The sequence below is a fragment of the Thermoflexibacter ruber genome (assembly GCF_900113045.1).
Classification (GTDB): Bacteria; Bacteroidota; Bacteroidia; order Cytophagales; family Thermoflexibacteraceae; genus Thermoflexibacter; species Thermoflexibacter ruber.
Genome location: NZ_FONY01000004.1, coordinates 57,672 through 115,342, shown reverse-complemented (window position 1 = coordinate 115,342; position 57,671 = coordinate 57,672). Strand labels below are relative to the sequence as shown.

Annotated in this window: 47 protein-coding genes and 1 tRNA gene (1 of these 48 only partly in view); 24 read left to right on the top strand and 24 right to left on the bottom strand. The window is 38.4% G+C overall.

The genetic code is table 11. From position 1 onward, the window contains the following. The first annotated feature begins 186 nt into the window (after window positions 1-186). The 3 genes from porK to BM141_RS22520 all read left to right on the top strand — a co-directional run bounded on the left by porK (window position 187) and on the right by BM141_RS22520 (window position 2,536). The gene (gene porK / locus BM141_RS03325) at window positions 187-1,302 is read left to right on the top strand and encodes a T9SS ring complex lipoprotein PorK/GldK (RefSeq protein WP_091540249.1); all 1,116 of its coding nucleotides are present in this window, start codon (window positions 187-189) and stop codon (window positions 1,300-1,302) included. 462 nt (window positions 1,303-1,764) lie between these two features. Next, window positions 1,765-2,364 carry an RNA polymerase sigma factor gene (locus BM141_RS03320; protein ID WP_091539997.1) on the top strand — a complete coding sequence of 200 codons (600 nt, stop codon included), beginning with the start codon at window positions 1,765-1,767 and terminating at the stop codon, window positions 2,362-2,364. Next, window positions 2,321-2,536, top strand: coding sequence for a hypothetical protein (locus BM141_RS22520; RefSeq protein ID WP_143090780.1), 216 nt, complete (start codon window positions 2,321-2,323; stop codon window positions 2,534-2,536). The genes BM141_RS03320 and BM141_RS22520 overlap by 44 nt, the downstream gene beginning before the upstream one ends. 31 nt (window positions 2,537-2,567) lie before the next feature. Here BM141_RS22520 and bioA read toward each other — a convergent pair whose 3' ends face one another. The 3 genes from bioA to BM141_RS03305 all read right to left on the bottom strand — a co-directional run bounded on the left by bioA (window position 2,568) and on the right by BM141_RS03305 (window position 5,906). Next, complete coding sequence (gene bioA / locus BM141_RS03315; RefSeq protein WP_091539995.1) at window positions 2,568-3,821, bottom strand: adenosylmethionine--8-amino-7-oxononanoate transaminase; 1,254 nt, start codon at window positions 3,819-3,821, stop codon at window positions 2,568-2,570. Beyond that, window positions 3,822-5,186, bottom strand: coding sequence for an ATP-dependent protease ATPase subunit HslU (hslU, locus tag BM141_RS03310; RefSeq protein WP_091539993.1), 1,365 nt, complete (start codon window positions 5,184-5,186; stop codon window positions 3,822-3,824). 168 nt (window positions 5,187-5,354) lie between these two features. Beyond that, window positions 5,355-5,906, bottom strand: a complete 552-nt coding sequence (locus BM141_RS03305; protein ID WP_091539990.1) for a 2'-5' RNA ligase family protein — start codon at window positions 5,904-5,906, stop codon at window positions 5,355-5,357. Window positions 5,907-6,049: 143 nt separating this feature from the next. Between BM141_RS03305 and BM141_RS03300 the strand changes: the two genes are divergently transcribed. After that, window positions 6,050-6,757 carry a response regulator transcription factor gene (locus tag BM141_RS03300; protein WP_091539988.1) on the top strand — a complete coding sequence of 236 codons (708 nt, stop codon included), beginning with the start codon at window positions 6,050-6,052 and terminating at the stop codon, window positions 6,755-6,757. A gap of 52 nt (window positions 6,758-6,809) precedes the next feature. After that, window positions 6,810-7,415, top strand: coding sequence for a trimeric intracellular cation channel family protein (locus BM141_RS03295; protein ID WP_091539985.1), 606 nt, complete (start codon window positions 6,810-6,812; stop codon window positions 7,413-7,415). 385 nt (window positions 7,416-7,800) lie between these two features. Here the strand turns inward: BM141_RS03295 and BM141_RS03290 are convergent, their stop codons facing one another. Next, complete coding sequence (locus BM141_RS03290; protein ID WP_091539982.1) at window positions 7,801-10,200, bottom strand: TonB-dependent receptor; 2,400 nt, start codon at window positions 10,198-10,200, stop codon at window positions 7,801-7,803. A gap of 329 nt (window positions 10,201-10,529) precedes the next feature. Between BM141_RS03290 and BM141_RS03285 the strand changes: the two genes are divergently transcribed. Both BM141_RS03285 and BM141_RS03280 read left to right on the top strand, forming a co-directional pair. Continuing rightward, the gene (locus BM141_RS03285; protein ID WP_091539980.1) at window positions 10,530-11,552 is read left to right on the top strand and encodes a sensor histidine kinase; all 1,023 of its coding nucleotides are present in this window, start codon (window positions 10,530-10,532) and stop codon (window positions 11,550-11,552) included. Between the two features lie 7 nt (window positions 11,553-11,559). Further along, on the top strand, window positions 11,560-12,345 hold the full coding sequence (locus tag BM141_RS03280; RefSeq protein ID WP_091539977.1) for a LytR/AlgR family response regulator transcription factor: 786 nt from the start codon (window positions 11,560-11,562) through the stop codon (window positions 12,343-12,345). 48 nt (window positions 12,346-12,393) lie between these two features. Here BM141_RS03280 and BM141_RS03275 read toward each other — a convergent pair whose 3' ends face one another. Then, entirely contained in the window at window positions 12,394-14,388 is a 1,995-nt protein-coding gene (locus tag BM141_RS03275; protein ID WP_091539973.1) for a M3 family metallopeptidase, read from the bottom strand. Window positions 14,389-14,603: 215 nt separating this feature from the next. On the opposite strand from BM141_RS03275, the gene BM141_RS03270 reads away from it, so the two are divergent. From BM141_RS03270 to BM141_RS03260, 3 genes are all read left to right on the top strand, one after another. Next, a complete protein-coding gene (locus tag BM141_RS03270; RefSeq protein ID WP_091539970.1) occupies window positions 14,604-15,320 on the top strand; it encodes an RluA family pseudouridine synthase in 717 nt (238 codons plus the stop codon). A gap of 227 nt (window positions 15,321-15,547) precedes the next feature. Next, on the top strand, window positions 15,548-16,369 hold the full coding sequence (gene menB / locus BM141_RS03265; protein WP_091539968.1) for a 1,4-dihydroxy-2-naphthoyl-CoA synthase: 822 nt from the start codon (window positions 15,548-15,550) through the stop codon (window positions 16,367-16,369). Window positions 16,370-16,509: 140 nt separating this feature from the next. Then, the gene (locus BM141_RS03260; RefSeq protein ID WP_091539965.1) at window positions 16,510-18,744 is read left to right on the top strand and encodes a DNA methyltransferase; all 2,235 of its coding nucleotides are present in this window, start codon (window positions 16,510-16,512) and stop codon (window positions 18,742-18,744) included. Window positions 18,745-18,911: 167 nt separating this feature from the next. Here BM141_RS03260 and rpsJ read toward each other — a convergent pair whose 3' ends face one another. Genes rpsJ through rpsL form a run of 4 tightly spaced genes read right to left on the bottom strand, consistent with a single transcriptional unit; the run spans window position 18,912 to window position 22,330 of the window. Further along, complete coding sequence (rpsJ, locus tag BM141_RS03255; RefSeq protein ID WP_091539961.1) at window positions 18,912-19,217, bottom strand: 30S ribosomal protein S10; 306 nt, start codon at window positions 19,215-19,217, stop codon at window positions 18,912-18,914. Between the two features lie 20 nt (window positions 19,218-19,237). After that, window positions 19,238-21,364, bottom strand: a complete 2,127-nt coding sequence (gene fusA / locus BM141_RS03250) for an elongation factor G (RefSeq protein WP_091539958.1) — start codon at window positions 21,362-21,364, stop codon at window positions 19,238-19,240. A 5-nt stretch (window positions 21,365-21,369) separates the two neighbouring features. Next, window positions 21,370-21,852: a 30S ribosomal protein S7 gene (gene rpsG / locus BM141_RS03245; protein ID WP_091539954.1), complete on the bottom strand. Its 483-nt coding sequence runs from the start codon at window positions 21,850-21,852 to the stop codon at window positions 21,370-21,372. Window positions 21,853-21,910: 58 nt separating this feature from the next. Continuing rightward, a complete protein-coding gene (gene rpsL, locus BM141_RS03240; RefSeq protein WP_091539951.1) occupies window positions 21,911-22,330 on the bottom strand; it encodes a 30S ribosomal protein S12 in 420 nt (139 codons plus the stop codon). Window positions 22,331-22,494: 164 nt separating this feature from the next. On the opposite strand from rpsL, the gene BM141_RS03235 reads away from it, so the two are divergent. Beyond that, window positions 22,495-22,568 (top strand) — tRNA-Pro (locus tag BM141_RS03235). A 173-nt stretch (window positions 22,569-22,741) separates the two neighbouring features. On the opposite strand, the gene BM141_RS03230 is transcribed toward BM141_RS03235, so the two are convergent. The 3 genes from BM141_RS03230 to BM141_RS03220 form a co-directional block, all read right to left on the bottom strand. Continuing rightward, a complete protein-coding gene (locus BM141_RS03230) occupies window positions 22,742-23,584 on the bottom strand; it encodes a DUF4249 domain-containing protein (protein WP_091539947.1) in 843 nt (280 codons plus the stop codon). Window positions 23,585-23,588: 4 nt separating this feature from the next. Continuing rightward, window positions 23,589-26,381 carry a TonB-dependent receptor gene (locus tag BM141_RS03225; RefSeq protein ID WP_091539944.1) on the bottom strand — a complete coding sequence of 931 codons (2,793 nt, stop codon included), beginning with the start codon at window positions 26,379-26,381 and terminating at the stop codon, window positions 23,589-23,591. A gap of 199 nt (window positions 26,382-26,580) precedes the next feature. Continuing rightward, complete coding sequence (locus BM141_RS03220; protein ID WP_091539941.1) at window positions 26,581-28,116, bottom strand: ATP-binding protein; 1,536 nt, start codon at window positions 28,114-28,116, stop codon at window positions 26,581-26,583. Window positions 28,117-28,457: 341 nt separating this feature from the next. Between BM141_RS03220 and BM141_RS03215 the strand changes: the two genes are divergently transcribed. The 3 genes from BM141_RS03215 (at window position 28,458) to BM141_RS03205 (ending at window position 30,992) form a co-directional block, all read left to right on the top strand. Beyond that, window positions 28,458-29,573: a sensor histidine kinase gene (locus BM141_RS03215; protein WP_091539937.1), complete on the top strand. Its 1,116-nt coding sequence runs from the start codon at window positions 28,458-28,460 to the stop codon at window positions 29,571-29,573. Beyond that, window positions 29,570-30,304 (top strand): LytR/AlgR family response regulator transcription factor, encoded by a 735-nt coding sequence (locus BM141_RS03210; protein WP_091539933.1) that lies wholly within the window; start codon window positions 29,570-29,572, stop codon window positions 30,302-30,304. The genes BM141_RS03215 and BM141_RS03210 overlap by 4 nt, the downstream gene beginning before the upstream one ends. Window positions 30,305-30,410: 106 nt before the next feature. Beyond that, on the top strand, window positions 30,411-30,992 hold the full coding sequence (locus BM141_RS03205) for a 7-carboxy-7-deazaguanine synthase QueE (RefSeq protein WP_091540244.1): 582 nt from the start codon (window positions 30,411-30,413) through the stop codon (window positions 30,990-30,992). 47 nt (window positions 30,993-31,039) lie between these two features. Here the strand turns inward: BM141_RS03205 and BM141_RS03200 are convergent, their stop codons facing one another. Further along, a complete protein-coding gene (locus tag BM141_RS03200; RefSeq protein WP_091539930.1) occupies window positions 31,040-32,194 on the bottom strand; it encodes an RsiV family protein in 1,155 nt (384 codons plus the stop codon). 246 nt (window positions 32,195-32,440) lie between these two features. On the opposite strand from BM141_RS03200, the gene BM141_RS03195 reads away from it, so the two are divergent. Next, window positions 32,441-33,643, top strand: a complete 1,203-nt coding sequence (locus BM141_RS03195) for an alkaline phosphatase (protein WP_091539927.1) — start codon at window positions 32,441-32,443, stop codon at window positions 33,641-33,643. Window positions 33,644-33,833: 190 nt separating this feature from the next. On the opposite strand, the gene BM141_RS03190 is transcribed toward BM141_RS03195, so the two are convergent. Then, the gene (locus BM141_RS03190) at window positions 33,834-35,276 is read right to left on the bottom strand and encodes a Gfo/Idh/MocA family protein (protein WP_091539925.1); all 1,443 of its coding nucleotides are present in this window, start codon (window positions 35,274-35,276) and stop codon (window positions 33,834-33,836) included. A 244-nt stretch (window positions 35,277-35,520) separates the two neighbouring features. Here BM141_RS03190 and BM141_RS03185 point away from each other — a divergent pair, with 244 nt between their 5' ends. Continuing rightward, on the top strand, window positions 35,521-36,621 hold the full coding sequence (locus BM141_RS03185) for a Gfo/Idh/MocA family protein (protein WP_091539922.1): 1,101 nt from the start codon (window positions 35,521-35,523) through the stop codon (window positions 36,619-36,621). Between the two features lie 21 nt (window positions 36,622-36,642). Here the strand turns inward: BM141_RS03185 and BM141_RS03180 are convergent, their stop codons facing one another. The 5 genes from BM141_RS03180 to BM141_RS03160 all read right to left on the bottom strand — a co-directional run bounded on the left by BM141_RS03180 (window position 36,643) and on the right by BM141_RS03160 (window position 42,705). After that, window positions 36,643-37,863 carry a glycosyltransferase family protein gene (locus BM141_RS03180; protein ID WP_091539919.1) on the bottom strand — a complete coding sequence of 407 codons (1,221 nt, stop codon included), beginning with the start codon at window positions 37,861-37,863 and terminating at the stop codon, window positions 36,643-36,645. A gap of 476 nt (window positions 37,864-38,339) precedes the next feature. Continuing rightward, window positions 38,340-39,062, bottom strand: coding sequence for an anti-sigma factor family protein (locus BM141_RS03175; protein ID WP_091539914.1), 723 nt, complete (start codon window positions 39,060-39,062; stop codon window positions 38,340-38,342). A gap of 20 nt (window positions 39,063-39,082) precedes the next feature. Continuing rightward, a complete protein-coding gene (locus tag BM141_RS03170) occupies window positions 39,083-39,676 on the bottom strand; it encodes an RNA polymerase sigma factor (protein ID WP_091539911.1) in 594 nt (197 codons plus the stop codon). Window positions 39,677-39,748: 72 nt separating this feature from the next. Continuing rightward, window positions 39,749-41,152 carry a 3-isopropylmalate dehydratase large subunit gene (gene leuC / locus BM141_RS03165; protein WP_091539908.1) on the bottom strand — a complete coding sequence of 468 codons (1,404 nt, stop codon included), beginning with the start codon at window positions 41,150-41,152 and terminating at the stop codon, window positions 39,749-39,751. Window positions 41,153-41,250: 98 nt separating this feature from the next. Next, entirely contained in the window at window positions 41,251-42,705 is a 1,455-nt protein-coding gene (locus tag BM141_RS03160; RefSeq protein ID WP_091539905.1) for a BatD family protein, read from the bottom strand. A gap of 484 nt (window positions 42,706-43,189) precedes the next feature. On the opposite strand from BM141_RS03160, the gene BM141_RS03155 reads away from it, so the two are divergent. From BM141_RS03155 to BM141_RS03145, 3 genes are all read left to right on the top strand, one after another. Next, entirely contained in the window at window positions 43,190-44,134 is a 945-nt protein-coding gene (locus BM141_RS03155; RefSeq protein ID WP_177217250.1) for an Rpn family recombination-promoting nuclease/putative transposase, read from the top strand. 7 nt (window positions 44,135-44,141) lie between these two features. Continuing rightward, window positions 44,142-45,146 (top strand): PorP/SprF family type IX secretion system membrane protein, encoded by a 1,005-nt coding sequence (locus BM141_RS03150; RefSeq protein ID WP_091539899.1) that lies wholly within the window; start codon window positions 44,142-44,144, stop codon window positions 45,144-45,146. Between the two features lie 173 nt (window positions 45,147-45,319). Beyond that, entirely contained in the window at window positions 45,320-47,704 is a 2,385-nt protein-coding gene (locus BM141_RS03145; protein WP_091539895.1) for a TonB-dependent receptor, read from the top strand. A gap of 19 nt (window positions 47,705-47,723) precedes the next feature. On the opposite strand, the gene BM141_RS03140 is transcribed toward BM141_RS03145, so the two are convergent. Continuing rightward, the gene (locus tag BM141_RS03140; RefSeq protein ID WP_091539891.1) at window positions 47,724-48,635 is read right to left on the bottom strand and encodes a hypothetical protein; all 912 of its coding nucleotides are present in this window, start codon (window positions 48,633-48,635) and stop codon (window positions 47,724-47,726) included. A gap of 77 nt (window positions 48,636-48,712) precedes the next feature. Between BM141_RS03140 and BM141_RS03135 the strand changes: the two genes are divergently transcribed. The 3 genes from BM141_RS03135 to BM141_RS03125 all read left to right on the top strand — a co-directional run bounded on the left by BM141_RS03135 (window position 48,713) and on the right by BM141_RS03125 (window position 51,678). Further along, on the top strand, window positions 48,713-49,219 hold the full coding sequence (locus BM141_RS03135; RefSeq protein ID WP_091539886.1) for a hypothetical protein: 507 nt from the start codon (window positions 48,713-48,715) through the stop codon (window positions 49,217-49,219). A 41-nt stretch (window positions 49,220-49,260) separates the two neighbouring features. Next, window positions 49,261-50,049, top strand: a complete 789-nt coding sequence (locus tag BM141_RS03130) for a DUF4198 domain-containing protein (protein WP_091539881.1) — start codon at window positions 49,261-49,263, stop codon at window positions 50,047-50,049. A 150-nt stretch (window positions 50,050-50,199) separates the two neighbouring features. Beyond that, window positions 50,200-51,678, top strand: coding sequence for a PP2C family protein-serine/threonine phosphatase (locus BM141_RS03125; protein ID WP_091539878.1), 1,479 nt, complete (start codon window positions 50,200-50,202; stop codon window positions 51,676-51,678). 25 nt (window positions 51,679-51,703) lie between these two features. On the opposite strand, the gene BM141_RS03120 is transcribed toward BM141_RS03125, so the two are convergent. Both BM141_RS03120 and BM141_RS03115 read right to left on the bottom strand, forming a co-directional pair. Further along, complete coding sequence (locus BM141_RS03120; protein ID WP_091539875.1) at window positions 51,704-53,143, bottom strand: sulfatase family protein; 1,440 nt, start codon at window positions 53,141-53,143, stop codon at window positions 51,704-51,706. Window positions 53,144-53,436: 293 nt separating this feature from the next. After that, window positions 53,437-53,646, bottom strand: a complete 210-nt coding sequence (locus tag BM141_RS03115; protein ID WP_091539871.1) for a hypothetical protein — start codon at window positions 53,644-53,646, stop codon at window positions 53,437-53,439. Between the two features lie 121 nt (window positions 53,647-53,767). On the opposite strand from BM141_RS03115, the gene BM141_RS03110 reads away from it, so the two are divergent. Continuing rightward, entirely contained in the window at window positions 53,768-54,463 is a 696-nt protein-coding gene (locus BM141_RS03110) for a response regulator transcription factor (RefSeq protein WP_091539867.1), read from the top strand. A gap of 62 nt (window positions 54,464-54,525) precedes the next feature. Continuing rightward, window positions 54,526-55,614, top strand: coding sequence for a sensor histidine kinase (locus tag BM141_RS03105; RefSeq protein WP_091539864.1), 1,089 nt, complete (start codon window positions 54,526-54,528; stop codon window positions 55,612-55,614). A gap of 26 nt (window positions 55,615-55,640) precedes the next feature. Here the strand turns inward: BM141_RS03105 and mreB are convergent, their stop codons facing one another. Together mreB and BM141_RS03095 are read right to left on the bottom strand one after the other, a co-directional pair. Next, the gene (mreB, locus tag BM141_RS03100; protein ID WP_091539861.1) at window positions 55,641-56,663 is read right to left on the bottom strand and encodes a rod shape-determining protein; all 1,023 of its coding nucleotides are present in this window, start codon (window positions 56,661-56,663) and stop codon (window positions 55,641-55,643) included. Window positions 56,664-56,696: 33 nt separating this feature from the next. Continuing rightward, window positions 56,697-57,671, bottom strand: partial view of an acyl-CoA reductase gene (locus BM141_RS03095; RefSeq protein ID WP_091539857.1) — the 3' portion only. The gene runs 33 nt beyond the window's last position; 975 of the gene's 1,008 nt are visible here — the last part of the coding sequence; its start codon lies off the right edge, out of view — the gene reads right to left on this strand; it ends in the stop codon at window positions 56,697-56,699.

Here is a 57,671-nt window from a genome sequence, read left to right as displayed (position 1 = left end):
CATACAAATTGCAAGGAATTAGGAAAACTGAAAAAAACTTTATTTTTTTGCAAATAAATTTACAAACCTTAGTTTACCTTTGACCAATTTTGCAATCAACGAATAAGCGATATAGCATACAAAACTTATTTAATAAGAATACTTAAATCCAAAAAGAAATCATACAACATCATCACTATGATTCAAATGAAATTATGGAATCTGCGAAAAGCGAGTTTTTTGTTACAGATTCTTACATTAGCACTACTCTCACAAGCCTGTATTTTTGGGGGAAAGAATAAAAAAGGAGATGGAGAACTGATTGGGGTCTTGAATCGCGAAGGCTGGAAGCAAGAACTACCTTATGGTATGGTTTCTATCCCACCCGGCACATTTCACATGGGACAAGCAGACCAAGATGTAGCGTCCTCTAAAATTGCTATGAACAAGCAAATTACTATTAGTGGTTTCTACATGGACGACACTGAGATTACTAATAATGAGTATAGACAATTTATTCAAGGCAATGACGGTGCTTCTGACGGTGTAAGCAATTTCTTGCCTATTGGTGGTGATAGCTCTATCTTTGCTATTAGATACAATAAAAACACCGCCCTTCCTGAAATAGTTGACCAGCAAGGTATTACAGACGAATTATACCCTGATACCTTAGTGTGGATTAACGACTTTACTCACCACATGGGAGACCCTATGGCTCAGTACTACTATTCGCACCCTGCCTATGACGATTATCCTGTGGTAGGGGTTACTTGGAAAGCAGCAATGCTTTTCTGCGAATGGAGAACTAAGTACATGAATCAAGTAAGAACAGATGATGGTAAATTCCCCATGCCCAACTTCCGCTTACCTTCTGAAGCTGAGTGGGAATACGCCGCAAGAGGCGGTCGTGACATGGCAAAATACCCTTGGGGTAGCCCTTATGTAAGAAATGCAAAAGGTTGTGCCTTAGCTAACTTCAAGCCGGGCAGAGGAAATTACTATGACGACGGTTTCTCCTATACCGCTCCTGTAGCCTCTTATTATGCGAATGATTACGGTTTATACGATATGGCAGGTAACGTGGCTGAGTGGTGTGAAGATGCTTTTAATCCCGCAAGCGTTCCTTTGGTGTGGGATTTGAACCCTACTTATTATGACGGAAATCAACCGTTGAAGCTGATAAGAGGTGGTTCTTGGAAAGATGTAGCTTTCTTGATAGAAACAGGCACAAGGACTTTCGAGCATCAAGATTCTGCTACTTCTTATATCGGTTTCCGTTGTGCAATGACTTATTTAGGACGTTCTTCTGGATTTGAGTTTTAAAGACTTTAACAATTATAACATATTTAAAGCCTGTACTTTTTATAAGTACAGGCTTTTTACTGTTTTGCAGAATAATAAAAAAATCAAAAAAAATCTGTGACTTTTTCTTAGAGCTACGTCTAAATATTAGAAAGTTTAAAAGTGATACAAAAGCAGTTAAAGCAATCAACCTTAAAGCATATTAAAAATTTTTAGCAAAAAGATGTGACTTCCTTCTGACTTTACGTCTAAATGTTGAAAAGTGAAAAAAACGAGAGTGTTTTAAAGATACACTAAAAAAATGAGAAAAATTAAGTGACTTTTTGAAATACTCTCGTCTAAATGTCAAAAGAAAGCAAAATAGAACTAATTGGCTAACTTACCCCTTTGCAAGTAGAACTGATTTAATGACTTAACCGAAATTTAGCTATCCTTGATGATGCCTAATTTCAAAAATGTTTCAAGACCTAAAATTTTAAAGCAATGAGAAAGTTAGAATTTAACGACACTGAACTGATTAATCTCTACAAAAACGGGAACGAGGGAGCATTTGCTACATTAGTACAACGCTACAAAACTCGCTTGCTGGTTTCTATTCAAAACATTGTAAAAGACAGAGAAGAAGCCGAAGACCTCCTGCAAGAAGCACTCATCAAAGCCGTAGATACAATCAAAGCAGGGAAGTACAACGAAGAAGGCAAATTCCTCCCTTGGCTTACTCGAATCGCTCATAATTTAGCCATAGACCATTTTAGAAAACAAAAGAGATTTGTGAAAGTAAGAGTAGATGAGAAAACGAAAATTTCCAATACGATGACTTTCTCTGAGGACTCAGCAGAATCTTCTAAGATTAGAAAAGAAACGCACTCCCAACTTAAATCTATGATTTACGACCTTCCTCAATCGCAAAAGCAAGTATTGATGATGCGTCATTTTATGCACATGAGTTTCCAAGAAATTGCTGATACCACTGGAGTAAGTATCAATACTGCCTTAGGGAGAATGAGATATGCACTGATTAGCCTTCGCAAACGCATTAATGAAAGCGAATATACTGCGGAACAGATGCGTATGGCAAGCTAAACCAGACCAAAACTGGCAAAGAAAAGTAAAAATCAATCAAATCATCAAAACAAACACACTAAAAGTTATTCCTATGGCAACTCTTTTTCCATTCTTATTATTGACTTTGCTTGGTAGCATCATCGCAGTAGTAGTAGTCAAATTGATGCAAAATATGAATGTAGTGGACTAACACTGCATTAAAAGATACTTACAAAAGACACTTAGTTTTTCAAAAGTTTGATTAATTCTTGGTAAATCCATGCTAACTCCCCATCTGTGATGATGTAGGGCGGTACTATATAAAGTACATTGCCCAAAGGTCTGAGCAGAATGTTTCTATCTAAAAAATAATAATACAAAGAGTTACGAGCCTCGTGAAAATAGGAAGTAGCTCCAGTTTGATTTATCTCAATAGCTAAGATAGTGCCTAATTGGCGCATACCTCGCACCAAAGGAAGATGACGGTTTTCTTGGATAAACTGCTCATGACAAAGTGTTATATGCCTAATATTAGATTGGCATTGCTCGCTGAGCAGCAACTCTAAACTTGCATTAGCAGCCGCACATGCCAAAGGATTTGCCGTATAAGAATGTCCATGAAAAAAAGTTTTTAGAATATCCTCTGAATAATAGGCTGACTGGATTTGAGCGGTACAGGTTGTTACACCCAAAGGCATGAAACCACCTGTAATTCCCTTAGACAAGCAAATAATGTCAGGTTTGTAAGAGAGATAATCAGAAGCAAATAGCTTTCCCGTCCTCCCAAAGCCCGTAAACACTTCATCTGCTATGCAAATCACTTCATTTGCTTGGGCAAAGGCAATAGCTTGGTCTAACCAGGAGGCAGAGTACATTCTCATTCCACTTGCTCCTTGGACGAGAGGCTCAAAAATGAAAGCCCCGATTTCTCCTGAGCTAATTAGTGTTTTAAATAAAGCGAAAACGCTTTCTTCATTTTCCTCATTAGGCAGGGGAACAAACTCTACCTCAAAAAGATAAGGTTGGAAAGGAGCATTAAAAGGGCTTCTATCGCCTACTGACATTGCCCCAAAAGTATCCCCATGGTATGCCCCCTCAAAGGCAATGATTTTAGGTTTATGGATTTTTTGGTTGTAGAAATATTGGAAAGCCATTTTCATTGCTACTTCGGTAGCAGTACTTCCATTGTCAGAGAAAAAAACTTTTGATTGGTTAGAAGGAAGAATTTGCAAGAGCCTGTTTGCCAATCTAATTGCTGGCTCGTGAGTAAACCCTGCAAAGATAACGTGTTCTAACTGGTTGGCTTGTGATGCGATTGCCTGAGCGATGTAGGGGTGAGCATGCCCGTGCAAGTTTACCCACCAAGAGGAAATAGCGTCTAAGATTCTCCTTCCATCAGAAGTATGCAAATAACAACCATGTGCCGAAGTAACTAACAATGGCTCTCGATGCCCTACGAGCGGGGTAAAAGGATGCCAAATCGCACTGTCGTTCATTTACAAGATGTATTGACTCAAGTCTTTATTTTTTACCAAAGTAGAAAGTTTTTCTTTGACCAACTCCTTATTGACAATAAGTTTTGAGTTTGGCACGATGACATCAGGTACATCAAAGAGAAACTCGTTGAGCAGGTGGCTCATCACTGTATGCAAGCGGCGCGCTCCAATATTTTCTACTTCGGCGTTAATTTGAAAGGCAATATCAGCTATTTCCTCTAAGGCATCATCGGAGAAAGAAAGTTCTACTCCCTCTGCCTCAAAAAGAGCTTGATATTGCTTAGTAAGTGCATTTTTAGGCATTTTCAAGATTTTGTAGAAATCTTCTTTACTTAGGCTTTCTAATTCTACACGAATAGGGAAGCGACCCTGCAACTCTGGTATCAAATCAGAAGGTTTAGAAACGTGAAAAGCTCCTGCCGCAACAAAGAGAATGTGGTCTGTATTGGTTACGCCATACTTGGTATTGACTGCACTCCCCTCTACTATAGGCAACAAGTCCCTTTGTACCCCTTCTCTACTCACGTCCGGACCACCAGAGGCTTTGGAACTGGAAGCAATTTTGTCTATCTCATCTATGAAAATAATCCCTGCATTCTCGGCTTTTTGTATTGCCAATGCCTTGACCTCGTCCATGTCAATCATCTTAGAGGTCTCTTCGTCAAGTAATATCTTTCGGGCTTCAGCAATGGGTAACTTACGTTTCTTAGTGCGTTTAGGAAGCATACCATTAATCATTTCTTGAATGTTCATCATAGAAATCTCATCTATTGCCCCGCCAACCACACCTATATTTGAGGAAGAAGTGCCATTTTCTATTTCTATTTCTATTTTTCTATCCTCTAATTCACCATTTCTAAGTTTTTCCCTAAATCGCTCTCTGGTTTTTTCGTTGAGTTCTAAGTCTGCATTGCTGGACTCGTAATCTCTACTTTTGAGCGGAGGAATCAGGGCATCTAAAATCATATCTTCTACGATAGCAGAGGCTTTGACCTTTACTTCTTCTTTCTTTTGTGCTTTGACCATATTCACTGCCTGCTCTACTAAGTCGCGCACCATACTTTCTACATCACGCCCTACATACCCTACTTCGGTAAACTTAGAAGCCTCTACTTTGATGAAAGGAGCGTCAGCTATTTTTGCTAAACGACGTGCTATTTCTGTTTTTCCTACGCCTGTAGAGCCAATCATCAGAATATTATTGGGCATGATTTCCTTTTGTATCTCAGGTTTCGCACTTAGCCTTCGCCAACGATTTCTCAGTGCAATAGCTACATTTCGCTTTGCCTCTTTTTGTCCGATGATGTATTTGTCTAATTCTTCTACTATTTGCTTAGGGGTTAAGTATTTATTTTCTTCCAACATTTTAGTTTTAGCAAGAGTGATTGAAGTTTTTGAACTTGTAGTAAAACCTTAGTATATCATTAATAAACAATTACTTGAATTAATTAATAAGTGTTTGCTTTGTTTTTTTCCTCAAATTACTTGTTTTTTAATCAGAAAAAAAAATGTTACCACTAAATTAATATCAACTTAGCTAAAAGGAAAATACTCATTAACTTCCCAAATTTTTCCATTGTGTTTAAGCAAAGTGATTTTGTCCACTTTAAAATGTGCTTTGTATTCTTTGTTTTTAAATTCTTGCCACGCTTCATCAAACTTTTCCTCAGTCAAATCTCTGCTTGCTATGGTCATGTGAGGGTGAAATTTTTGCTGGAAGTACTTGGCATGGTACAAGCCAAGTGTTTCTTTCAAATTTTTAAGTAGTTTTTTTTGAAGCACTTGCAAGGCAGGATTATGTGCTACACGAATGAAAATTACCCTTGGTGCAAAGCAATCAAAACCATTGAAAAATATATCAAACGCTTGCTCTTGTGCAGAAAAAGATTTTAACAAATTTTTTAAAAAAATTTCTTGGTCTTCTTGCCACCAAAAAGGCATATACAACGTAACATGTGCAGGAGATTTTGTCGATGCTACACTCTGGTAGTTTTCTGCCATGTATTGTTTGAAGGCTCGCACCTCAGAAAGGATAGGTTCTGGGGCGACAATAGCGATAAAATATTGCTTTGTAAGAATCTTCATAGGGCTGTTAGTTTTTGCTAAATAGCCTGTTAAGCTTTGTTAAATGAAACAAAATAGATGCCTTTTCGCATATTTTTGTTAAAATTCTACGTACAATACTTGTATAAAGTTAGCAAGTAAATTTATTATATCTTGAACTTGAGATGGACGAACCAAAAATTTTATTAGTAGAAGATGACCAAAATTTAGGTCAAATTCTCAAGGAATACTTAGACATTAAAGGTTTTAAAACTAACCTTTGCAGAGATGGTAAAGCAGGTTTGCATGCTTTTAAGACAGATTTATACCAGTTGTGTATCTTTGACGTGATGTTGCCTATCATGGACGGTTTTTCTTTGGCAGAGGAAGTTCGCAAAACAGATAAGGAAATCCCTATTGTTTTCTTGACAGCAAAGTCAATGAATGAAGACAAGATTAAAGGGCTGAAGATAGGAGCTGATGACTATATCACCAAACCTTTTACTACTGAGGAACTTCTGCTGAGAATCAAAGCAATACTTCGCCGCTCAGGCCGTGGGGAAACGAATATGCCTCCAGGGAATAAGTTTAAGATAGGGCATTTTACCTTTGAGTATGATACTCAAATGCTTAAATCGCCTATTGATGAAATCAAACTGACCTCTAAGGAAGCAGAGTTGCTCAAGATGCTCGCTCAGAACAAAAATCAGGTCTTAGAACGCTCAAAGGCATTGAAGCAGATATGGCATGATGATAACTACTTCAATTCTCGCAGTATGGACGTGTATATCACCAAACTGCGAAAATACCTGAAATCGGACGACAAACTACAAATCTTGAATATTCACGGTACAGGGTTCAAACTTATAGAAACTTCTGAGCAGCAAGATTAAAAAATCAGAAAAGGCGGTTTAAAAAATCGCCTTTTTTTTATATTTGTTTTTTATGACATTGACTTACGCATTAGAACTGATAGGGACTTTTGTTTTTGCTATTAGTGGGGCATTGGCCGCTGAGGAGCATGAATTAGATGCTTTTGGAATAACTTTTATCGCCTTTATTACCGCCTTGGGGGGTGGGACTACCCGCGATGTGCTTTTAGGTATCCATCCTTTGGTTTGGATAGCAGATACCAATTACCTGCTGACTATCTTTGTGGCGGTGGCGGTAGCAATAGCTTTTAAGCAATATATACTCCCTTTGCGCAAGACATTTTTTTTGTTTGATACAATAGGGATTGGCTTTTTTACTATTTTGGGTTTGAAAAAAGCCTTACTGGTGGCTCAGGTTTCGCCTCTTATAGGAGTAATCATGGGTATGGTATCTGCTACTTTTGGCGGAGTATTGAGAGATGTGTTCTGCAACCAAGTTCCTCTTATTTTTAGGAAGGAAATTTATGCAACGGCTTGCTTAGTGGGAGCAGGAATTTATTTATTTTTAGAAAAAATCAGTCCATATACTCGCCTAAATACCTTATTGACTATCTTTATCATTATCATCATTCGCTTTGTGGCAGTCAAATACAAGCTATCTTTGACATGGAAAAGGTAGTTGCTGTTTTGTAAAATCTACGGCTACATTTTACTTTTTGTAATTTGATTGGTACAGGAGTATATTTAAAATTGATTTAAGCCAATCTTAAAGTAAGTATCTTCTGCCAAACTCCTTTCTTCTAATACTGCCAAGGCAGGTGGACAGCATTTATGTTACGCCACATTGAACGCTTCGGGTAGTTTTAAGTAAGCACTAACTCACTCAGGCAACGTTTTTGGTAAGCGCAGAAAGAAGTAGCTTTTTGAAATAAATGCAATTTTTTTCCATAATTATCGTGGACTTGACATGTTAGAAAAAGCAGTAAAACTGACGAAAAAAAGAGAAGCAAACTTTTTTATAGTTTGCTTCTTTGAGTTTTTATATAAATCAAATACTATTTCGGTTAAAAAGTCAATCTGTAAAATGGAATCGGTAAAAATCCTTGTTGGTATGCCGTTCCTACACGTTGTGTGCGAGGGTTGTATGCTTGCTGCAATACGTTCTGATGATTTGTAATATTCTGTAAATCAATAGCTATCTCATGCGTAAGTCGCTTGCGATTGATTTTATAGGAAAACTTCAAATCAGTGCGAAAGTAGGCGGGTTGTTGTGCAGTAAAGGCATTGTCATCATCGTAAATAGTAATCCCTGTCTGTGCAGACTGTACTAAGTCCACAGGGCGGAGGAATCTACCCCCTGCACTTGTAATTCTCCAATTGATGCTTAAAATATTGTCTTTGCTACCAATTTTAAACTCCTTACCTGCTAAAAAATTTACTACATATCTGCCGTTGAATGGTGTATTGCGCTCTATACCATCACTACCCTTGTACTTGGAGTCAAAAATGGAGGTGGTAAGTAAGAAATAATAGCTGTTTGAAAAATATTTTTCTAAGGTAAGTTCCACACCATAATTTGTACCTGTGCCTTTATTTACCAAGTTGCCAATGTCAGTAGGGGCAAAGTCCACTCCCTCAGTAAGTACAGAGTAATAACTTGGGCGAGTTTCCACAGGGACATTAAAGAGAGATTGGTAATAAGTTTCTACTTTTAGGCGTAGGTTTTCAGTCAAGCTCTGCTCCAAACCTACTACAAAGTGATGGCTTTGGGTAAATCCTAAGTCTTTGTTAGTGAGGCTATAAGTGCCGTCAGCATTGCGATTTTGATAGAAAGAAAGCAAAATAGGCTGTAAGTTGCTGTGCAGACCGTAAGCAACATTAATTGTACTTTTCTCATTCAGTACGTAGTTCAGCCCTATTCTCGGCTCTACAACTGATTTTCTGTTAAGTTCGTAGCTCATAAAGCTCAGCCCAGAGTTGAGGGTAAGTTTTTCATTGAAGCGATGTTTCCATTGTAAGTAACCCTGTCCAAGCATAGTTTCACCTGTAGTATTTCTCAAATCATTGGGGACGGGGAGCAGTCTTGTATTTTTCAAATTGAACTGTGAAAAATCTAAAATAAAACCACCTGTGAGTTTATTTTTTGCATTGATTTTATGATTGATAACGGCATTGATAGAGAGTTTATCATTAGAAAATCTTGCACTCTCATTGCGGATTTCTCTTTCTATATCTTTGGTATCACCTTTGTAAATGACAGTATCGCCATCAAAGTTTTGAAAACTTTGCGAAGCAGAAAGCGTGATTTTGCCATAAGTTCGGTCTGTAAAGCGGTGTTCGTAGCTTACTGCGCCAACTCCTGCTCCAAAGTTCACGAAAGTATTATTGTTTTCATCACCATAAGCGTCCCCGTCTGTGCTTACGTCTTTGCCCAAGAAAGTGATGTTACTCCTTCCACCCAACACCCATGCAGAAAAAGTACCTTTCTTACCCACAGGAATATCTGCCTTAAAGGTCAAATCCTGATAATAAGGTGTGCCAGCAATTTGGAAACCAATCGCAGACATCAGTCCAAAAAGAGAATAACGATAGTTAAGCAAGTAAGAGGCTTGACGACCAGAAGCAGTTTTCTTCTTGGAAAAAGGACCTTCCAACCCTACTTCTACACCGTTAAAACCTACTTGGGTAAGAAATTCGTGTTTTTCATCATTACCTTTTCTCAATCTCAGGTCAAAAACAGAACCCAAAGCATTAGCATACTCGGCAGGGAAAGCACCTGTCATAAAATCGGATTTTGCTAAAAGATTGGCATTAAGCATACTTACAGGACCTCCTGAAGTTCCCAAAGCTCCAAAGTGATTGGGATTGGGGATATTTACGCCTTCCAAACGCCATAGTAGAGAAGCAGGAGAGTTGCCACGTACTATGATGTCGTTCCTTGCATCATTTGCACCGCTCACGCCAGCGAAGTTTGCCGCCATACGCGAGGGGTCGCCCAAGCTACCTGCATATTTAAGCGTTTCGCTGGGGTTAAATGGACGCGAACTCACCGTTGCCATTTCATTATTAGTGATTTTTGCGTCTTCGCTTCTTTGGAAAGTAACCACTACTTCGTTCAGACTGGTGATACTCTCGGTCATGCCTACTTCTAAAATTACTTCTTTCCCAGCATTTACGATAATATCTTTCATGAAAACGTCCTCGTAACCAATGAAGGCAATTTTCAAATTTACACGACCAACAGGCACGTTAAGCAAGCGGAAGCTACCATTTTCGTCAGTAGAAGAACCTATGAGCGGATTGCTACCTAAAACCAAAACATTTGCTCCAATAATGGGTGATTTGGAAGCTACATCGGTAACTTTGCCTCGAATGTTTTGCGTCTGTGCCATACTTGTTTGAGGGCATACAAACACAGGCAATAATTGGATTAGTAGAATAACAGATAAAATTAAGTTTTTCATAGTTTTAATGAGATTTTGAAGTTTTTTAGCTTATTGTCCATTCTAAACTTTTATATTCATTCCCTATTGCATAGATAGCTTTGCTTTCGGAGCCTTCTTATGAGGTAGAGATTTAGAAGGGGCTTTGATTTATGGCTTCAAAATTGACCTGAAAATCATAAAAAAAGAATCGGAAAGTAGGTGAAGCGTAAAAATGTAGGGGTGAAGCGGAGAGGTAAAATATGCTTTCACTTCACCCTTTATTTTCCACACTTCACCCCAGTTTTATCATCATTCTTTTCATTTATCTGTTTATATTTGTCCTTCTTAGTTTTAAACCCATCTGATAAATGGAAAAAGTAACACTAAACGACCAAAAAGCAAGATGGATAGGAACGCCTCTTATTACTATTGGGCTTGCATTGTATATTCACCCAGAGGCTTTCTTTCCTACCGTTGATTGGTTCGAGGCTTGGCACTGGCTAAGTACCTCTTTTTTGAATACTTTTTTTGTATGGGAAGGCTGTCGTTATATTTTTATACGTAGTAGGGTTTTGTACCCTAATTATAGTCAAACCAAGAAACGACTGTTTTATGAGGCAGTAGTCATTATCGTTTATATATTTATTATTACCTCTATCATAGATTATGGTTATTGTTATCTGCTTTTAGGCAAGGACTTACCTGTACTTTTCAAAGGGTTTAAAATAGGCTTAATCCCCACTACTATCGTTACTTTGATTTACGAAAGCGTGTTCTTTTTTGAGTCTTGGGCGGCAGACGTAAAGAAAAGCGAAATATTGGCAAGAGAGAATGTGCAGTCGCAGTTAGATACCCTCAAAAATCAACTTGACCCACACTTTTTATTTAACAGTTTGAATACACTTGCTTCTTTGATAGATGACGAAAATAAACCTGCTCAAGAATATTTGGATAGATTGTCAGATGTTTATAGATACGTACTTATCAGCAAAGATAAAAATACTGTAACAGTAGAAGAAGAAATGCAATTTTTGGACGCTTATATTTACCTTAATAAAGTACGTTTTAGGGAAAATTTGCAGATAGAAAAACAAGTCTCGAGGCAGACCTACCACCAACAGGTAGCTCCTCTCAGCTTGCAAATGCTCATAGAAAATGCTATCAAACACAATATTATTTCAAAAGATAAACCATTGAAAATCAAAATTTCAGAAGATGGAGAAGGGTATCTACAAGTGGAAAACAATATCCAAGAGAAAAAAACTTTTGAGAAATCCACCAAAGTAGGTTTACAAAATATCGTCAATCGCTATCAGCTCCTATCAGATAGGCAGGTAGAGATTGTTAAAAACAATGATTTTTTCAAAGTAAAAATTCCACTACTTCAGTAAGAAAAATATGACTACTATTCTCATAGAAGACGAATATCCCGCATCAGAACGCTTGGAAAAGCTAATTAAGAAAGCAGATGCAAGCATACAAATTTTAGATATTTTAGAAAGCATAGAAGATGCAAAGGCATGGTTTGCAAAAAATCCTGCTCCAGATTTGATATTTTCTGATATTCAACTCTCTGACGGGCTAAGTTTTCAAATTTTTGAAGAGGTAACTATCAAAAGTCCTATTATTTTCACAACCTCTTATGATGAATATGCTATAAAGGCATTTAAGGTAAAGAGTATAGACTATTTGTTGAAGCCTATTAAACAACAGGAATTGCAAAATGCAATAGAGAAGTTTAAAAACCTAAAAAGTGAGTTTTCAGAGCAGCAACATTTGGAAAACCTTTACACGCTAAAAATGGAATCGCTTTTGGATACGTTACGCCCTGTGGAAAAAAGGTACAAATCCCGTTTTTTAGTAACTCAGGGCGACCAACTCTTGCCTATTCCTACCGAACAGATAGCCTATTTCTTTACTTCTAACGAAATGCTTTGCTTGGTGCAAAAGGACAATAAGCAATTTTTACTCGACTATACGCTGGAGGAGTTAGGGCTATGCCTTGACCCTGCTCATTTTTTCCGCATCAATCGCCAATTTCTCGCACATCTGTCTTCTATTCGTAAAATCCACAATTACTTTAATGGAAAATTAAAATTAGAACTCATGCCTACTCCTGCGCAAGAGGTTCTGGTAAGTCGAGAAAAAGCTGCACTATTCAAAAAATGGATAGAAGGTGCGTGAAAATATGAATGAGAGTAGGTCTGATTTTCCAAGTCAGATGCTACTTCCCTACACCCCCAAACTTTTCAAAAAAGCCTCCTCGCTGGGTTCTCTCCCTAAAAAATTAATCAGTTGTTGCATCTCGTCCTCCGAACCGCCTTTGGAAAGAATGGTATTTCGGTATCTCACCCCCACTTCCTTGTTGAGAATACCTTTTTGCTCAAAAACAGAAAAAATATCATCTGCATAGACCAAAGACCACAAATAGCCATAATAGCTTGCCGCATAGCCCATCAGATGCCCAAATGCCGCTTCGAAGTGCGTACCTTCTAAGTAAGGGAAAAGAGTTATTTCATTTTGCAACTTTCTGATGATGTCTGTAGTACTTTCCTCACTTTCAGGGTTATATTTGTCGTGCAGAGTCATGTCATAAGTGCCATAAAATATCTGCTGTTGGGTAAATATTCCTACGCCTAAGTTTTTAGCGGAGAGCATTTTATCAAATAACTCTTTGGGCAAAACTTCGCCTGTTTGGTAGTGTTTGGCAAAAAGTGCAAGAGATTCGTAGTTCCAAGCCCAATTTTCCAAGAGTTGGGAAGGAACTTCTACAAAGTCGTTCGCTGTATTTGTGCCTGCAAAAGCCGCCACAGGAGATTGGGTAAGCAGTACGTGCAAGGCATGACCAAACTCATGGAACATGGTTTCTACCTCAGCGTGTCTGAGCAAAGAGGGCTTCTCAGGAGTAGGTTTGGAAAAATTGCATACCAAAGCCAAAACAGGAATTTGGTAGCCATGCTCGGTTTCTCTGCCTTGCACCAAAGGGAAGCAAGCGGCATGATTGTACTTGTTGGGTCTTGGGAAAAGGTCTAAGTAAAGCCTGCCAACCAATGCTTTATCGCTGGCATTTCTTACCTCAAAATATCGTACCTCCTCGTGCCAAACAGGGACATCTTTTTGCTCAACAAATTGAATATCAAATAATTGTTCGGAAATATGAAAAAGTCCATGCAATACGTTGTCCAAAGGAAAATACGTTCTGACTTGCTCTGGGTCGACACTGTACTTTTCTTTGAGCAGAATAGTCCTATAATAGCCTGATTCCCAAGGGTTCACTATTTGAGCCTTTGAGTTTCCTGTTTTTTGCTTTTTTACTTCCAAGAGTTCTTGGTAGTCTGCTTGTGCTTTGGGTCTTACTTTCTCTTTCAATTTATTTTCAAAATTCCATACTATTTCAGGCTTTTTACTCATCAAATCTTCTTGGCGATAAGCGGCGTAGGTCTGATAACCAAGCAATGCTACTATCTGCTTGCGTAGGCGAAGCACATTTTTAAGTACGCTAAGGTTTTTATCTGAAGCACGATTGAGGTACTTGATATACAGCTTTTTACGAGCTTCTTCAGAGTGTGCGTATTGCATAAAGGGTGTGTAAGAGGGATACTCCAAGCCAATTTTGTAAGTACCGTCCTCTTGCTTGTGCTGATTTTTGAAGTCTTCAGGCAGACCTGCCATCTCTTCCTCAGAAACAATAATAAAATCCTGATATTCAGCAATATTTTTATAAAACAAATTGACTTGTTCGCTGAGTTGGTCTTGGAGGTCTTTAAGTGCATCGCGTTTTTCTTTGGGAAGGGCAAAGCCATTCTTCTCGAAACTCCTCACCGTTTCCTTAACAAATTTTTCTTGGTAGCCTGTGAGCTGTTGGGCTTCTGAGGTTTGAGCATATTGCTTGATAGCTTGGTAAAGGTTCTCGTCCAAGGCTAACTGATTGCCAAACTTTTCCAATTCTTCTACTGCTTGCCTGCTTTTATTTCTTAGTTCGTCATCAACTACGGTACTCGAAAGCAAAAATAACAAGGCGTTTGTAATGCTTAATTGGCTCATCAGGGCATCATACTTTCTCATCGTATTCTCAAAAGTACGAGCCTCCTCAGCGATAGCGTATAGTTCAGATAGCTTTTCAGTGAGCAGTGCAGTAGTGGTAGTAACTGCTTCTTGCACATTTTCTACTGTAATATTTTTAAAGTCAATGAGTTGGTTGTGTGTATAGATTAGCGGATTTTTCATGCTTCAAATAGATAAAATGGAAATGATTGGTAAATTTAGTATTATTTTGAATGTTTTATCAATAAAACAAAAAGCATTTTGTATTTGGATAGTTACAAAATTTATATGAGAACTAAAATTTTTGCACCTTACTTTTTAATTTTACTTGTTAATTTTGCTGTTTAGTTTGTAGGCTTATCTTTTTTATTCAATATCAGTAACTTTTAAAAAAATCTATGGAGCATGATTATCCTTTTAAAGTGATTTATGAAGATAACCATCTTATCATTGTAAATAAAGAAAGCGGAGTATTGGTGCAAGAAGATGAGTCGGGGGATATGCCTTTGGTAGAAATGGTAAGAGCGTATTTGAAAGAGAAATACCAGAAAGAAGGCAATGTTTTTTGTGGAATAGTACATCGTCTTGACCGTCCTGTAAGTGGGGTAATAGTATTAGCCAAAACTTCTAAAGCCTTAGAGCGAATGAATGATTTGTTTAAGTATCGTGAAGTATATAAAACTTACTGGGCTGTTACTCAACGTCCTCCAGCTAAGCCACAGGGGCATCTGATACACTGGTTAGTCAAAGATAAAGAAAAAAATAGAGTTACCCCGTATGACAAAGAGATAGAGGGAGGGTTGAAGGCAGAACTATATTACAGAGTCATTGGAGAAAAAGAGGGCTATTACCTCATAGAAGTCAATCCTATTACAGGGCGACCTCATCAGATTAGAGTACAACTCATGACGCAGGGCAGTATAATTGTAGGAGATGTGAAATACGGCTACCATCACCCCAATCCCGATGCAAGGATACATCTGCACGCTCGTGCCATTCGCTTTGTCCATCCTGTTCAGAAGGAAGAGATGCGTTTTGTTGCCGAATTGCCTGAGGAGGACTTGTGGAATCTTTTTAGAGGAGTAGCACTGATTGAGCATAGGGTAGATGTATAAAATCTTTACCTTTGAAAAACTTAAAAATCTGACAATAAAAACAAATCAACAAGGGAAAAAGTTAAGGTTTGGGGCAAGTTCAAAAAATGAAAATGTATGAAGAATACTCGGGATAATGAGATAGGATTGATAGCAACTGACCAGACCAATTTAGAGCGGGCTAAGTCAATTTTTACATACATACACAAAATAACAAACTAATAACCACCATCTAACATCTAATCAGAATGAATAACATCAATTGGGAAACAATCAAAGAGTTTAACGAAATCCGTTTTGAATACTACGAAGGAATAGGAAAAATTACCATTAATCGACCTCATAAACGCAATGCTTTCACCCCTCTGACAGTGCAAGAAATGATAGAAGCCATGACACACTGTCGCTATGATGACAAAATAGGGGTGGTGGTACTGACGGGAGAAGGTACAGAGGCTTTTTGTAGTGGTGGCGACCAAAGCGTAAGAGGACATGGAGGGTACGTAGGCAATGATGGAGTGCCACGCCTCAATGTATTAGACTTACAAAAGTTGATTCGCTCTATTCCCAAACCCGTGATTGCTATGGTAGCTGGCTGGGCAATAGGGGGCGGGCATGTCTTGCACGTAGTTTGCGACTTGACCATAGCCGCAGAAAATGCAAAGTTTGGGCAAACAGGTCCCAAAGTAGGTAGCTTTGACGGAGGGTTTGGGGCTTCTTACTTAGCACGCATCGTAGGGCAGAAAAAGGCAAGAGAAATATGGTATCTGTGCGATGTCTATGATGCCAATGAGGCACTTCAAATGGGTTTGGTAAACAAAGTTGTTCCTACGGAAAAGTTGGAAGAAACCACAGTAGAGTGGTGTAAAAAAATCTTGGAAAAATCTCCTATCGCCTTGCGTATGCTCAAGAGTGCCTTCAATGCCGAACTTGACGGGCAAGCAGGGATTCAAGAATTAGCGGGCAATGCTACTTTGCTTTATTATCTCTCCGACGAGGCAAAAGAAGGTAAAAATGCTTTTATGGAAAAACGCAAGCCTGATTTTTCTAAATTCCCCAAGTTCCCATAGACTTACAACAACTTATTAGCGGATGGGCAGGTGGGGACAAATGTTAAGCAACGCTTGCTATAGGGCTGTTTCGCTTAGTATTTTTCCCTTCCAATCTTTTTTCTATCTTTGAAAATTAATTTTTCTAAAACCATAGCGGTATGCACACCCCACTTTTTAGCAATTTTGATTTTAGCCAATTGTATTCCCCTGATTTCAAGGAAGATAGTGTAAGAGAGGAACTGATACTGCCACTCTTGCAGGGTTTGGGCTATGCGGGAAAGCAAATCGTGAGGAGCAAAGCATTGGCAAATCCCTTTCTGAAAGTAGGCTCGCAAAAGCGACAAATTAAGCAAGTGCCTGATTATTTGCTGAAAACAGAAGCAGAATCGCTTAGTTATGCGTGGGTCTTAGATGCCAAAGCCCCTAATGAAAACATCACCGAAGGCGAAAATGTAGCACAAGTATATAGCTATGCCATTCACCCCGAAGTCAAAACCAAGTTTTTTGCCCTTTGCAATGGGAAGGAGTTTATTCTTTTTCGCCAAGACGAAGAAAAACCCTTGCTTTATTTTTCTCTGAACCAGATAGATAGCTATTGGGACGAGCTAAAAAGCTACCTTGCGCCCTCCGCCTTCCAAAATGGCAAAGATTTTTCCTACGCCACCGTAAAAACTGTAAAATCGGGCGTAAAAGATGAAAGCGACTACATCAATCGCCCTTTGCTTGACGAAATGCCTGTCCAAAAACAAGCCTCCAAACGACATTTTGGCGTGCATGGCTATTTTACCAAGCAGTCTTGGAACGTAGTCAGGGCGTACATCGAGCATTTTTCCAATGTGGGCGACCTCGTGCTTGACCCCTTTGGTGGCAGTGGAGTAACGGCAATAGAGGCACTCATGTCCGATAGGAGGACGATTCACATAGACCTCAACCCTATGTCGGTGTTTATCGTCAATGCCTTGCTTGCCCCTGTGAAAATCAATGAGTTAATGCTTGCTTTTGAAAGGGTAAAAACTGCTTTTACCGCTAAAAATCCCTCAGGTCTCGAAGACCTGAGGGATTTGGAAGGAATCTCCTACCCACAAGGCTTTCGCCTCCCCAAAGGCTCTGACGTACAGACCATTGAGCAACTTTTTACTGAAAAACAATTGGCACAGCTGGCTTTTCTGAAACACTTGATTCTGAAAGAAAAAAATGAAAATATCAAAAACTCCCTACTTTTGGCTTTTTCAAGTAGCATTACAAAAACAAATTTGACTTATCACAATTCTGGCGCAAGAAATGAAAATGCAGGGGATAGTGCTGCTTTTAGATATTATCGCTATCGTGTTGCAAAAGAAACAGTTGATTTAGATTTGATGAATACTTTTGAAACCAAATTCAAGAAAATTCTTTCAGCAAAAAAAGACGTAGGGACAAAAATAGATGAAAAAACGATAAAAAATGGGCAAATCGTGAAAGGGACAGCGACAGATTTGAGTTTCATTAAAAACGAAAGCGTGGACTACATCTATACCGACCCGCCTTATGGCAAGAAGATTCCCTATTTGGACTTGTCTATCATGTGGAACGCTTGGCTCGACCTGCCTGTAACGGAGGAGGACTACGAAATGGAAGCGATAGAAGGCGGCGAACACCAAAAAAGCAAGGACAAGTACAATGAACTCATCGCCCAAAGCATTAAAGAGATGTACCGAGTGCTGAAATTTGACCGTTGGATGTCCTTTGTTTTTGCCCACAAAGACCCCGAATTTTGGCATTTGATTATAGATACTGCCGAGAGGTGCGGTTTTGAGTACGCAGGTGCGGTCAAGCAAAGCAACGGACAAACGAGCTTCAAAAAGCGTCAAAACCCTTTTACCGTGCTTTCAGGGCAACTTATCATCAATTTCAAAAAAGTTCGCAAACCCCGCTACATTCTCAAAGCAAATCTGGGCATGGATATTTCAGAGATTTTCATGCAAACTGCGGAAGGAATCATAGCCAAGTACAATGGGGCTACCTTAGAGCAAATCAATGATGAGTTGATTATCAAGGGTTTAGAATTAGGCTTTTTGGAATTGTTGGCAAAAAAATATACTGACCTTACGCCTGTACTGATGGATATGTTTGACTATGACGAGAAAACGCAAAAGTTTCATATCCGCAAAAATAGGAAATTCCAAACGCACATAGACTTAAACCTTCGCATTCGCTATTACTTGCTTTCCTACTTGCGAAGAGTGGAATTAGAAAACAAAATTCCGACTTTTGACGATATTGTGCTGAATATCATGCCTTTACTCAAAAATGGTATAACGCCAGAAAATCAGACAATTCTGAGTGTATTAAAAAACATAGCCACGCCTGTGGGCAATGGTTGGCGACTGATGCCGCAAGGAGGGTTGTTTTGAGAAGCACTGCATACTTTACTCACCCCTAACAAGTTTATGCAACCTATTTGTAAAGGATTGGTAACTATTTCATCCGAATAAATTCACCTGCTCATTTTGTTGGGGTATAAAACAAAAGGCTGTTCATACTTTTTATGAACAGCCTCTTTATATCCTTTGAGCCAAAATCACACTTTAATTTCTACATCTACACCACTTGGCAGTTCTAATTTCATCAAAGCATCTACTGTTTTTGTAGAGGTTGAGTAAATGTCGATAAGCCTTTTATAGGTGCAAAGTTGGAACTGTTCTCTTGACTTTTTGTTTACGTGTGGGGAACGCAACACAGTGAACTTTTCTTTTTCAGTAGGTAAAGGAATAGGACCACTTACCACTGCACCTGTCGCTTTTACCGCTTTCACAATTTTCTCAGAAGACTTGTCCACTAAGTTGTGGTCATAACTCTTCAACTTTATTCTTATTTTTTGTGTCATGTCCTTTCAAATTTTATTTGTTATCCTTTACTTCCTTTTACCTGTGCTACTACTGCCTCAGCAATGTTGTTAGGAACTTCTGCATAGTGAGAGAAGGTCAAACTTGCTGATGCTCTACCTGAGGAGATAGTACGCAAATCAGTAACGTAACCGAAAAGCTCAGACAATGGCACGTCAGCTTTTACTACCTGCGCCCCGCCTCTACTATCCATGCCTTTCATGATACCTCTTCTTCTATTCAAATCACCTGTAACAGGACCTGTAAACTCATCTGGAGTTACTACCTCTACTGACATGATTGGCTCTAATAATTTTGGTTTTGCCTTTGCACCTGCTTCTTTGAAACCAATAGTTGCCGCCAATTCAAATGATAGTGAGTCAGAGTCCACATCGTGGTAAGAACCATGGAATAGGCGAACTTTGAAACCTGTAACAGGGAAGCCAGCTAATACCCCATTTTTCATGGCATTCTCAAAGCCTTTTTGAATTGCAGGGATAAATTCTTTTGGAATAACACCACCCACAATTTCATTTACAAACTCTAAGCCCTCTTTGTCATCTTCTCTCGGTCCTAACTCAAATACGATATCAGCAAATTTACCACGTCCACCTGTTTGCTTTTTGTAAACTTCTCTATGCTCAACTTTTGCAGTAAAGTGTTCTTTATAAGCCACTTGTGGAGGTCCTTGGTTTACTTCTACTTTGAACTCGCGCTTCATGCGGTCTAAGATAATTTCCAAGTGAAGTTCTCCCATACCTCTGATGATAGTCTGACCTGTTTCTTGGTCTGTGAAGGCTCTCAAAGTAGGGTCTTCCTCTAACAATTTAGCCAAAGCCATACCCAACTTGTCTTGGTCTGCTTGCTTTTTAGGCTCTATCGCATAACCAATTACAGGCTCAGGGAAGCTCATAGACTCCAACACTATCTTGTGGTTTTCATCTACTAAGGTATCTCCTGTTTTGATGTCTTTGAAACCAACCCCTGCACAAATATCTCCTGCCTCTACAAAATCAATCGGATTTTGCTTATTAGCGTGCATTTGTACCAATCTTGAAATACGCTCTTTGTTTTGAGTACGTGTGTTATACACATAAGAACCTTTTTCTAACTTACCAGAGTACACACGCATAAAGCACAAACGACCAACAAATGGGTCAGTCATAATCTTGAATGCCAATGCTGCAAATGGGTCATCGTTAGTAGGTCTTCTAATTTCTTTCTGCTCGGTATCAGGATTAGTTCCTTCTACTGGAGGCAGGTCAAGTGGTGATGGCAAGTAGGCTACTACTGCATCGAGTAACGCTTGTACACCTTTATTTTTGAAGGCAGAACCACAAAGTACAGGCGAAAAAGACATATCGATTACCGCCTTGCGAACTGCTGCCATTACCTCTTCCTTTGTAATAGAATCTGGATTGTCAAAGAACTTTTCTAACAAAGCATCATCGTACTCAGCTACAGACTCTATCAAGTTTTGTCTCCACTCGTTCACATCATCTTGCAAGTCAGCAGGTACGGGAATGATTTTATAGGTTTTACCTTTGTCCTCTTCGTTCCAAATAATGGCTTCATTAGTTACTAAATCTACTACCCCCTTAAAGTTTTCTTCCGCACCAATAGGAATTTGTAGAGGCACAGGTTTAGCCCCTAATTTTTCTTTAATTTCTTTTACAGCTTTATAAAAGTCGGCACCTGCTCTGTCCATTTTATTAACAAAGCATATACGAGGCACTTTGTACTTGTCAGCTTGTCTCCAAACTGTTTCGGACTGAGGCTCTACCCCAGACACTGCACAGAACAAAGCTACTGCACCGTCCAATACACGCAAAGAACGCTCTACTTCTACGGTAAAATCCACGTGACCAGGAGTATCAATAATGTTGATTTGATAACTCTTAGTATCAGGGGTTGCATCGCCCTGTACGGTAGGATAGTTCCAGTTAGTAGTAATTGCCGCTGCAGTGATAGTAATACCTCTTTCTTGCTCTTGCTCCATCCAGTCGGTAGTAGCCGCACCGTCGTGAACCTCACCTATTTTGTGCGTAATCCCTGTATAGTAAAGGATACGCTCAGTTGTTGTTGTTTTACCAGCATCGATGTGAGCCATGATGCCAATATTTCTCAAATAGTTTAAATCTCGTGCCACTGTTTTTAAAACTTAAAGTGTGAAAATGCTTTATTAGCTTCTGCCATTCTATGTGTATCGTCTTTTTTCTTCACAGCCGCACCTTCACCTTTTGATGCCGCTATGATTTCACCTGCCAATCTTTCCGTCATGGTCTTTTCTCCTCTGCCTCTTGCATACTTGATAAGCCACTTTATGCCTAAAGATATTTTCCTGTCAGGGCGAACTTCTGTCGGTACTTGAAAGTTTGCGCCGCCTACTCTGCGCGAACGAACCTCGACAGAAGGCATGACATTGTTTAGGGCTTTTTTCCAAGTTTCAAGACCACTTATTTTCTCTCCACCTTTACTCAACCTATTTTCTACTAACTCCACTGCTTCGTAGAAGATTGTATAGGCTGTTGATTTTTTGCCTCTCTCCATTAAGTTGTTCACAAATCTTGTAACCAACACGTCATTAAACTTAGGGTCAGGCAAAAGATAACGCTTCTTTGGTTTTGCTTTTCTCATCTTACTTCAAGGTTGTAACTCCTTTTTACTTTTTGATTATTTTACAGATTAATTAAAATTATTTTTTTCCACCTTTACCTTTTGCGGCTGGCGCTGCTGCTGCACCGGGTTTAGGTCTTTTTGCGCCGTACAAAGAGCGGCTTTGCTTTCTTCCATTCACACCCGCAGTGTCTAATGCACCTCTAACGATGTGATAACGCACACCAGGAAGGTCTTTTACCCTTCCACCTCTCACCAAGACGATAGAGTGTTCTTGGAGATTGTGTCCTTCGCCGGGGATATAAGCAAGAATTTCCTTGCTATTCGTAAGGCGAACCTTAGCCACTTTCCTCATCGCAGAGTTGGGCTTCTTTGGAGTGGTCGTATATACTTTGGTGCAAACTCCTCTACGTTGAGGGCAAGAATCCAAAGCAGGAGATTTAGACTTATAGCTCTTATTCTCACGACCTTTTCTTACTAATTGCTGTATAGTAGGCATTTATAAAAAACTTATAATAAACGATTTAAATAAAAACTTTTTACTGTTTTGATTTTTTGGAGTGCAAAATTATGTAATTCAATTCTTTTTACAAAATGATTTAGAAAAATATTTGTCTTGTTGGATTTTAATTTTCTATTAACTATCTTTGCATCGCAAAAAATCGGAGTGTAGCGTAGCCCGGTAGCGTACTAGCATGGGGTGCTAGGGGTCGCAGGTTCAAATCCTGTCACTCCGACACAATAAAAACAATCGTAAGCAGTTAATTAATTGATTACGATTGTTTATTTTTATAAAGTATCGTACACGATTAGTCTTAAAGATAAGTAAAAATGTATTACCTCAAAGGATTGTGAGGAAATAAAAGCACATAATACATGCAAATACCATACGCTATATGCTATTTGTTTCTCATCTTCGCCTTACCTCAAAAAACACACTATCCATATTGAAAGAGGTAAAAATTCCCAAACCATTGTGCACATTGGTCAGTGGTTCATTGAGGTTGCGAGAGTCCTGTTGCTGAGTGTTGTAGAGGTCGGCGTATTCCTTATTGACCTTGTAAAGTTTGACCCTGTACCTACCAAACTGCTCTAACTGAATAGGGCGAATGAGGTATTCATTGTTGCGAGTGGGTTGGGAAATAAAATTAAAATTGCGATTACCAAAATCTGGCAGTACGCCATCTGCCACAATTTTTTGAGGATTGTCTTCTAAGTTGTCAATGACGATATAGAAGTATTCTTGACTTGGATTGCTCCATGTAATTTTGATTTCTTCCAAAGAAGAAGTGTTGTTGAACAAATCAGTAATGCTACTTACTCTATACGCATAAACCACTGTGGGAGAAATACTTATATTTTGAGGGGCAGAAGGCACTATGGTTTCTGCGCTGGTAGTTCTTCCAAAATAATCAAACTCGATTTTATACTTTTTATTAGGAATGATTTGCAAGTCAGTGCCTTCGTACCTATAAAATCCTTGCCTTTGAGCATTGTGCGTAAGTTTGTATTTTTTATCATCTGCTATGATAAAAACCTCTGCATCTGTGATAGGCAATGAAACACTGTCTTCGCTTTCTTTTGGCACAATACGGGTAATTTGTATTTCTGTAACAGGCTGGTAAGCATATAAGTAGCCTTGCAAAACTGCCTTGTCATTCTTATTTGGACTAAGTTCTATTTTCGTGCAAGCCCAAGAAAGTAACACAGTAGAAAGTAAAGTCGTAAGGATTATAAGATTGTATTTTTTCATGATTTTACCTCAATTTAAAATTCAAAAAGAAATTAGGTGTAAAGCCCAATAAGTTTACATTAGTTTCATATACTTGATTATCAATTACTTCAAATTCTTTGTAGCGAACATTTACCCGATTATATACATTGAAAAAGGTAATTCCTGCATCTGCTTTTGCCTTGTCTATTTTGAAATGATAGGTAAAAGCCAAATCCAAACGGTGGTAATTGGGCAAGCGGAAAGCGTTTTTATCGCCTACGCTTACGTAAGATTGTGTGTTTCCGTCTAAAAGTGTAATCTGATAGCCTCCAATTGGGGCAGTATAGGGCTTGCCCGTAGCATAGACCCAAGTGCCTGACAGCGTCCATTTCCCGATGTTATAACTCCCAACTAACTTAAACTCGTGGGTTTGGTCTTGCAAGGCATGGAAAGGTTTTTCACTGATTTCGGGGAAGTTATAAATCACTTCGCTAAGGGTATAGCTCGCCCAACCTGTAAAGTTGCCGACTTTGCGTTGCGCCAAAAACTCTACGCCTTGTGAGTAACCTGTGCCTTTGAAAAAGTTTTGATTGTTCGTATTATTATCTCCAATGAGGCTTGCCCTATTGAAGCGCAAAGTGAACTCTGAAAGCCCTGTCATGTCCTTGCGATAGGTTTCTACGCTGAACAGATAATTGTCGTTTTCATAAGAAATTCCGCCAATGTAGTGCGTGGCAGAGCTAATAAGTACGTCTTGGTCATTCGCCAAAAGCCAAAAATCACGAGAACCTGCGGTAACATCTTCTCTTACAATTCGATTGATAAATTGGTAATACTGTCCCCAAGCCGCTTTCAGGCTGATTTTGTCCGTGAGTTGGTAGCTGGCAGAAACTCTTGGCTCTATGTATGTTTTTTTCGTTAGTCCATAGTAAGTTCCTCTCAATCCATATTTTACACTTAGCTTTTCCGTAGGACTCCACCTGTTCTGCACATACGCAGAGGCGAGTGTTCCTTGATTATCATTGGCAAAAACCGTAGTGGTATCGTTGGTTGTATAGAGGTAGCGAATTGCATTGTGGGTAAGTTGCGTTCCAAACTCTAATTGGTTTTTCTGATTGATTTTGAACTCATTATCCAAACGCAAGCTGAGGTCTTGCACGTTGTTGTCCTCATAAAGCCCTGTACTAAAATTCCTTGTCGTGCCATCTGCATTGGTAATTTCAACTTTGGAAGTGCGGTTGCGGTTGCTAAAATAGTTGGAATAAGCCAACACCGCATTGCTATACCATTTTGGCGACCAAGTTCTGCCCCATTTTACGCTTGCCCCATTGTTTCCCCAATAGGTCAAATCTTTGGTTTTATTTTGAATATTGATATTTCCACCACCGCCAAAACCACCACCAAAGCCACCTCTATTTTGTTGGCGAGCATTGTCCAAATTGTCCTGCCCGTTGTAAAGACTGACTGAAAGAATGTCCTTATTGCTCAGGTTATAAGTGAGTTTGGCATTGATGTCATAAAAGTAAAATACAGGTTGTGTTTGAAAAAGTCGGTTAGGTGGCGCATTGGGATTCGGATTGTTGTTGTTACTGCTTCCATACAAGCTAAAAAGTTTGTCATACAAGCCACTTTGAATAATGTCGGTATAAGAACGCCTTGCCGCAAGCAAAAAAGAGGCTCGTTTTCCCATAGGAATCTCTACCAAAGCATTGGCACTGAGTGCACTCAGCCCTACGCCAATGTCATATTTTTTCGTATTCCCATTTTTGCCAGTCAAGTCCACCACGCTGGAAATTCTCCCTCCATATTTTGCCTCAAATCCACCTTTGTAAAGCTGTACGTCTTTAATCGCATTGGCATTAAAAGCACTGAAAAATCCAAAAAAGTGGTCGACATAATAGACTGTAAATCCGTCTAATAGTACTAAATTTTGGTCTGGTGTTCCCCCACGCACATACAAACCCGAAGAAGCCTCATTGCTTCCGCTTACCCCTGGTAGCATTTGCAAAGCCCTGAAAATATCCTTTTCCCCAATGCTTGGAAGAGTAGAAACCTGAGCAGGGGAAATGGACACTTGGCTCAGATTCTCACTCATTTTCATCATGTTAGATTCTTTTTCTGCCGTAACTACTACCTCCCCCAATTCCATGCTCATTTCTTCTATTTCCACTAATAGCTTCCCTTTGGCATCTTCGGGCGTAATTTTGTAGGCAGTTGTCTGGTAGCCTAAGTACCTGATAAGAAGCGTAGTAGTATCCGAAGGCACATTAAAAAGTGTAAAATTTCCGTCTATGTTGGTAACTGTGCCTTTGTTAGTTCCGTACACCTGCACACTTACGTTGGGCAAAGTTTCACCACTCTTGCGATCTTTTACTACTCCGTTGATGGTAATATTAAAGCGAGTAGGTTTAAGTTCTATGTAAGAATTGACTACTTCAATCAGTTCATTCTGAATATTATCTGTACCATTTCCCTTTTTTTCTTCATTATTTTTCCCGACTCTACTGACCGTAACGACTCTGGGTCTGATGGTAATTTTTTTACTATTCAAAAAAAACTGTACATTGGTTTCTGCCAGCAAGTCTTCCAAAACCTTGTTGAGTGGCGTATTGCGGTATATTTTGATGGAGGTAAGTCCCTTGGGCAGTTGGCGGGGGTCATAGTCCAATTCTAACTCGTAAAGCCCCGCTAACTCCTTTAAAATCAGTTCCAAAGTCATGCCCATAAAATCACGATTCACAATAATCGGAGAATCTTTGGCAGGAGTTTGGGCAAAAATATAGGATTGAAAGCAGAAAAAAGCAAGTACTAATCCTTTGAAAATCACCTTTTTCATTCTGTTGATAATTTAAGTTTTTGGTTTTAGTAGTTATTCATCAGTTCCACTGTGGGTAACAACACATGAATTTATAGTAACAAGGCACTTTTTCATGTGTTATCACATGAAAAACTACTAAGTCCAAATTTCTCAAAAGAAAAGGAAGTGAAGAAAACTAATTTATCAATGCTAAAAATCTCCTTGCAAACGGTAGGAATTATCTTTCAAGGGTTTCTAATTTACACTCTTTGATGCCTTTGTTTTTGCAAGAAAAACCAAGCAAGAGTACGGTTTTGCCTAAGTGAAGATATTTTTCGTAGTATTTTTTTTCTTTGATTTGGGCTAAGGCAACCTCTGCCGAGTCTTCTACTTTGAACTCTATCACATAGATTTCCTTTTCTGTTTGCAAAACTGCATCTACTCGCCCTTCCGAAGTGCTGACTTCTGACTGCATTTCGTAACCTATCAGCAAGAAAACCAAGAAGATAATGGCATGGTAATAGCGTTCTGATTTTTCCTCAAAAATTTGGTAGGGAATATTGGCAAAAACAATGTTGAAAAACTTGACCACTTTCTCCAAGCCTTTTTCTGCAAAAGCATCGGCTATCTGCCAAACCAAAGGACTTACCGAAGGCGTAGTTTCCTTCATGTAGCCCGCTAAGAGGTGCTGAATAAGCGATTGCCTTACTTCGTGGTTGGGGTAGCCCAAGTACAGGCGTTGTCCCTTTCTGCGTTTCACTGTCAAGTAGCCTGTTTGCAAGAGCAAACTTACCGCATCTAAGTCATCTAACCTAAAATTGCTAAATATGCTTTCATCAGCCAAGATTTCCTCAAAGTCGTATAAAAACTTTTCACTAATCAATTTGACCAAAAAAGTAGGCGTACCTGTTTCAAACCAATAGTTGGCAAATTTACCTTTATTGCTGAAAAAGCACAAGATAGAAAAAGGATTATACACCCCTGTTTCCCCTCCCCAATTGTACCCATTGTACCAAGTGCGAATCTGGGTTAATAACTCCTCGCGGTTCATATTCTGCGCTATTTCTGCGGCTTGTAAGTATTCCTCAAAATAATGTTCTAATTCTATTTGCGTATAGCCTGCTAAATTGGCATAGAAGGGATTAAATGTAATATCATTGAGGTTATTAAAGCCTGAAAACATAGACACCTTGCTAAACTTGCTTACGCCTGTCATGAAAAAAAAGCGAATAAAAGCATCATTGGGCTTGATGATGGAAAAAAAATCCTTGATGGTTTCCCTATTTGCCTCTGCTTGTGGGATATTGTTTAGGTATTCAGTCATAGGGCGGTCATACTCGTCTATGAGGATAACCACTTTGTTCTCTTTCTCTGCCAATTTACGAATCAACTCCTCAAATCTGCTTATCAAATTACTTTCTTGTAATCCAATTTGGTATTGCGTAGCAATTTCATTTAAGCGTTTGTGCAAGACTTTTTCTAAGCCTATTTCTTTAAAACTTGCACTTGCAAAGTCAAAATGCAAAATAGGATGCTTTTCCCAAGTTATTTTTTCTTCAATCCAAAGCCCTGAAAATAGGTCTTTGTTTCCCAAAAAAATCTCTTTTAAGGTGCTTATCAACAGCGACTTTCCAAAGCGACGAGGGCGAGAAAGAAAGTAATAGTCCCCCCCGCCTTGCACCATTTGGAAGATAAGTTCGGTTTTATCTACATAAAGTGCATTTTCTGTACGTAGTTTGCGAAAGTCTTGTATGCCTATGGGTAGCTTTTGCATCAAAATTCATTTTTTACAAAGATACGCATTTTCACTTTTTGGTAGAACAAAAAACAGAAAACTTGGAAGGGAAAAAGCGTCATTTAGAAAGACGAAAACGACTGTTGGCAAATCGGATTAGTGGGAATGTTTGGACTTCTCTAATTTTGAGGTAGCATTAGTAGTTAAGCCGGTAAAATGGCTTTAAAACAAAATTTTAGTTTTTTGAAAACCTTATGTGCCTTGCGTGTAAGGTTTTTTGTTTTTAGATGAAAAAAATTAGCTTTGGAAATAATTTACATCTGACAGGTTTACAAAATCTGTTAGGTATAGGGAATAGTAAATAGTAAATAGGAAAGGAAATGAAAATCAAGCAAATACATTTTACCGGAGCGGGGGTTTTTATTTATATTATTTTTTTTACTTCTGTACTAAATATTATTTACCAACTCCACCATGCTTTGATACTCATGGCATTTGGAGGCTTTTTTCATTTGCTTATCATTTACCTAAACAACTACCAGCTCATTCCTAAGTTCTTGAAAAAAAGAAAATACTTTATTTATATTTTGCTTGTCATTGTCTTGCTTTTTAGCCTTTCTTGGGTGCGGGCTTATTTGGAAAATAAGTATCTACTATTTACCCCCGAACGATTCACCGATTTTAATAGAGAGTTGGGTAGCAAGCTATTTCCTCGTGATGTCTCAGAGTTCAAGATGCCACCTCCTCGTGATATGTTTAGAGGAATGCCCCGTCGCCCTATTTTCTTCCCTGCGGTGTTTTTTACAAATCTGATGATTTGGTTGGTGGGGTTTAGCTTTTATTTTGTGAAAGAATGGTTTGAAAATCAGCGTATAGTGGCGGAGAGGCAGAGAGAAGCCTTAGAAACGGAACTCAAATTTTTGAAAAGCCAGCTTCACCCGCATTTTCTTTTTAATACCTTGAATAATATTTACTCTTATACCTATATCAAAGATGACAGAGCCGCACCTATGCTGATGAAACTATCAGAAATGCTGCGTTATATGCTTTACGATTCCAATGAGGCTACGGTAAGTTTGGAAAAAGAAATCCAGTTTTTGAAGAATTTTATTGATTTGCAAAAAATGAAAAGCAATAAAAATCAAGCGATTGATTTCCACATTCAAGGGAATACATTGACTTTCCCCACTGCTCCTTTGCTTCTTTTGCCTTTTTTTGAAAATAGCTTTAAACACAGCGATTTGGACATAAATCCTAAAGGTTATATTCTAACAAAATTGGAAGTGCAAGACAATCAACAACTTTACTTTGAAATGGGAAACACCAAGCGACCCTACAAAAGCAACCAACAAGAAAGCAGTGGAATTGGCTTAGAAAATGTGAAGAAGCGATTGGAATTGCTTTATCCAAATCGCCACGAACTAATCATAGAAGATAGAGAAGATATTTTTAAAGTTAAACTATTTTTGCAGATAAACTCACCTACTACCAAATGAAATGCTTAGTCATAGATGATGAAACTCCTGCCCAAATACTTCTGGAAACTTATATTCGGAAAATTCCTGAACTGACATTTGTCAAGGCTTGTAGCAGTGCCATAGAAGCCATGAGCCTGATGCAAAAAGAAAACATTGACTTGCTTTTCTTGGATATTCAAATGCCGGACTTGACAGGAATTGAGTTAATTAAATTATTGAGAAACAAACCTTTGACTATTTTGACTACTGCTTACTCAGAATATGCCTTGCAAGGCTACGAACTTGACATCATTGACTATTTGCTTAAACCGATTTCTTTTGAAAGATTTTTCAAGGCAAGTGCCAAAGCCTTAGAGATTTGGACAAATCAACAACAACTCACAGTTAACAATGAGCAATTATTAAATGATAACCAACAAGGTACAAAAGTCGATTATATTTTCATCAAATCAGGCTATGACATTCTCAAAGTAGAATTTGATACAATTTTGTATATAGAAGGCATGAGAGAATATACCTGCGTTTATACTGAAAATCAAAAAATTATGACACTAATTTCCCTACAAAGATTTACAGAAATCTTGCCTTCCTCTCTCTTTGCACGAGTGCATCGCTCTTACATCGTCAATATCGGCAAAATCAAGCAGATACAAGGCAACACAATTAAATTAGGGAATGCAGAGATAGTCATTAGCAAAAGTTTTAGAGAAAACTTTTTGAAAATGATAGATAGATATGATTTGTTTTAATATTTTGCCTGAATAATAACAAAACATGTTAGTTTTATATTTACTTAAGATTTTGGATATGGAAATATCAGAAAATATACCTACAAAAACAAGTGCCTTACCCCTCATGGAAGCCTTTTATACTATCCAAGGCGAGGGAGCATGGCAGGGACACGCCGCTTATTTTATCCGTTTGGCAGGGTGCGATGTGGGCTGTGTATGGTGCGATGTCAAAGAATCTTGGGACGCAAAGGCACACCCTGTAGTTTCTGTAGAGGCAATCGTACAAGAGGCAAGGCAGTACCCGTGCAAAATAGCAGTAATCACAGGTGGAGAGCCATTGATGTATGATTTGACCTATTTGACTGAGGAATTGAAAAGAGCTGGTTTCCGTACACATATTGAAACTTCTGGAGTCTATCCGCTCACAGGGCAATGGGACTGGGTATGCTTCTCTCCCAAAAAGTTCAAAAAGCCACACGAAAGCATTTACTTCAAGGCTGATGAGTTAAAAGCTATCGTCTATAATCCAAGTGATTTTAGCTTTGCGGAATCTTTTATAAATTCGATGAAAAAAAATTGCAAACTCCTGCTCCAGCCTGAATGGAGTAGGCAAGACAAGATGATGCCTTTGATAGTAGAGTATGTCAAAGCTAATCCACAATGGCAGGTTTCCTTACAAACGCACAAGTACATGAATATCCCTTAAAATATATATCTAATTGAAAATCAATATTATAAGCATAAAATCAGCCTTTATTCTTTTACAAAGACTGCCAACAAGCCGTCTTTCTTGATAAGATGCTTGATTTGTTGGTAGGGGATAAGCAACTGAGGTGCCCCTATGGCATTTGCCCCTATCTCTAATGGATTATATTGGAAGACAATGCCTCGCTTGCTAAATCCATAGTTATTATTTAAAGCAAACTTGCCATCTTTGAAAGTGAATCCCTCTTTTCTAAGGTCTTCGATGTCGCTAAAACCGTAGTTATCTTTGAAAAGTTGCTTGGCAATCTGATTAAGTTCTTTTTCGTAGCCGCTTATGAGTACATCTTTGAGAGTCAAAGGATTACCTGTTTGCAAGTCAAAAGAGAGGTAAGTAATTTCATAAGTAGGTTGCCCACTTCCTTCGTAAGCCGTAGAAAAGAACTCTAAAGTCAAGATATAGAAGGCGTTGCATATAATTTCTATTTCGTGATGGCTACCCCACATTGGTTTGGCATCTGCTTTGGCTTTACTTTCTTCTACTTTGTATTTTTTAAAAAAATCTTCTATCGCTTGCTCTACATTGTCAAACTTTCGTTTTTCTTCTTTGGCATATTGAGCAATCAGCGTAGCATTTATTTTTTTGTTTATCTTATCTTTTTGCACATCATTTTTCATAATTGGATAAATCAGCAAAAACTCTGCACAAGGGCTGTATCCACAATCTCCATATTTTTCATGCTTTTTTACTAATTCAAATTCTACGCTCCCCACAGGATACATTTCTGAGGCTTCAAAAGGAATCTCTGTTTCCAAATCAACTCCCTCAAACTTTTCCCAACTTCCTCTAATTTCTTGGGAATTGATAAAATATAAGTTTAAAATCGCATCAACGGGCTGAGGTTCGGTCAATCTATTTTTAGGATTATCTACTTCTTGCAAACTGATGTCCCCGTCTTCTGTAATTTCACCTTCCAGATTGCGAACTTGTCCTGTCAATTTATGAAAATAACTGCCTTTGACCGTACCGCCAATTTTGCTAATATTCATCTCTATAGGTTCATCTTTGCCCATAGTACCCACCATTCTTTTATAAAAAACTTCGGGTAAATCACTGTTTTTCAGTTTTTTGTTTTGAGCATTGGTGTTAAGGGAAAAGAAAACACAAAGGATTAGAGCAAACAAATATGATAATGCTAATTTCATAAAATATAGGGAGATAATGCTTACAATGGTTTACAAAAATATATACTCTAATTCCTTCATCAAATTTCCGTCCAATTCCTTAACGATAAAGTCTATATCTTCTTTGAGGAAAAGAGCTTCTCCTTTTCTTTTACCTCTCAAAGGGTAATCCTCACTTTCTCAAGAAGCCTAACGAAAATTCACTCTATTTTAACACATGGTTCTAAAACACTTATTACATTTGTAAAAACAATATTATATTTATCCATGAAAAAGACAATTATACTTTTCTCGTTAAGTATTTTTTGCTTGACAGCATGTAGCCCTACTGAAAAAAAAGCAAAAAGTCTTCCTAATACCCCTTTCACTCCTACTTTGGCGGAGCAGAATCCCTTAAAAAGGCAATGGGCAGAGCCTATAGAAAGCTACCAAATAAAAAATATTCCTCTTGCCAAAAATCCAAATGGAAAGCCTAAAAATATTATTTTACTTATCGGCGATGGCATGGGGCTGACACAAATATATGCGGCAATGACTGCTAACAGAGGAAAACTGAACATAGAAAATTGCAGTCATATTGGACTAATAAAAACCTATGCCTCTAATGCCTATATCACAGACTCTGCCGCAGGGGCTACTGCCTTTGCTTGCGGTGAAAAGACGTATAATGGGGCTATTGGTGTAGATGCAGAAGGAAAATCTCTCAAAACTATTTTGGAAATAGCAGAGGAAAATGGTCTTGCAACAGGTATGGTAGCCACCAGTTCGATTACTCATGCTACTCCTGCTTGTTTTATCGCTCACCAAAAAAGCAGAAGAATGGAAGAGGAAATTGCGGCTGATTTTCTCAACACAGATATTGACGTATTTATAGGGGGTGGGAAAAAATTTTTTGAACGCAGTGCCAATGGACGCAATCTACTCCCTGAACTTGCAGCAAAAGGCTATCAAGTGCTTGATAATATGAACGAAATCGCCAAGGTAAAGCAAGGCAAACTCGCAGGTTTTACAGCCCAAGAACAAAACCCTAAAATGTCTGAAGGTAGAGGCGAAATGTTACTGCAATCTACGAAAACTGCATTGAATATTCTTAGCCAAAATAAGAAGGGATTTTTCCTGATGGTAGAAGGCTCACAGATAGACTGGGGAGGGCATGACAACAATCTTAGCTACGTAGTCCAAGAAACCATAGATTTTGATAAAGTTATAGGAGAAGTGTTGGAATTTGCGGCAAAAGACGGAGAAACGCTGGTAATCATTACTGCTGACCATGAAACAGGCGGGCTTACCTTAGTAGGTGGGAATATCAAAGAAGGAAAAGTAGAAGGTGCATTTTCCACTGGGGGGCATACAAGCGTCATAGTTCCTGTGTATGCTTATGGATGTCAAGCAGATAAGTTCTCAGGAATTTATGAAAATACAGATATTTTCCACAAAATGATGGCTGTCTTTGGATTCACAAGTAGATAAAAGGTTGAGTTAAGTTATTTTGCAATTACAGATTGCTAAGGCACCTTGAAAAATTGAAAATAAACCCACAAGAAAAACCCTAAGGATTTTGAAAATCTTTAGGGTCTTATTACAAGATAATCAAGTATTTATAAAAAATAATTGCTTTTAATCATGTGTTTTTACTAAGTCTTTGTACGGCTAATAGTACTTATACGCCTAAACTCCAACCATTCCTGTATTCGCGCTTAACAAACTGATTAGCAGGCTCAAAGTTAGTAATTCTCATATTTTGACCGTCCCATAGAAGTTTTTTATCTCCAGAGATTTTTTTGCCATCTTTTTCCCAAGTCAAAGCCAAGCTACGCAAAGCCAAGTTGCCCATAAGTACGGTTTCTGTAAGAGGTCCTGAGTAATCAAAGTTAGAGCTTGCAGGCGCACCACCTTTGCAAGCGGCGACCCAGCTTGTTTGGTGTCCTCTATCATTACCTTCTACTCTTGGCAAGGATTTGAGTTTTTCAGCGTTGAAGTAAGCCATTTCTGAAGTTGGCAGGAGGGTAGGATTCGCGCCATAGCAACCACACATGATTTTTCCCCTTTTCCCTTCAAAAATTACTCCCCCGTTCCAGTCCCCCATTGGCTCATCGTCTTTGAGTTCCTCTGGTCTTGGTGGTTTGATACCCCCGTCGTACCAATGCAACTTTACAGCAGGCATTCCCTCTCGGGCAGGGAACTCTAAGTGAATATTGGAGGAAGAAGGACAACTATCTGTAACATTAGCTGGTTTGAATCCATTAGTCCAAACTCCTGTTACAGAAGCCTCTACACTAATTGGGTAACCTAATTTCAAGGCTCTAAAAACGGGGTCTATGATGTGGCAAGCCATGTCGCCTAAGGCACCTGTGCCAAAATCCCACCAGCCTCTCCAGCCAAAAGGCACATAAATTGGGTTGTAATCTCTAAAATTAGCAGGACCTAACCATAGTTCCCAATCTAAAGTTTTAGGGACAGGGACTTTTTCAGTTGGGGTAGGCAAACCTTGAGGCCAGATAGGTCGGTTTGTCCAAGCGTGTACGTTGGTAACATCACCTATGACCCCAGCCTGAATCCACTCTGTCATCTGCCTTACCCCCTCACCTGAACTGCCTTGATTACCCATTTGGGTAACAATTTTGTTTTTACGAGCCATTTCTGTAAGCATACGTGCCTCATAGATATTGTGCGTCAAAGGCTTTTCTACGTAAACATGCTTACCTAATTGCATAGCTGCCATAGCGATTACGGCGTGAGTATGGTCTGGGGTAGCTACCATGACGGCATCTATGTTATTTTTCTCTGCCTCCAACATTTTGCGGAAATCCTTATAACGTTTGGCATTGGGGTAGTCTTTGTAGGTTGCCTCTGCCCTTGCATCGTCCACATCGCAAAGAGCGACAATATTTTCAGTGCCTCCGTTATAAATTCCTTGTAAAACAGACCTTCCTCTGCCACCTACGCCTACTCCTGCCACATTGAGTTTATCACTTGGAGGAATGTAACCCTTGCCTAAGACATGGCGAGGCACAATACTAAACAGTGCTACAGATGCCCCTAATCCTGTAACAAACTGACGGCGGGACATGCCCTTCTCATTTTTTTTGTCCTTATTTACCATAATAGCTTTAATTTTGAAATAATACTTATGTTATAGGAATTGTAATGTTTATAATTATTTGTTTGTCAATAAGTTAAAATAAAAAACTCTGTGCTTCAATGATAAAACTTTTCCTAACAAAACTTTGCTTACAATGATACAAAAAAATTCAAAACAAATTATTAAAAAAGCATATCTTTGCTTTATCTATAAAAATACCCAAAAATAAGACAAAGGTAAAATTCAATAAAAACTTACTCAAACTATGACAACACGCCGTAATTTTTTAAAAAAAGTAACCGCTACTTCTGTAGTGTTGCCACTGATTAGCACTTTAGAAGAATCTTGCGCTCAGAAACAAGCAGACCGCAAATTGAGAGTAGCTTTCTGTGGCTTAGGCAGCTATGCTCGCAGGGTAGCTGATGCCATGAAAGACTCCCCCAACTGTATAGTAGCAGGAGCTATTTCTGGAACTCCCTCCAAATTGGAAGAATGGGCTAAAAAATATAATTTCTCTAAAGAAAACTGTTATTCTTACGATACCTTTGACAATATAAAAAACAACCCCAATATTGATGCAGTTTACGTAACCTCTACTAATGCCTTGCACCACCCGCATACGCTCAAAGCCGCCAAAGCGGGCAAACACGTGATTTGTGAGAAACCTATGTCCGTTACCGTCAAAGAAGCAGAAGAAATGATAGCTGCTTGTAAAGCCGCCAATGTCAAATTATTAATAGGCTATCGCTTACATTTTGAGCCATTTACGAGAGAACTAATACGTATGCGAGCATCAGGCGAATTAGGGCAGATTTCTTTTGTCAATGCAACTATGGGCTTTAAAATTGGCGACCCCAATCAGTGGCGTTTGAAAAAAGAACATGCAGGCGGAGGAGCAATGATGGATGTGGGCATTTATGCGATTAATGGAGCGAGATATGCCACAGGTGAAGAACCTATCTGGGTAGCAGCGCAGGAGTTAAAGACTGATTTTGAGAAATTTAAAGAAGTTGATGAAACAATTACTTGGCAGATGGGATTCCCAAGTGGAGTAGTGGCTAACTGTGCTACTACCTATAATTTCAACAATTTTGATAGATTGTACGTAGCAGGAAACAAAGACTATTATGAACTGTATCCTGCTTTTGGGTATGGACCTTTGAAAGCCAAGACAGGTAAAGGAGAAGTGAATCAGCCTGTGGTAACTCACCAAACTGTGCAGATGACAGGTATGGCAGATTGTATTCTGAACAATACCCCTCACCCTAACTGTGACGGCGAGGAGGGCTTAAAAGATATGAAGATTATAGAGGCAATTTATCAATCCATTGCCAATAACGGGGCAAAAGTGATGATAAAGTATTGAAACATAGATAAAATAAGCAGGTTAATTTCCATAAATCTCCTTATAAATCTTTTCTGCTATCTCAAAACTGCGGTACTGCTCGGCAACTTGGCGAACTTTATAGTAAAGTTCTTCAGTGGTATGATTTTGCAAAAGGACATCTATTTCCTGAACATTTCTCAGGTATTCGCTTGCTGTAAACTCGTACATTACTGAGCCTATTTTATACTTTTCCACAATTTCTGAGTCGTCAGAAATATCTCTGGTAATCACTATTGGCAAACCTAACGCCCAGTATTCCCCGTCTTTGACGGGAGTACAGTAGCGTTTAGTAGGGATAGGCTTCACAGGGGTAACTCCAAAGTCTGCTAAACCCATGTAATCAGGGATTTGGGAGTGATTGACAAAACGGACATGCACTTTGGAAAAATCTATGTCTACTGCTTTGCATCGCATTTCTATTTCTTTGGGTTGGTGGCTGGTGAGTACCAAAAGCCTAAATTTTTCTCCCCAAAAGGTATCAGCAACCTTGAAAAACTCAAAAATTTCTTTGTCCAAATAAATTCCTCCAAACTTGCCCGCATACACACACACTATCTTGCCTTCATAGCCAAACTCCTTAATTAAACTTGGATTTTTCCGATTTTTGAAAGAAAACAATGCTAAATCTACACATGCCGGTTTTACGTAAAAATTTTTAAAAGTAGCATTGTACTTTTCTAAGGCATATTTTCTCATGCCCTCAGTTGCCGAAATAATGTATTTGGCTCGCTTTGATTCTAATTTTTCTAAAAAAAATAGCAATCTAAAACGAAAGCTGCTTCGCTTCCAATCTCCATTTTCTACCGATGCCTCTGCATGAGGCTCATAACTATCTATTAAATAGGTGCGTCCTGTAAGTATAGAAAGCAAATAGCCTGACATTCCTGAAGTAGTACAAAACGAATGAATATAGCGTATATTTTTAGACCATATCAAGAAAAACAAACGGAAAACTATCCACACCCAATTGAGCAACGAGCGAAACCCATAGCTGTAATAATTAAAACGTAAAGAAACAATATTGTATTTTTTTAAGTCTGCCTCTATCTTAGCCAATTCTTCTGCTTGTATCTGATAGCGTTCTTGCTCAATAGTCAGCAAGTAAATCGTGCTTCCTTTGGGCAGGTGTTGGTGCATGATTCTCAGGTAAGGCAAGGTATAGGTCTGCACCAAAGCATCTTTGAAAGACCAAAATGTAGTAACTAAAACGTGTTTTTTCATGAATATTGAAGGCTCTAATAAGAAGGATTAGAGAATACTGATTCTATCGGTACAAAAGTAATAAAAAAACAGTTGCCTTTTCCAAGTAAAGCAACTGCTAAAAACTTTTCAAAATTTATACTCAATCAAAAGTGGTTTTGAAATTTTCTTTACTCCAAAGTCCCTGTTCTCTGACACTTTCCGTGTAAAACTTATGTAAGTAATGGACTTTTAGACTAACACCGTAGGTGTGCTATTTTTGTAGAAAATAATGAATATACCGACATAAAACTGCGTAGCGGTGGCATATTTCACGCCTACGGCGTTGTTGTAGGTGGCTTGGGCTTACTCTTTTCTATAAAGATGACAGCCCTATGGGCTTAAAGTTACATGTAGTATTGTTCATTGGCTAACTCCACAAAAGCGTCAAAAAAGCAAAGTCCCTTTCTCAGCAAGAGAAAGGAATTGAAAAATCATTTTATTTTGAGTATATTTCTCTATTTTCCCTCTTCTTTTAAAGGATTGATGTCAATGAAACCTCTTTCCAAAGGATAACGCTTGTCATCTACGACCAGAGTATAAGTATTTTTTTCCGCATCATGTTCTACTAAGATTTTAGAAACATTGGGGTCTAAGTATTTGGCATAGATAGTCAATGTTTCAGTAAATTGGTAATGAAAAGTATATTTATTACTTTCTTTGATGAGCAAAGTAATGGAATCAGCAACAGAGATTTCCTGCCCTGCAAAGCCCTCACTTTTTTGTCCTAATTCTCTGAGTTCTATCTGATAGGTTTTTCCTTCTGCTACCAAAGTTTCGCTTTTCTGCCCGCTTGGTGGTAAAATAGGAAAAATACTGATTATAAGCACTATGACTGCCGCCGCTATGGCAAAATTAACTTTTCTGTTGGTAGAAAAAATAACAGGTTTATTTTTTGCCACTTCTTCTTTATTTGGAAAAGTCAAAAATACTTCTTTGGCTTCAGTAGTTTCTTGCTGAGTTGCCAGCATTTCTTTGTGGAACATTTTTAGCTTGGCTTTTAGCTCTGCTCTGCCTTTTTGTATGAGGTATTTGCGGACAGCTTTTTGTGTTTGGACTTCTGCACGCAAATCGCTGTCTATTTTTAGTTTATTTTCCAACTCTTGGACATCTGCCCCGCTTAATCTTCCGTCCAAATAAGCATCTATAATGTCTGTTTTATTTTCGTCATTGATTAACATAGTACGTCATTGATTACAGTTTACACTTCAAACTTTTCCAACAATTTTTTTCCAATTTCTTTTGCCCTATTCATGCACTTATTTTTTTTGGCTTTAGCGGTATTGGCATTGTTGTAGCCCAATTTCTGAGCAATAACATCAAGAGAAAACCTATCATAATAAAAGTGTTGTAATAGCTTCCGACAGGTTTCGTCCATTTTGTCTAAGGCTTCTTTTAACAAAACATCATAATCAAGAAATTCATTATCAAAGTTTTGGAAATTGTCGTCAGCAAGGTCTAAATCCTCTATGTAGTTTTCTACGTCTTCAAAACTTACCCCTCCTGTTCCTCTCTGTCTGAGTTTATATAGCCATTTGTTGCGACTGATAGAGTATAAAAAAGTTTTCATACTGCTACTCAGCTTAAAATCTGGCTTCATGATTTTTTCATAAGCATCAGTAATAGTTTCCTGATAAATATCTTCTGCATCTTCTATATCACCACTATTGAGAGTAATAAATCGCTTAATTACAGGAAAATGCTTATTGTAAAGATATTGGAGTGCATTACTATCTCCTGCTCTTATTCTATCCACCAAAACTTGGTCATTGGTCATGAATATATGTTTCGCCATAAGTTAATTGCGATATGAAGGGTAAGTAAACGCCCAAGTTAAATAAAAATGGTGAAATAAATACAAAAAAATTTACAAATACGCCCTTACATCTTGTATGTAGCCTGTTACTGCTGCTATTGCCGCAGTCAAAGGGCTTGCCAAAAAGGTACGCGCGCCTGGTCCCTGTCTGCCTTCAAAATTGCGGTTAGAGGTTGAAACACAATACTTTCCTGCGGGAACTTTGTCCTCGTTCATGCCTAAGCAAGCCGAACACCCGGGTTCTCTCAGGTCAAAACCTGCTTCTTTGAAAATTTGGTCTAAACCTTCTTTCTTTGCTTGCAGTTCTACTTGTTTAGAACCGGGTATAATTAGTACCTCTACACCTTCTGCTTTTTTCTTTCCTTTGATAAAATCAGCTACCATCCGCAAGTCCTCGATGCGAGAATTAGTACAACTCCCTATGAAAACATAGTCTATTTTTTTCCCAATCATCTGAGTACCTTCGTCTAAGCCCATGTACTGCAAGGATTTCTTGAACGAAGTTACCTCAGAAACGTCTTTGAGTTCTTCGGAAGTTGGGATTCTGTCTGTAATTTTCATGCCCATGCCGGGATTTGTTCCGTAAGTAATCATAGGAGTAATATCCTCTGCATCAAATACTAATACCTTGTCGTACTCTGCCCCCTCATCACTTGCTAAGGTTTTCCAATGTGCCACTGCCCTGTCCCATGCCTCTCCTTTTGGGGCAAACTCTCTCCCTTTGATGTACTCAAAAGTAACCTCATCAGGTGCTATCAAGCCACATCGCGCTCCCATTTCTATGCTCATGTTACAAATCGTCATGCGCGCTTCCATAGACAAACTGCGAATCGCCGAGCCTGCATACTCTACGGCATAGCCTACTCCACCACTTGCGGAGATTTTGGAAATGATATATAAAATGATGTCTTTGGAAACGACTCCTTTCCCCAATTTTCCATTAATCTCAATTTTCATGCGTTTGGGCTTGTACTGTAAAATGCACTGAGTAGCAAGTACTTGCTCTACCTCGCTTGTGCCTATACCAAAAGCGATTGTCCCGAATGCTCCATGTGTAGAGGTATGACTATCTCCACACACTATCGTCATATTAGGCTGAGTGATGCCCAATTCGGGTCCTATGACGTGTACTATGCCCTGATAGGGATGCCCCAATCCGTACAATTCTACTCCAAATTCCTTACAGTTTTTTTCTAAGGTTTCTACTTGAAGACGGGAGAGCGCATCTGATATGGGCAAGTGCTGGTTTTTAGTGGGGACGTTGTGGTCAGCAGTAGCCCTCGTCCTTTGGGTACGAAAAACGGGAAGTCCTCTTTTTCTCAATCCTGCAAAAGCCTGTGGGGAGGTTACTTCGTGAATGAAGTGTGTATCTATGTATAATACGTCAGGATAGCCCTCTTGTGAATAAACTACATGGCTATCCCAAATTTTATCGAATAATGTTTTTGCTTTCATATTAACTAACTATTGGGTTTGCAAAAATGACTACAAGTTTAATTTCTGAACGAGCGTCTAAAATTAGAAATATTTTAGCACAATATGCCAAATAAGTATCACTTTTTATCTAACTTGTTCTTTTTCAAGGCAAAAAAAGCAGTCAAAATCAATAGACTAAATATCCCAATATTGGTAAAACCCTTGATAGCCTCATCGCGATTTATGCTTATTAGCGTGTTTTCCTGCTCGTCTATGAGGTCATAGAAACCACCTCTGTCGTTGGATTCGATAGAAACATTGATTTTACTTTCTCCTGTTACATTGAGAATAAGGCTGGATTTGAGAGTGTCGTATTTTTGAGTGGTAGGATTAAAATATATCCATTGGAAATACTTACCCAAGTCGTGCTGCCCTGGCTCTTTGGGAATAGCCATATAGGTAAAAAGTTTGCTTCCATATACTGTTCCGCCACCGCGATTGATTTGTTGCTTTACGTTGGGTGCATAAAAATCAAAATCATTGACCTTAGGCGGGGTTACTTCTCTGATAGCTGAGATATTGCCCTCGCCTACTACTTTGAACTTATACTCAAAGCTCTGCCCTGTTTCCAAATTTTGGTTGCTAATCGTTTCTTCTAATTTAAAATTCCCCACAGTCACTTGATTTTTCAAAGGATGCTCGGGCAAGTCTTTTACTCTGATAGTCTTGGGTTTAGAGCGGAAGGTAGTAAAATCTTTCTGGTAAGCACTTCCAAAAAAACTTGGCTTATTGGCTACTTTGAACTTAATCATTTTAAACTCTACTGAGGGAAAAACGATAGGCTTGTTATTCAACGGATAGTACGTAGCCTGGTAAATTTTGTACTGCCTGTATCCTTTTCCCCCAATGGTAACTCGCTCAGGAATAATCTCTTCTATGCTAAAATTTTCTTCCCAGCAGTTAGAGGGTTTGATTTTTTTCAAAATATCAGTCAGTTGCTGCCCTGTTTCATACCATTCCATAGTAGCTTGGTTTTGGTCAGCAATGTACATAGCAATAGACAAGTTAAAGCCCTCTCCCACAAATACTTCGTCCTTGTTAGAAGAAATAGCAAAAAAGGCATCTTCTTTTACATTCACATAGTCTATGTTATCCCCCTCATCGCTATTTCCAAAGCCAAAAAAAGCGTCCCAAGGGTCGCGCTGCTGCACTGCCGCACTTACTTTGACCGTTGCTCCACCAAAGCTCACCGATTTCCCGTTTACGCTCATGGTAAAAGGTGGAATCTGAAAAGTTCCCTCTTTGGTGGGTTTGTAGTTTTGGATAATACTCTGGGACTGCGTAATGCGACCATTTACTATATTTGTATAAGATGAGGAACTTGTCCCTATTTTAGTAAAGCCTTTGATTTCAGGGAAGCCCCCAGCCCCAGTCAGTTGTCCATTGGTAACCGTTGCCGTGATTTGTAGTGCCTCATTCAAGGCTATTTCTGTTTTCCCTATTTCTACGCTGATTTCTTGGGACAGCACAGGAAAACTCAATAGCATACACACCACTAAGCCAAAGAGATACAAAGTAATATTTTTTCTCATACTAAAAAGTTTAATTACTATGTTTCATAAAAAACACAAAATCACGTAAAATTCGTAAACAAACACGGAAAAGCCAAAGGTTTAACATTCATTAAATTGGAGGTATCAACCTACCTGCAACACTTTTATTTCTTGCAACGCAAAGAATATTTGTATCGTAATGAGTGTATGATTTTGCTTTTTTATCTTCTTTTTATGTTTATTTGTGTAAAACTTAGGACTTTTCTTTGGTTTAGTACTCCAAAATCAATTTTTCATGCTATACCATGTAAAAAGCGAAAGTCCTAAAACTTAAAAATGCTTAAAATGTAGGGAATGTAAGTTTTGCTAAGTAGATTTGAGAGAGGAAGGAAATTATGCAAAGTTTATTGTTCCTGTGTTGTATGGGATAGCCCTTGTGAAACATCTGGTACAACTGTATAAAATCCATGAAAATATTAGAAAGTTTGAGGAGTTGGTAAGGATTTCATAAGTAATAAAGAATATGGCAAAGCTAATTCGTTTTGATTGGGCAATGAAAAAATTGCTTCGCAATAAGGCAAACTTCGATATTCTCGAAGGTTTCCTTAGCGAGTTGCTCAAGGAAGACATCAAGATTCAGAAAATCTTGGATAGCGAAAGCAATCGAGAGAATGAGTTAGATAAAAGTAATCGAGTAGATTTGTTGGTGGAGAACAGTAAGGGAGAGTTAGTGATTATTGAAGTCCAAAACGACAGAGAATACGATTATATGCAGCGTATCTTGTACGGCACATCAAAAGCAATTACTGAAAATATGTACAAAGGCATGGCTTATGGAGAAATCAAAAAAATAATTTCTGTGAGCATTGTCTATTTTGATTTGGGGCAGGGAAATGATTATGTGTATCGTGGAACTACTAACTTTGTAGGCATACACTTTAATGATGTTTTGCAGTTGAGTCAGACTCAGGTAGCCTTATATGGGCAAAAAGAAGTGTATCAAATTTTCCCCGAATATTACCTCATCAAGGTCAATAATTTTGATGAAGTTGCCAAAGATACGCTTGATGAGTGGATTTATTTTTTCAAAACTGAGGAGATTAAACCTAATTTTAGGGCAAAAGGGCTTCAGAAAGCAAAGCAAGAATTAGACATTATGAAACTTCCTGAAAATGAACAAAAAGCATATAATAGGTACTTAGAAGATTTGAGCTATCAAGCAAGTATGTTTCAGTCGACCTTTGTAGTAGGACTGATGGAAGGAAGGAAAGATGGCTTGGAAGAGGGAAGAAGACTTGGCATAGAAGAAGGGAGGCAAGAAGGTATCAAAGAAGGTATCAAAGAAGGTATCGAGTTAGTGGTCTTGAACTCGCTCAAAGCAGGATTTGACGAACAAGCCATTGCCCAAATTACAGGTTTAAGCATAGAAGAAATCAAAGAACTCAAAATAAAATTGCAAAGCAAGTAATTCATTTATGAAAAAATTTTTCTTTCAAATTTTACTTCTTGCGTCAGTATTTTTTGCAAGTTTGTCTGTAGTACAGGCACAGCAAGACGCACAGTTTAGCCAATATATGTTCAATCAGCAGTACCTGAACCCTGCTGTAGTGGGTTTAGATACTAATTTTATACATACAGGCTTGATTTTCAGGCAGCAGTGGCTTGGGTATAGAGCCACTTTTGATGACGGAGGTGCACCTGCTTCTACGGTGCTTACCATTAACGCCCCTATCAAAAGAGCAAAAAGTGGCATTGGCTTGCACTTGGTTTATGATGTAATTGGTCCTGTTACTAATACTGAAATTCAACTTTCTTATGCCTATCATATCCCTATCAAAAATGGTCGCTTCTCTTTGGGATTGAGAGCGGGAATGTATAACCAATCTACTGATTTTAGCAAGTTTCGTCCAGTGGACAGAGATGACCCCTTACTCTCTAATACAGGTAGAATCAATCAATTTGTGCCAGACTTTGCTTTGGGCGTATATCTATCCAAACCAAATTATTACATAGGTGCAAGCATGAATCACCTTGCTCAGGCAGATATTAACTATGCTACCTCCTTTACCTTTGCCTCTTTGAAGCAAAGTATGAATGTAGTGGGCGGTTATAATTGGGTGCTGAATGAAAATATTACTTTGATGCCTTCTGCCCTTGTCAAGTTTTTACCTTCCAATTTTATAGAAACATTTTCCTATGAAACTACCCTCATTGGGAATTACGAAACTAAGGCAAGAAATAACATCTATTTAGGAGTCGGCTTTCGCGATGTAGCCCCTACTACTGATTTGATTTTCTTATTAGGAGTAAACAACTTATTGAAAGACAACTCACTGAGTCTTGGTTATGCTTTTGATTTGGTGATGAACGGCTCTACTGCCAAAGCACCCACTTCGCATGAAGTAAGACTTGGGTACAGGCTTCCAGCTCCTAAGCGATATGAGAGAAATATCATCAGAACGCCAAGATTTAGGTTTTAGTGGAGGTACTGAAAAAACAAGAGAAATGGTTTGATTTTATTGCGTTGTTGCAAAGTAAAATAAGAATTTTAGTTTTGGCACGAATGATTAGTTTATGTTTTTAGGAAGATGTAAAATCAAAGCATATCTTTCATTTCTTTGCTTTTCTTATTTTTCTCTCTTATTTTTGCAACATGATTGCATTATTAGGCTTTTCTAAAATTATTCTTTCAGTCAAAAATTCCCTGCTTTATAGCAAATATCACTTATCTGCTATGATGTTTTTCGTGCTTTTATCTTATCCTATTTTTGCTCAAAACTGTTTTCACCAACTAAGTGGTCAGGTATATAGTGTTGATAATCAAGAAGGAATGCCCTCTGCCCACATCTTGATAGAAGAACTCAAAAAGACAATTCTTACGGACGGTCATGGACACTTTTACTGTGATAAACTTTGTAAGGGTAGGTATCATCTCGAAGTCAGTTTTTTAGGGTACGAAACTCAAAGGCTTCAGGTTCAAATAGATACTTCCCTATTTTTAAAAATTCGCTTAGAAGAAAGCAGTATTTTTTTAGAATCAACTACCATACAAGCAGAAAAACTGCTTCCCATACAAGCAGGACAAAATATTACACAACTCAATGAAATAGAATTAAATAAAGCAAGAGGAAAAAACTTAGGAGAAGCCTTGAAAACAGTTACAGGGGTAAATTCCTTGCAAACGGGCAGCTCTATTTCAAAGCCTGTTATTCATGGCTTGCACAGCAATAGAGTGCTGATTCTTAATAATGGCATACGCCAAGAAGGACAACAGTGGGGTTCGGAACACGCTCCTGAGATAGACCCTTTTATCGCACAAAATATTGCCGTAGTGAAGGGAGCATCAGGGGTACGCTATGGAGCTGATGCCATTGCAGGGGTGATTATTCTATCTCCTAAAAGGCTTCCTTCGGAGAAAGGCATCAAAGGCGAGTTCAACGCAATAGGGGCAAGCAACGGGCTACAAGGCACTTTTTCAGGAATTTTAGAGGGAAACTTGAAAAAAAACGAACAGAGCAACGGCTTATCTTGGCGAGTGCAAGGAACGCTCAAAAGAAGTGGAAATATTCAAACTCCTCACTATTATCTCGCCAATACAGGAGTACGGGAAATCAATTTTTCCGCTGCTTTGGGGTACGAGAAGTACCATTGGGGTTTTGATGTGTTTTTTAGTAGGTTTAGCACTCAGTTGGGGATTTTTTCAGGGGCGCATATTGGCAATCTAACCGATTTGAAAAGAGTCATAGAGAGCCGAGAGCCTTTTATCAAAAGTGGTTTTTCTTACAAAATAGATAGACCTTTCCAAGACATAAATCATAATTTGCTAAAAATCAACAACTTTGTAAAGTTTGATAAGGTAGGAAAAATCACTACTACTTATGCCTTGCAAATTAATAACCGCAAGGAATACGATGCCCACAGACCCCGCACCGACTCTTTGGCAAGAAATCGTCCTGAACTGGATTTTGAACTGACTACCCAAACCTTAGATGTTGTTTTTGAGCATCAGCCTCTTTTTTCTTTTCTGACGGGTAGCCTTGGGCTAAGTGGTATGCGGCAAGCCAACGTGTATCAAGGGCGTCCCTTAGTGCCAAATTTCAGAAGCTATAATGGAGGTGTTTTTTGGATAGAACGTTGGGTAAAACCTCGATACGAGTTGGAAATGGGCATACGCTATGACTACAAATGGATGAAGACTTTTGAAAGATTACGCACAGGAGAAGTAGGCAGTATGGAACTTATTTTCAATAACTTTTCAGGAACTTTGGGGGCGGTATATCGCCTGTCCAAGAATTTAGAATGGAAAGCTAATTTTGCTACCGCTTGGCGCCCGCCGAATATCAATGAACTTTTTAGCAATGGCGTACATCATGGTTCTGCTTCTTATGAGCAAGGTGATGAGAACCTGACTTCTGAAACGGCTTATAATCTAAATACTACTTTGAACTACTCAGGAAATCGTTTTGCTTTTGATATAGTCCTGTATAACAATTATATACGCAACTTTATTTATCTCAAACCTCAATTCCCAGAGGTGCTGACTATTCGTGGGGCTTTCCCTTCTTTCCAATATACACAAACCAATGCTGTTTTTAGAGGCATAGATTTAAAAACGATTCTCACGCTCACAGAAAAAATAAAATGGACAAGCAAAAGTTCTTTTCTTTGGGCTTACAACCAAGACGCAAAGGATTTTTTAGTGCTGATTCCCGCCAATCGCATAGGAAATGAGTGGGCTTATCAGTTGGCTGACACAAAAACTTTTACCAACAACCTTTTTTCAATCAATTATACCTATGTTTTTAGGCAACATAGAGTTCCTGCCAATAGCGACTACGCCGAGCCTCCCGCAGGATATGGTTTGCTCAACTTGGATATAAGCACCTCTGTTCCAATGAGAAAAAATAAGCAAATGCAAATAGGCTTACAAGCCAATAACCTACTCAACACGGTGTATAGAGATTACATGAACCGCTTCCGCTACTTTTCTGATGAAATAGGCAGGAATATTTTGTTGAGAGTAAAAATGAACTTTTAAGTAAAAGTGCAAACTCGTTCTACTTAGCAAAATCCTTTTTCCTCACAAAAAATCGCGTAAAGTATCTTGGTTCCAATTCTACCAATTCCTCTGTTTTCCCAAGTATGCCAAAGAGTTGTTTCTTATCTGTAAAAACTTTGATACTATTATTTTTACTTTTGTCTATATCCTCAACCTCTATGATGCAATAAGGCTGAGTTTTGAGCAGAGAATCTTTCATAGCGGGTTTATCTAAGAAACTGAAAACTCTGATATTCTTATACGCATCTACGTAATTGCCGACCATATTTGAGTCTAATTTACTGATTCCTTGTACTTTGAAGAAAGTAGAATCTCGTTCTATGACAAAACTTTCTTGTGGTTTCTCTGTATAGGTCAAAGCTATTTTTTTAACACCAAAAAAACTGGAAGAAATTACTGTTTTGGCTCTCCAGTCTCCTTCACTAAGTTTAAAAACTTCGCTCAGTGAAATATTATATCCTGGTACATAGATTACAAAAGCCTCTCCATCAGGCTTTTGTACGATACATTCTCTTTCTATGTCCAACATTTTAAAAGACTGTACTGTTTTGCCTTCTTTCAAAATCTGTATGTCTATGCCTTGGGTTTTGAACTGCTCGGCAATTTCTTTTTTCATATTATCGGAAACTGGCTTTTTGATTTCTATTTTTGCTAATACTTGAAAAAGTTGTCGTATCAATGGAGCATCGGCGGTATATTTTTGATTCACAATCCAAGTCCCTACTTCATTTCTTTCTAAGGTATTTTTTCCAAAAATAAAGCGATGAACTCCTGTGGAATCTAAAATTGCAAATTGTTGCAAACTATTATCATTCAGAGAAGTTTGCTTACTTTGAATGCTGATAGAAAAAGCAATCGCCATAATTTCTACCAAAATTATCCCAAGTAGTATTTTGATTTTATTGGACATAATGTAAAAAATTACATGAATAAAGAAACAAAATTAATAATTTTGGTGTAATTTTATTTTCAAAAGTGGGTGCAAATATGAAAAAATTGATTTATCTCTCTTGCTTAGTGGTATTTTTCTTTACGAATAGTTGCAAAAATGATAGCACTGAAGACTTAGATGTACAAATACCATTAAACGAAATTTGGGCAACCGTGAATGGAGTTTTATTAAAATTTAGAACAGATGGAGGAGTTTTTCCTGAGGCTTCCTCGGGTTATCTTACTAATGTCAAATTCCTATCTATATTTCGGACTATCTCTGCCCAAGACCGCCGCTCTATGCACATAAGAGCTACTTTTGATGTAGATAATATCCAAACCCCTACCAACGTCGTCAAAGACGTAAAGATTACTTATACAACCTTACAGGGCGGACAACGCACCTATGACGGTCAGGGTTCAGACATTACTTTTAAGTTATTGGACATCAAAGGGGACATTATCAAGGCTTCTTTTAGCGGAACGCTCTACAATGCGGCTAATCGCAACGACAAAGTAGAGATTCGCAACGGAAGTATGAATGTCCCTTTCAAAAGATATTAATTGTTTTTTACATTCCAAAACCTAATATTTTTACATATTCTATGAAAAAAATTACTCTCGTATTTCTTCTGATACTTGCTACTGTGCTTACTTCTTTTGCTCACGAATTTTGGCTTGCATTGGAAAAATTTATCCTGAAAGTAGGTGAAAAAGCCAAAATTTCTTTTTTAGTAGGTGAAGATTTTACAGGAGAAATATGGAAAGGCTCAGCCTCAAGTTTTTATTTATTCAACTCAGAAGGAAAAAAGGATATTATCTCTCTCTTTCCTACCACACTAGAAGAAGGTACAAGCCTCACCTTTACCAAAGAAGGCACTCATTTGTTAGCTTTCAATAGCCAAAACAAGTTTATAGAATTAGAGCCAGATAAGTTTTTGGCTTATTTAGAAGAAGATGGCTTAGAAGAAGTCATTACTTTGCGCAAGCAGAGAAACGAAACAGAGAAAAACGGTAGAGAAACTTACCAACGCTGTGCCAAAGCCTTAGTACAAGTAGGAGAAAAAACAGATAATACCTTCGCAACCAATACGGGTTTGACCTTAGAGATTATTCCAGAAAAAAATCCATACAAACTAAAATCTAACGAAAGTTTGAAAGTAAAAATCATCTTTCAGAATAAGCCTTTGAGCAATAGCTTAGTTAAAATTTGGCATAGAAAAGACGGAAAAGTAAGCAAAATAGAGCAGAAAACAGATGCCAAAGGTTTTGTTTCTTTCCAAATGGAAAAGCAAGGAGAGTGGATGGTGAGTATTGTAAAAATGATACCACACCCTAATCCAGCACAGGCAGACTGGCAAAGCTATTGGGCTTCCTTGACTTTTGGCTTTTGAATGGCAATTTATCAAAAATGTTAAATTTTAATGGCTAAGTACTTTAAAGAAAAATAAATATCTTAACTTTATGGCTCAAGTCCTATAAATAAACTTACCTAAAATACAATAGCCCCACTATATTGATTTTTTATACTTAAAAGTTTTAAAATGACTTCTATTGCATCTAATAAAGAAAAGTATGAATTGAAAATAGACAATTACCTCGCCGAGGTACATAGAAAGGTAGATAAGATAATCAATCTATTTGTTGTTTTATTTTTCCTTATTGGTATTTGCTTAGCTCCTATATACCAGACTTGGGTATTTAGCCTTGGAGTGGGTAGTTTGAATGTATTGATGTATTTGATTGCTAAGTTTCTTATTCCCAATAAGTTCGTTGCTCGTCTGATAATCAGTTCTATTTTTGCGATTTTTATGCTTCAGTTTATCGGGCAGATGCACGGCATGGCAGAGATGCACTTTGTGTTTTTTACAAACATAGCTATTTTAATCTTGTACCAAGACTGGCGAGTAATGATTCCCTATACGATTCTTACAGTACTGCACCATAGCCTTTTCTTTTTCTTCCAATTACAGGGTGTAGAGGGTTTAGGGATTTATTTTATTAACTATACAGAGGTCGATTTTCAAGTGTTATTTTTTCACTACCTTTGGGTAGTGCTTATGGCAATAATATGTGGCTGGTGGTCGGTGATTTTTCGCCAATCTCAGATTCAACTCTACTACAAGAACCTTTTGCTAAACGAGCAGAAAAGAGAGTTAGAAAACCAACAAGAAGAAATCAAGCAAAATGTAGAGGAACTTAAATCTACCCAAGAGCAGTTAGAAGAAAAAAATACCAAATCAGCAAAGCTACTTACCGATGTCAATGCAAGCATTACCTACGCCAAACGTATTCAAGCAGGTTTAATGCCTGTGCCTGAGGATTTAGAAAAAATCTTCCCACAAAGTTTTATTTATTATCAACCCAAAGACATTGTTAGCGGTGATTTTTATTGGTTCACAAAAAAAGGCAATCTTACTTATTTAGTGGCAGGAGATTGCACAGGGCATGGCGTACCAGGTGCCTTTCTTTCTGTCATAGCTTTGGAGGCACTAAACATCATCATCAATATCATGGGCTTTGACTCTCCTGATTTTATCCTATCACAGCTTAGCTTAAATATCTACTCTAAACTCAATCGGACTAACTCAGATGTAAAAGCAGGTATGGATATAGCGGTATGTATCATTGACCATCAGAAACAAACTTTGCAGTACTCAGGAGCCAAAATGCCTCTTTATCTAATCCAAGAAGCAGAAGGCAGAGAAGCCCAATTCATAGAAGTCAAAGGCAATCGGAAGTCCATAGGCTACTTAGAAAAGCAAGAACACTATCTCTATGATAATCATACTTTTGATATAAGCATGCCTACAAGTTTTTATCTTAGTTCTGACGGCTACCAAGACCAGTTTGGCGGCGAAAACAATACTAAGTTCATGTCAAAAAGGTTCAAAAAACTACTTTTTGATATTCACGGCAAACCTCCACAAGAACAGCAATATCTCTTGGAGGAGACCATCCTCAAGTGGCAAGGTGAAAACAGACAAATAGATGACATACTCATTATTGGAGTAAAGCTATAAGTAGGTTTTACCTATTGAAACTCATCTAATCAATTTTTCCACTTCCTCCATAGTAAGGGAAACTATCCCAGCGAGTATCGTGTGGATTTATATATCTTGGGTCTTGAGTTTGTTTTTGCCATTTTCTAAGCATTGCTCTCAATTTATCTAATTCTTTGGCATAAGTTGGATTTCCTATCACATTATTCAGTTGTGAAGGGTCTTTCTCCAAATCATATAGTTCTTCCTCTGGTCTTTTCTCAAAGGCAAGTGTATATAGATTAGCTACTTCGGGTTTATGTTTGTTTTCTATCATATAAGACTTGGTAGGAGAGTTGTCGCAATCACCATATTCCCCTACTACATATATAAACTCTGGGTTGCCCGCAGGATAGCGGCCAGCTTGGAAATTAGCGATATACAAAAATTGATTAGTCCTGACGGCTCTGGAAGGATAGCCCAAGTTATTGGGTCTGACATAGGCGTGGCGTTCTCTTTCGAGGAACTGTACTTTTTCCAAATTTTCTTTCCTTTTTCCTTCTAAAAGAGATAAAAGACTTTTTCCTGACATTTCCTTAGGTACTTTTAATCCTGAGGCTTCCAGAAAAGTAGGCGCAAGGTCTATAAGATTGACCATTTCATTGATGACTTTCCCTCCTTTGATTCTTGCTTTCCAAGCAATAACTAAAGGCATTTTTGTTCCTAAGTCGTACAAATTGGCTTTGGCTCTTGGGAAAGGCATACCGTTATCAGAAGTAATAACAACAATGGTATTTTCCAACTCTCCTTTCTGTTCTAAAAACTGTATGATTTCTCCTACTTCTTTGTCAAAGCGTTGCACTTCAAAGTAATAGTCTAATATATCTCGGCGTACTTCTGGAACATCGGGGAAGCAAGCAGGTACCTGCACCGACTCTATTTTTAAACCTATCTTTTCTCCTGCTCCTTTTTCATAAGGTCTATGCGGGTCTGTGCTTCCAAACCAATAGCAAAAGGGTTGGTCGGGAGATTTTTGGGCATAAAATTCTTCGAAATTGCTATACCTCTGTCCCGCAGGATTATGCTTATAACCTCCTATGGTATCGTTGCCGGGTCCCCAGCCTTTGCGAGAAATACCTACTAAATAACCCTGTTTTTCTAACAGTTGAGTATAGTTAGGGTAGCGAACAGACAGACTTCCCCACAAGTTTCCCCCTTCTTCTAAGCGGTGCGGATACTGCCCCGTGAGTATAGAAGCACGCGAGGGACTGCATGAAGGAGAGGCACAGAAAGCACGTCTGAACAAAACTCCCTCTTTTGCCATGCGGTCAAAAGTGGGGGTGCTAACGGTCTTATCTCCGTAAATGCTTGCATGGTCGCCTGACCAATCATCTGCGATGCAAAATAAAATATTGGGTTGTTTGATGATAGGATTTGCATTTTGAGGTTTAAAATGCAAGCCTGTGAGCATCGCTAATAGTAAGAAGTATAAGCATAATGTTTTCATCACTTTCAGTTTTTATGTGCAGTTTAGGTTTCTCTAAAAGAATTTACTAAATTGTAAATTAAATTGGTATATTTTTTATTAAATACAAAAATAAGAAAAATATGCAGTAGCATCTTGCCTGTTAAGCTATATAATAAATGTAACGACGTTCTTTTACATTTATGCTCTCAGCGGATAAGCATGGACTGATTAACGTAAATATTTTCCATAATCTTAGAAAAGTACAATTTGTTAGGACTGCTCGTTTCCCAAGATAGATGTGCTGATTTTTTTATCTAAGAACTTGTACACTGCTAAGCCCTAAACCAGATTAAGTATGGTATTGGACGCGCTTCTATGTGGGGTAGTAGGTCGGTATCCGTTTGATAGCTAAGTACACCGGAAACAGTTTCAATCAATGCAGGCTTATCAGCATACTTTCCTGACTTATATATCAATAACACGTCTTGATTTTCCAACTTTGTTTTTATTCCTGTTCCCCTCTCTGCAAAGACATTACCCATGAATTGTACGCTCAGCCATTTTCTCTACTTACTGATTTAACCTATAATTAACCTTTCAGTAACTTCTTTTTCAAATCAAAAAGTATAACTTTGCGTTAAAATTAAGTTCAAATATATTCGCATGACACAGCGAAAACACAAGGTACTCATTGTAGATGATGAGCCAGATATAGTAGAACTTCTCCAATATAATCTTGAAAAAGAAGGATATGAGGTTCAGACCGCTTCAAGTGGAAAGAAAGCCCTTTCAGTGGCTAAAAACTTTATCCCTGACTTGATTCTCATGGACATCATGATGCCCGAAATGGACGGAGTAGAAACATGTCGCCAGCTTAGAGAGCGTCCTGAAATAGCGAATACCTATATCATTTTTTTAACAGCAAGGTCAGAGGAGTATTCCGAAATTGCTGCCTTCGATGTAGGGGCTGATGATTTTTTGACAAAACCTATTCGTCCTCGTGCTTTGATGAGCCGTATTAATGCTCTTTTCCGTAGAGAAACACAAAAAACCTCGCCAGAAGAGCATGATGTTATTCGCATAGGTGAGTTTGCTATAGACAAGACAAGCTATACGCTCATGAAAGGAGAGGAGCAGATTACGCTTCCCAAAAAGGAATTTGAGTTACTATACTTTTTGGCAAGTAACCCATACAAAGTATTTAGTCGCGATGACCTCTTGCATCACATTTGGGGGGCAGATGTTTATGTATTGGCTCGTACGGTAGATGTGCATATCCGCCGAGTACGTGAAAAAATAGGAGAAGACTACATTACTACGGTCAAAGGAGTAGGTTACAAGTTTGAAATGCCCAAGTGATTTTTTTAGTTGATAGTTTCTGGTTGGAATCCATAGGCTATGAACCATAAACTAATGAATCTATGTTGATTAATTCTCGTGCTGTTGCTTTATTGTTAGCCTTTTGTATCTCGGCAATTATTACTGCTTTCCTTTCCTTAGTGCAGGGCGTTAGCTACATAGCTCTACTCATTGCAGGAACGCTTTCTTTTGCCTCTACTTTTTTACTTACTTATCTAACCTTTGAATTTCTGATTTTCAGAGAGATACAAAAACTCTACGATGGCATTGACAAAATTAACCGCAAAGACTTCAAGGCTTTTGTTTCCACCCTACAAAACCAGTCTGCTAACCCTATCAAAAGGGTAAACCAAGCCATAGTAGCCTATGCCTCAGAAAAACAAAGAGAAATAGATGAATTGAAAAAATTGGAGGTATTTCGCAGGGAGTTTATTGCTGATATTTCTCACGAACTTAAAACGCCTATTTTCGCTGCTCAGGGCTTTGTACTTACCCTCTTAGAAGGAGCGGTAGATGATGAAAACGTACGCTACAAGTTTCTAAACAAAGCCGCCAAGAGTTTAGAAGGATTGAACTTACTCGTTCAAGATTTACTTACGCTTTCTCAAATAGAGTCAGGCGATATAGTCATGCAATTTGAAAACTTTGATATGCAGGAACTTACCAAAGAAGTTTTTGAGCAGTTGGAGGAAAAGGCACAGAAAAAGGATATTTCTTTGATTATTAACTACTTAGGTGTAGATGGAGTGATTGTCAATGCAGACTACTCGAAAATCATGCAAGTCATGACCAACCTAATTAACAATGGCATCAAATACGGCAAAGAGGGGGGAAAGGTTGAAGTTGAGTTCATCAAAGAAGAAGGATACGTAACTATTTTTGTCAAAGATGACGGTCATGGTATTGCCAAAGAACACCTTAAGCGCATATTTGAGCGATTTTATCGGGTAGAGAAAAGTCGTTCCCGACAGCAAGGCGGTACAGGACTTGGCTTAGCAATCGTTAAACATATTCTCCAAAAGCACAATACTGAAATCCAAGTCAGTAGCGAAGTAGGCAAAGGCACAGCTTTTAGTTTCAAACTCAAAAGTGCCAATGCAAGTTTAGTGAGCAATATTTCTACACAAGCTAAGATAGAAACAGGGCAGTAATGAGATGAAACAAAACCTCAATCATGCTAATTGAGCAATAAATGCTTATTTTTATCTAAGTTTTTCAAGCAAATATCTACGCCCTTCATTACAGAAAGCAAAGGTTCTGGGGCTATTTTTACTTTGAGTTTAGTAATTCTGCTGATTCTCTTGTCCAAACCTCTCAGGTAAGCCCCTCCTCCTGTGAGGTATATACCATAGTCATATACATCAGCTGCTAATTCTGGTGGACAAACCTCCAAAGTATGTAAAATACCTTCTATGATTTTGCTAATAGATTTGTCCAACATATTGACTACGTCGTGGTGTGTAATAGACACTGCCTTAGGAATACCCGTCATCAAATCTCGCCCTACTATTTTCAATGGGGGAGGTGGATTGTCTAAATCATCAAGGACTGCACCAGCCTCTATTTTGATTTTTTCAGCAGTACGTTCTCCTATGAGTAAGTTGTAGTTTCTTCTTACATAATCTATAATGTCTGTATCAAAGGTATTCCCAGCTACTCTGAGCGATTGGCTACAAACGATTCCAGAAAGTGATAAAATTACAATTTCTGTTGTTCCACCCCCAATATCTACTACCATTTTGCCTTCGGCTTGGGTAACATCTAATCCCATGCCTACTGCGGCAGCTATAGGCTCGTGTATCATATAAAGTTCTGATGCTCCTACTCCCTGAGCTGAATCCCTTACCGCTCTTTTTTCTACCTCAGTGGTGGCATAAGGAATACAAATCAAAAATCTTTTTCTTCCCAGAAAAAACTTTTGGTGAATAGCTTTTTGCAAAAAACCGCGAATCATTTGCTCAGTAGCATAGTAATCGGCAATGACCCCGTCTTTAAGAGGTTTGATAGTTTTGATGTGTTCATGCGTTTTCTCGTGCATGTCCATAGCTTCCTTCCCAACAGCAAGCAGTTTGCGGTTCTGATTGTCCACCGCAATAATAGAGGGTTCATTGACGATAATGGTGTCTTGGTGTGTAATGATAGTATTGGCAGTTCCCAAATCTACACCGTAATCTTGTACCAAATACTTACTTATTTTCATGATTAAGAGGGTTTTATCATTAAGTCTGTTCGTTTAGATTTTGCTTAAAAACTCCATAGTGTCCACGCCATCGGCATAGTCAGTAATGATTGGAGTTTGTGCCTCCCCAAAGTGAATACAATCTGACAAGAGCTTGCTATCACCTACTATGCACTGTATCTTTTCTTTGTGGAGTTCCAAATTTTCTACTAAGTTAGCGAGATTTGCGTATTTTTCGTAATGTAGTACAGAAATAGGAGAAAAGAAAGAAGAATTTTCTACTAACAGCAAAAAGCCATTGTCTAAGTGATTGATTTTGTTTACCAAATAAATAGACTTGTTGTAGTCATAGTTATTGACGTACTTGTGATGCTCAAAGACTTTTTTGAAACTTTCTATGGATTTAAAAAATAAAGTAAAGTCGTAGTTTTCAGGGATATATATCTTAGTAACATTCCTACAACCCAAGCCATAATAAGTAAAAATATCTTTTGCTAAGTTTTCTAAGTCTCCTTGGCTTTCTTTTCCATGAAGAATGGCTACGGAAGTCCTATTTTTGCGAATGACATGAGGATATTTGCCAAAATAATATTCAAAGTAGCGTGCTGTATTATCGCTTCCCGTAGCAATCACTGCATCAAATCCTTTTAACTGCTCTACTATTTCTATTCTGTGGCTAAGTTGGGGTTCTATGGCTAAGAGTGTGTTTATCAAAAACTTCATCAATACGCTATCGCTGCTACTTAGTTTGGCTTGTAAGAAATGCCCACTCACCAACACGCAAATTAGGTCATGCACCCCTACCATAGGAATATTTCCTGCCATGACTACCCCTATTTTTCGGGGGTGAGAAGGGGTAGGATAGCTCTCAGCCCACTTTCGGAAGGTAGTTTCTTCTAAGTAGTGTACCAAACCTTGCAAAGCTAACTGCACGTTTTCAGGAGTAAACCAGTTGTTTTCATTTTGAGCGTGAAAACTCAGTATAGTTAAATCTTCTGGCGTTAGTTCTTGTATCCGTTTTCTTAAAGT

Excerpts from the sequence above, each read along its gene's own strand:
- porK (WP_091540249.1), top strand. The coding sequence starts at position 187 with ATGAAATTATGGAATCTGCGAAAAGCGAGTTTTTTGTTACAGATTCTT.
- BM141_RS03320 (WP_091539997.1), top strand. The coding sequence starts at position 1,765 with ATGAGAAAGTTAGAATTTAACGACACTGAACTGATTAATCTCTACAAA.
- BM141_RS22520 (WP_143090780.1), top strand. The coding sequence starts at position 2,321 with ATGAAAGCGAATATACTGCGGAACAGATGCGTATGGCAAGCTAAACCA.
- bioA (WP_091539995.1), bottom strand. The coding sequence starts at position 3,821 with ATGAACGACAGTGCGATTTGGCATCCTTTTACCCCGCTCGTAGGGCAT.
- hslU (WP_091539993.1), bottom strand. The coding sequence starts at position 5,186 with ATGTTGGAAGAAAATAAATACTTAACCCCTAAGCAAATAGTAGAAGAA.
- BM141_RS03305 (WP_091539990.1), bottom strand. The coding sequence starts at position 5,906 with ATGAAGATTCTTACAAAGCAATATTTTATCGCTATTGTCGCCCCAGAA.
- BM141_RS03300 (WP_091539988.1), top strand. The coding sequence starts at position 6,050 with ATGGACGAACCAAAAATTTTATTAGTAGAAGATGACCAAAATTTAGGT.
- BM141_RS03295 (WP_091539985.1), top strand. The coding sequence starts at position 6,810 with ATGACATTGACTTACGCATTAGAACTGATAGGGACTTTTGTTTTTGCT.
- BM141_RS03290 (WP_091539982.1), bottom strand. The coding sequence starts at position 10,200 with ATGAAAAACTTAATTTTATCTGTTATTCTACTAATCCAATTATTGCCT.
- BM141_RS03285 (WP_091539980.1), top strand. The coding sequence starts at position 10,530 with ATGGAAAAAGTAACACTAAACGACCAAAAAGCAAGATGGATAGGAACG.
- BM141_RS03280 (WP_091539977.1), top strand. The coding sequence starts at position 11,560 with ATGACTACTATTCTCATAGAAGACGAATATCCCGCATCAGAACGCTTG.
- BM141_RS03275 (WP_091539973.1), bottom strand. The coding sequence starts at position 14,388 with ATGAAAAATCCGCTAATCTATACACACAACCAACTCATTGACTTTAAA.
- BM141_RS03270 (WP_091539970.1), top strand. The coding sequence starts at position 14,604 with ATGGAGCATGATTATCCTTTTAAAGTGATTTATGAAGATAACCATCTT.
- menB (WP_091539968.1), top strand. The coding sequence starts at position 15,548 with ATGAATAACATCAATTGGGAAACAATCAAAGAGTTTAACGAAATCCGT.
- BM141_RS03260 (WP_091539965.1), top strand. The coding sequence starts at position 16,510 with ATGCACACCCCACTTTTTAGCAATTTTGATTTTAGCCAATTGTATTCC.
- rpsJ (WP_091539961.1), bottom strand. The coding sequence starts at position 19,217 with ATGACACAAAAAATAAGAATAAAGTTGAAGAGTTATGACCACAACTTA.
- rpsG (WP_091539954.1), bottom strand. The coding sequence starts at position 21,852 with ATGAGAAAAGCAAAACCAAAGAAGCGTTATCTTTTGCCTGACCCTAAG.
- rpsL (WP_091539951.1), bottom strand. The coding sequence starts at position 22,330 with ATGCCTACTATACAGCAATTAGTAAGAAAAGGTCGTGAGAATAAGAGC.
- BM141_RS03230 (WP_091539947.1), bottom strand. The coding sequence starts at position 23,584 with ATGAAAAAATACAATCTTATAATCCTTACGACTTTACTTTCTACTGTG.
- BM141_RS03225 (WP_091539944.1), bottom strand. The coding sequence starts at position 26,381 with ATGAAAAAGGTGATTTTCAAAGGATTAGTACTTGCTTTTTTCTGCTTT.
- BM141_RS03220 (WP_091539941.1), bottom strand. The coding sequence starts at position 28,116 with ATGCAAAAGCTACCCATAGGCATACAAGACTTTCGCAAACTACGTACA.
- BM141_RS03215 (WP_091539937.1), top strand. The coding sequence starts at position 28,458 with ATGAAAATCAAGCAAATACATTTTACCGGAGCGGGGGTTTTTATTTAT.
- BM141_RS03210 (WP_091539933.1), top strand. The coding sequence starts at position 29,570 with ATGAAATGCTTAGTCATAGATGATGAAACTCCTGCCCAAATACTTCTG.
- BM141_RS03205 (WP_091540244.1), top strand. The coding sequence starts at position 30,411 with ATGGAAGCCTTTTATACTATCCAAGGCGAGGGAGCATGGCAGGGACAC.
- BM141_RS03200 (WP_091539930.1), bottom strand. The coding sequence starts at position 32,194 with ATGAAATTAGCATTATCATATTTGTTTGCTCTAATCCTTTGTGTTTTC.
- BM141_RS03195 (WP_091539927.1), top strand. The coding sequence starts at position 32,441 with ATGAAAAAGACAATTATACTTTTCTCGTTAAGTATTTTTTGCTTGACA.
- BM141_RS03190 (WP_091539925.1), bottom strand. The coding sequence starts at position 35,276 with ATGGTAAATAAGGACAAAAAAAATGAGAAGGGCATGTCCCGCCGTCAG.
- BM141_RS03185 (WP_091539922.1), top strand. The coding sequence starts at position 35,521 with ATGACAACACGCCGTAATTTTTTAAAAAAAGTAACCGCTACTTCTGTA.
- BM141_RS03180 (WP_091539919.1), bottom strand. The coding sequence starts at position 37,863 with ATGAAAAAACACGTTTTAGTTACTACATTTTGGTCTTTCAAAGATGCT.
- BM141_RS03175 (WP_091539914.1), bottom strand. The coding sequence starts at position 39,062 with ATGTTAATCAATGACGAAAATAAAACAGACATTATAGATGCTTATTTG.
- BM141_RS03170 (WP_091539911.1), bottom strand. The coding sequence starts at position 39,676 with ATGGCGAAACATATATTCATGACCAATGACCAAGTTTTGGTGGATAGA.
- leuC (WP_091539908.1), bottom strand. The coding sequence starts at position 41,152 with ATGAAAGCAAAAACATTATTCGATAAAATTTGGGATAGCCATGTAGTT.
- BM141_RS03160 (WP_091539905.1), bottom strand. The coding sequence starts at position 42,705 with ATGAGAAAAAATATTACTTTGTATCTCTTTGGCTTAGTGGTGTGTATG.
- BM141_RS03155 (WP_177217250.1), top strand. The coding sequence starts at position 43,190 with ATGGCAAAGCTAATTCGTTTTGATTGGGCAATGAAAAAATTGCTTCGC.
- BM141_RS03150 (WP_091539899.1), top strand. The coding sequence starts at position 44,142 with ATGAAAAAATTTTTCTTTCAAATTTTACTTCTTGCGTCAGTATTTTTT.
- BM141_RS03145 (WP_091539895.1), top strand. The coding sequence starts at position 45,320 with ATGATTGCATTATTAGGCTTTTCTAAAATTATTCTTTCAGTCAAAAAT.
- BM141_RS03140 (WP_091539891.1), bottom strand. The coding sequence starts at position 48,635 with ATGTCCAATAAAATCAAAATACTACTTGGGATAATTTTGGTAGAAATT.
- BM141_RS03135 (WP_091539886.1), top strand. The coding sequence starts at position 48,713 with ATGAAAAAATTGATTTATCTCTCTTGCTTAGTGGTATTTTTCTTTACG.
- BM141_RS03130 (WP_091539881.1), top strand. The coding sequence starts at position 49,261 with ATGAAAAAAATTACTCTCGTATTTCTTCTGATACTTGCTACTGTGCTT.
- BM141_RS03125 (WP_091539878.1), top strand. The coding sequence starts at position 50,200 with ATGACTTCTATTGCATCTAATAAAGAAAAGTATGAATTGAAAATAGAC.
- BM141_RS03120 (WP_091539875.1), bottom strand. The coding sequence starts at position 53,143 with ATGAAAACATTATGCTTATACTTCTTACTATTAGCGATGCTCACAGGC.
- BM141_RS03115 (WP_091539871.1), bottom strand. The coding sequence starts at position 53,646 with ATGGGTAATGTCTTTGCAGAGAGGGGAACAGGAATAAAAACAAAGTTG.
- BM141_RS03110 (WP_091539867.1), top strand. The coding sequence starts at position 53,768 with ATGACACAGCGAAAACACAAGGTACTCATTGTAGATGATGAGCCAGAT.
- BM141_RS03105 (WP_091539864.1), top strand. The coding sequence starts at position 54,526 with ATGTTGATTAATTCTCGTGCTGTTGCTTTATTGTTAGCCTTTTGTATC.
- mreB (WP_091539861.1), bottom strand. The coding sequence starts at position 56,663 with ATGAAAATAAGTAAGTATTTGGTACAAGATTACGGTGTAGATTTGGGA.